Here is a 47,927-nt window from a genome sequence, read left to right on the forward strand (position 1 = left end):
TCAACGGCTCGGTGCACCGGAGCAACACGGTGTCCAACATGGCCTTCAGCCCGGCCCTTGACACACACCACCACGACTAGCACCATCAAGCAGCCCGGAGCCGCGCCCCCACGCCGCCAGTCCGCCAACCGCCCCAAACCGCTCACCGATCCACGCCGCGCCGAAGGCGCCAACAAACAGCCGCCGCCGAAGGCGGTGACCTTTGCACGTCCCCTCCGCCGAGTACCTTCAGACGTTCAGCGGTTTGCGGCGCGCCGAAGGCGCCAGAAGAACAGCCGCCGCAGGCGGTGTCCTCTGGGCGGGGCTGTCCGCCGAATACCTTCACGCGTCCCGCGCTGTGCGGCGCGCCGCAGGCGCCAGAAGAACAGCCGCCGCCGCAGGCGGTGTCCTTACGTCCGGCGGTGGGCGGTTATGGCTCGGTGGGCTTCGTTCCACCAGAGGAGGAGGGTGCAGAAGGAGGCTGAGGCGAGGCCCCAGGCGGCGCCGCGGGCGCCCCAGAGGTAGGCGCCGCCTACTCCGCACAGGATGAGGATGACGGAGGAGATCAGGCGGACTCGGAGGCCGCGGGTGGCGGCGGTGAGGGCTCGCATGATGGCGAAGGCGCCGGCGTTCGAGGCGCCAAAGGCCTGCAGGAGGATGACGGGGATGAGGACGCTGTGGGCTTGTTCCCAGACGCCGGGGCCCAGCAGTTCCCGGCCGACGACCGGTGGGAGCAGGAGGAAGATGGCGCCCCAGGCCAGCGCGCCGGCGCCGACGCCGAGTGAGATTGCGAGGCCGACGAGCCAGAGGCGGCGGTAGGAGTGCCGGAGTGCGCGGGCGGCTTCGGGGACGGAGATCATCCGGATGCCTTGGTTGAGCACGTTCACCGGGCCGAGCAGGACCTGCGCACCGCGGATGCCGGCGGTCGCGGCCAGGCCGGCGGCGGCGGTGATGCCGAGCATGTAGACCTGGATGGTGCCGGACACCGCGAGCATCTCCCCCATGTACTTCGGGGTGAGGTCCCAGTGCGCCTTCACCCACTCGCGGATCAACTGCCGGCGAGGTGACACACCCGCCTGGAACCGCCCGGCGATGGCTGCGATCACTGCGCCAAGCCCCCACCCAAGCGTCAGCGAGAACGCAGTCGCCGTACCGGTCAAGTAGAGCCCGCCGAAGATCGCGAGCATGGCGAGCAACCAGATGAGGTCGTTCACGAAGGCCCGTCGGCCCTCGCCGACGACGAAGAACGCCCACCGCCACGCGTCCTGCAGCAGCAACCCCGGCATCGTCACCGCGAATGCGATCAGCACACCCCTCGACGGCACCCCCGGGAAGGCCGCGATCGCGAGACCGACGAGCAGCCCGGCGAATCCCATCAGCAACGCGGTCGCCGTACTGGCCCGAACCGCCCGCTCCCAGGCCGGGTTGCGTTCACCGGAGTAGCGGACCGCCAACGGCTCGGTGGCGATCGCCCGGGAGACGTTCAGGGCGATCGTGTATCCGCCGAAGGCGAGTGCGTAGACACCGAAGTCGGCGACCGTGCTGGACCGCGCGACCACCACGCCGACGGCAAGGTTGCTCAGGCTGGACAGCGCCTGGTCGGCCAATCCCCAACTCGCCCGGCCGGCCGGTCCGGCCAGTCGCCGGAGCTTCGGCCGCCGGGGGAACTTCACGACAGCACTCTATGAGACAGGTGCCGGGGGTTTGCGCAGGACGCCGTACAGGAAGCGTGGGATGCCCAGGACGTAGCGTTTCCACAGGCGGCGGGGCTCCTTGTAGAGCCGGTAGCTCCACTCGAGGCCGGCGCGCTGCATCCACTGCGGCGCGCGGTCGAGCCGGCCGGTGTGGAAGTCGAACGCGGCGCCGACTCCGATCAGGATCGCGGCGTTCAGCCGGTCCCGGTGCTCGGCCATCCAGCGCTCCTGCTTCGGCGCGCCGAGCCCGACCCAGATGATGTCCGGTCGGGCCTCGTTCAGCCGCGCGACCATCTCGGCGTCCTCGGCCTCGGTCAACGGCCGGTACGGCGGGCACTCGACGCCGACCACCTTCAACGCCGGGTGCCGCTCCTGGAACCTGTACCGCAGGTCCTCGGCAACTCCCTCGGCGCCACCGTAGAAGTACTGCGTCCAGCCACGCTCGGCCGCCTCGGCCATCACCCGCTCGAGCAGGTCCGGCCCGGCCACCCGCGCCATCTGCTCGAACCCGGCTCGCTTGCCCGCCCACACCAGCGGCATCCCGTCCGGCACGGTCAGCCCTGACGTGTTGAACACCTCGGTGAGCTGTTCGTCGGCGCGCGCGTGCAGCAGCGAGTTCATGTCGGTCACGCAGACCAGGTGCCGCTCGTCGCGGTCGATCCAGCGGCCGAACGTCTCGACGGTGTCGTCGAGGTTCGTGACGCTGACGTGGATGCCGAGTACGTCGACGCGGGCTGCGGTGTCGATGGCCGTCTGCATGTCAGTCCTCTTCGGTCAGTGCGGCCAGGTCCGCGTCGACCATGATCCGGACCAGCTCGGGGACGTGCACCTGGGCTTTCCACCCGAGCTCGGTGTTGGCTTTGGACGCGTCGCCGATCAGCGAGTCCACCTCGGTCGGGCGCTCGTACCGCGCGTCGTGGTCGACGAAGTCCTCCCAGTCCATCCCGGTGTGCTCGAAGGCCAGGCTGACGAAATCGCGCACCGAGTACGACGTCCCGGTCGCGATCACGTAGTCCGCCGGGGTGTCGTGCTGCAGCATCCGCCACATCGCCTCGACGTACTCCGGCGCGTACCCCCAGTCCCGGCAGGCGTCCAGGTTGCCCAGGTACAGCCGCTTGTCCAGGCCGAGCTTGATCCGGGCCACCGCGCGGGTGATCTTCCGGGTCACGAAGGTCTCGCCGCGGCGCGGGCTCTCGTGGTTGAACAGGATGCCGTTGACCGCGAACATGTCGTACGCCTCGCGGTAGTTCCGGGTCATCCAGTAGCCGTAGAGCTTAGCCGCGCCGTACGGCGACCGCGGGTAGAACGGGGTGTCCTCGTTCTGCGGCGGTGGCGTCGCGCCGAACATCTCCGACGACGACGCCTGGTAGAACCGGCAGTCCAGCCCGATCATCCGGATCGCCTCGAGCAACCGCGTCGTACCCATCCCGGTGGTATCACCGGTGTACTCCGGCTCGTCGAAGGACACCCGGACATGCGATTGCGCGGCCAGGTGGTACACCTCGGCCGGCTGGATCGACGCCAGCAGTGTCACCAGCCGGGACCCGTCGGTCAGATCGCCGTAGTGCAGGAACAGCCGCTTGTCCTCAGCCTGCGGACCCTCGTACAGATGGTCGATCCGGCGGGTGTTGAACGTCGACGCACGCCGGATCAGGCCGTGCACCTCGTACCCCTTGGCGAGCAGCAACTCGGCCAGGTACGACCCGTCCTGACCGGTGATCCCGGTGACGAACGCCTTCTTCACACGGCCTCCTGCAGGTACCAGGCGTACGTGGCGGCGACACCGTCTTCGAGTGAGATGGACGGCTTCCAGCCCAAGGCGTTCAGCCGGCTTACGTCGAGCAGCTTGCGCGGTGTCCCGTCCGGCTTGGACAGATCGTTGCTGATCGCACCTTCGTAACCGACCACGCGGGCCACCAGCTCAGCCAGCTCGCGGATGGTCACGTCCGCGCCGACGCCGACGTTGATCGGCTCCGGCTCGTCGTAGTGCTCCAGCAGGTGCATGCACGCGTCGGCCAGATCGTCCACATGCAGGAACTCGCGCCGCGGCGTACCGCTCCCCCACAGCACGACCTCGGGCGCATCAGCCTGCCGCGCCTCATGGAACCGCCGGATCAGCGCCGGCAGCACGTGCGAGCTCAACGGATCGAAGTTGTCGTGCGGTCCGTAGAGATTCGTCGGCATCGCCGAGATCCACCGCAGCCCGTACTGCCGCCGGACCGCCTGGACCTGCATGATCCCGGCGATCTTCGCGATCGCGTACGCGTCGTTCGTCGGCTCCAACGAGCCGGTCAGCAGGCTCGACTCGCGGATCGGCTGCTCGGCGAACTTCGGGTAGATGCACGACGACCCGAGGAACAGCAGCCGCGGCGTCCGCACCTCGAGCGCGGCGTCCATCAGGTTGACCTGGATGCGCAGGTTGTCGCTGAGGAACTCGGTCGGGTGGTCCCGGTTGGCCAGGATGCCGCCGACCCGGGCCGCCGCGTCGATCACCACGGCCGGCCGGTGCTCGCGCAGGAACGCGAACGTCGCCGCCCGGTCCCGCAGGTCCAGGTCGGACGACGAGGCGCCGATCAGGTGCTGGTAACCGGCTCCTTCGAGCCGGCGCCAGATCGCCGAACCGACCAGGCCACGGTGGCCGGCCACATAGACGGGTGCATGAAGGTCCATCAGTACGCTCCTGCGCCGTAGATCACCGCGCGCACGGTCTTCCAGAGAATCAGCAGGTCGAGGGTCATCGACCAGTTGTCGACGTACCGCAGGTCGAGCCGGACCGACTCGTCCCAGGACAGGTCGCTGCGGCCGCTGACCTGCCACAGGCCGGTGATGCCGGGCTTGACCAGCATCCGGCGGGAGTCGTCGGCGGCGTACAGGGCGACCTCCTCCGACAGCGGCGGCCGCGGGCCGACCAGGGACATGTCGCCCCGCAGCACGTTGAACAGCTGCGGCACCTCGTCGAGCGAGAAGCGGCGGATCCACCGGCCGAGCGGGGTCATCCGCGGGTCGTCGCGCATCTTGAAGTGCACGCCGTTGCCGTCGCTGAGCGCGTAGAGGTCACCGAGCCGCTGCTCGGCGTCGGAGTACATACTCCGGAACTTCAGCATCGTGAACTCGACACCAGCGCGACCGACCCGCTGCTGCCGGAACAGCACCGGCCCCGGGCTGGACAGCCGTACGGCGATCGCCAGGCCGAGGAGCACCGGCGACAGCAAGGTGATGAGACCGAGCGCGAACACCCGGTCGAAGACGGCCTTCATCAGGTGCGGTCCGCCACTCACCGACGGGCGCTCCAGGTGCAGCAGGGACAGGCCGGCGACCGGGCGGACGGAGATCCGCGGCCCGGCGACCTCGATGATGCCCGGTGACACGATCAGCTCGATGCCGCGCTGCTCGAGCGCCCAGGACAGCCGGCGCAGCGACTGCCCGGCCAGCTCGGGGTCGGTCGCGATCGCGACCACCTCGACCGCGTGCCGGTCGGCCGCGGCCAGGATGTCGGGTTCGTCCAGTTCCTCCGGCTGCATCGGCCCGGTCGAGTGCCCGTCGCCGCGCGGCCGGCAGGTGGCGACCACCCGGAACCCGTCGGTCGGCCGGCTCTCGAGGTGCTCACACAAGGTCGCGGCCGGACCGCTGCGCCCGACCACGAGAACCCGATGCATGCAGCGACCTCGGACCCGGTGCCGGTGCAGGTCCTTCCGCAGCGCATAACGCAGTACCAGCGCCGTCCCCACCATCACCGGAATCGCCAGTACGACGAAGCCGCGGGCGATCTCGGTCTTGGTCACGTACGACGCCATCGCGACCGCAGCCGTGAGCCCTACACCGGAACGCAACAGCGACCGGAACTCGTCCGGCCCGGCTCCGAAGTAGCGGGGGTCGTAACCCTTCGACAGGGCGACCGCACCCACCCAGGCCAGCGGGAGCACGCTGCTCACGATCAGGTAGCCGCTGCCGACGTGGTACCCGAACCGGGTCAGCAGGGCGACCGAGACACCGACCATCGCGGCCAGCAGGTCGCCACCGACCGCGGCCCAGCGGTAGACGCCGACCCAGCGGGGTTCGGTCGAGCGGGACGGCAGCGGAACGATCGCGGGGACCTCGTGCGGCACCACCCAGAGCGGACGGCGGCCATCGACCGCATCCGGCGCCTCTGCTCCGCTCACTCCGGCCTCTCGTCTCACGCTGCGACTGTTGGGTCACGGTATGTGCCCGCCGCAGTCTGCAGTCTGCCCTACCCACTGTCAAACGGAGATCGCCACCGAAGGTGACGGAACAACTGCGTTGCCTGAATCCCCAGAAATTCACCCGCCGGTCGGCGGCGCGACATCGCAGAGTACTACGCGCGAGGGCCGCCAGGGACGGAGACGCGGGGATGCTTGGCTAGAATTTGCGTGGGAGTGGAGTGGGGGAAATGACACAGGACGACATCGGGCGGTCGCGTCTGCCCGCACGCCCGGCGCTCGCGCCGGCGGTGCGCCGGCCGGTCGTGGCGTTGGCGCTGCTCGGGCTGGTGGCGCTGGTGGTGCCCGCGCTGATCTTCGCCGGTGACACCGGTCCCAGCCGCTTGGACCTCCGCGTGGAGAAGGCGGTCGTCGAGAGCGCACCGGGCGGCACGTACGACCTGATCCGCGGCATCGACTGGCTCGGCGAACCGGTCGGCCGGGCCCTGCTGCTGGTAGTCGTCACACTGGCCTGCCTGGCCGCAGGTCGCCGTGCGCTGGCGCTCACCAGCGTCGTCGGCATAGTCACCGTCACCTTGCTCGCCACTGCGCTGAAACCGTTGGTGGGCAGGCGCATCCACGCCGGCTTCCTCTGCTACCCCAGCGGCCACACCGCAGCCCTCACCGCGGCCGCACTGATCGTGGGACTACTCCTGGCCGATGTCCTGAACCTCGGCCCGATCGCGGGTACGGCGGTCATCCTCGGAGTCACTGTGGCCGGAGCCGCCGTGACCTCGTGGGCGCAGATCGTCCTCGACGCCCACTACCCCACCGACACGGTCGGCGGTTTCGGCCTGGCCCTGGCCGTGGTCCCGGCGACCGCGCTGCTGACGGACGCAGCGCTCAGGCGAACCGGCGGAAGACGGGCTTGACCGAACGTCCGCCCATCCACGGTGTCGGATCGTCGCCGTCCAGTGCCTTGCGGTACACGACGCAGGCCTGGCCGACCACGTCGACCGTGTGCGCGATGTCCGCGTCGGTGAGCGCCGCGCTGACTACGAACGACGGCCCGATCACCCCGCCGAGGATCAACTCGCGCAGGAACAGCGTGCGGAACTCCTGCGACGGCTGGCCTTCCTGGTCAAGAGTCGCGAAGACCATGTTGCTGGGCCGGCCCCGGACGACGACGTGGTCCTCGACCCCGGCTGCCGCCGCGACCTCCCGGACCCCGGCCGCCAGTTGGTCGCCGAGCTCGTGCAACCGGGCAGCGATGCCTTCCTCTTTGTAGACGTCCATCACCGCGATGGCAGCCGCGAGCGCATGCGTCTCGGCGCCGTGTGTGGTGGACAGCAGGAACACTCGCTCGTGGTCGTCGCGCAGACCGCCGCGCTCCATGAACTCCCGCTTGCCGGCCAGCGCCGACACGGCGAACCCGTTGCCGAGGGCCTTGCCGAAGGTGGAGAGGTCGGGCGTCACGCCGTACACGCCCTGGGCGCCGGCTTCGGAGAAGCGGAAGCCGGTGATCATCTCGTCGAAGATCAGCAGTGCGCCGTAGTGGTGGGCGAGGTCGCGGAGTGCCTCGAGGTAGCCCTCCGGCGGGTCGTGCTGGGTGGCCGCCTCCAGGATCAGGCAGGCGATCTGGCCCTCGTGCCGGGTCAGCAGCTCCTCGGTCGCGGCCAGGTCGCCGTACGGGAACGCCACCGTCAGCTCGCCGATCTCGTCCGGGATGCCGGCCGCCATCGGGGTCCGGGTGATGAACCAGTCGTCGATCGAGAAGAACGCGTGGTCGGAGCAGATCGCGACCAGCGGCTTCCCGGTGACCGCGCGGGCCAGCTTCACCGCGGCGGTGGTGGCGTCGGAGCCGTTCTTGGCGAACTTCACCATGTCCGCGGTCGGCACCGAGGCCAGGAACCGTTCGGCTGCCTCGAGCTCGACGATGCTCGGCCGGACGAAATTGCTGCCGCGGCCGAGCTCGCGCCGGACGGCCTCCAGCACCTTCGGGTGGGCGTGGCCCAGGCTGACCGCGCGCAGGCCGGAGCCGTACTCGACGTACTCGTTGCCGTCGATGTCCCAGACGTGCGCGCCGAGGCCGTGCGAGATCACCGGCGCCATGTCCTGCGGGTACTGGTCGTCGCCCTTGGCGTAGGTGTGCGCGCCACCCGGGACGAGCTCGTGCAACCGGGCGTTGGCCCGGTACGACTTGCCGAACGACTTGGTCATGACAGTCTCCTGGTGGCTTCGGCGAGCGAAGGCGCGGCCTTGTCCCGCTCGGACATCAACGTGACCGGCAGCGGCCACTCGATCGCCAGGCCGGGATCGTCGAAGGCGATCGACACGTCCTCGCTCGGGTCGTGGGCGCGGTCGATCCGGTACGAGACGTCGGCCGGGTCGGTGAGCGCCTGGAAGCCGTGCGCGCACCCGGCCGGGACGTAGACGGTGACCTGGTTGTCGCCGGTCAGCTCGAAGTACTCGACGTTGCGGTAGGTCGGCGAGTCCGGTCGCAGGTCGACGACGACGTCGAGGACCGCGCCGTACGAGCAGCGGACCAGCTTCGCCTCACCGGCGCCCGCGCGCACGTGCATGCCGCGGACGACACCCTTCACCGACCGGGAGATGCTGTCCTGCACGAACGCGTCCGGGTCGAGGCCGGCCGCCGCGACCACGTCGCGGTCGTACGTCCGCGAGAAGAAGCCGCGCTCGTCGCGGTGCGGGGTCGGCAGGAACATCAGCCCGCCGGCGATCCTCGGTACCTGGATGACGTCCATCGATCCTCCTAGTGCCTGCTCACCCGCACCGACGAGCCGGCGTCGAACACGGTCTTGGACAGCACCGCGAACTGCTGCTCGAGCAGGACGGCGTACTCGGTGTTCTTCTCGCGCATGGCGGGCTCGAGCCGGTTCGCCCGCGCCTCGAGCGCGCGGAACTGCTCGATCAGCCGCGGCACGCTGAGGGTGCGGATGGACTGGCGGAACTCCGCCAGCCGCATGTCCTCCATCAGGATGTCGTTCTTGCTGGCATAGCTGATCGAGATGGTCGGCTTCGACAACCGCAACGCGGACTGCACGTTGTGGTAGCGCGAGGCAACGACCAGGTCGGTCCCGGCCAGCCGGCCCATCAGCTCGCCGAGCGAGTCCGCCGGTTCCCGGACCAGCCGGGACTCCACCAGCTCGGGCCGGTTCTTCCGTAGGTCGTCGTACACGGCGGTCACCACGACCTCGTCGGCCGGGTCGCCGGTGACGAGCCGGATCCGGTAGCCGTCGTCGACCAGCCAGCGGGCGAACTCGACGATCTTGGCCTCGTACTCGGCGTAGATCTCGTCCGCCCGGCCCCGGTCGGCGCTGGTGCCGTGGTACTCCATCAGCCCGAGCCCGACGGTCTTGCGCGGCCGCAGCGACGGCTCGGGCGGGATCGGCTCGGGCAGCGCGAAGGCGAGGTCCGGGTAGACCTCGTCCTGGCTGACGTCGACGCCCATCGCCCGCATCGAGTCGCGCGACAGGTTGTCCCGGTACGAGCGGTACGTCGCCAGTCGTGCCGCGCCGGTGTAGAGCCACCGGATCGACCGCTCCCGGGCCACGTTCGCGCCGACGCTGACGAGGGCGACCTTGGCACCGCCCATCCGGGCAGAGACGCACATCAGGAACAGTGCGTACGGCCAGCCCCAGGGGTTCAGCTCCAGGGTCGTCTCCAGCACGCCCATGCCGGGCACCACCACGACGTCGTACCGGCGGAACAGCCGCGGCATCCGGACCAGGTCAGCGACCTTGCCGAACAGCTTGCGGAAGACCGTGGTGATCCGCGTCCGGCCCGGACCGTGGGCGCCGTACCAGGTCATCGCCGTCGACGGGATGCCGTACTGCCGCTCGAGCTCCTCAGGGCCGGAGCACACACAGCTGATCTCGGCATCCGGGTGGCTGGCCCGGAGGAACCGCAGCATCGCGTCGAGCGACCCGTGGTTGCCCAGGTTGCCCGATCCCAGCAGGCCGAAGATCGCGATCCGTAGCGGCCTGCGAGTCTCCGCGGTAGTCATTCCTAGGAAGCCCTCCGCTGACCGGCGACCGCGGAACTCTCCGGGATCGCGGTCGGGGCGCTGGGCGATGCGCTGTCCTCGATCCGGCGCGACGACGAGCCGGGCATCGCCCGGTCCCGCAGCCAGTGCGCCAGGTGGCCGTAGCACTTGCGCCGGTCCGACGACGACAGCGGCGCGCGGCGGATGCCGCCGACGAAGCCGCCGACGTACTCGGCCAGCAGCCGGGCGGTCGGGTGCTTGAGCCGGCTGGCGCGGCGGGGCTCCATGTTCGCCGACCGGGACCGGATGGTCGGCTTGGCCCGCTCGGCCCGGTCCGGGTGGTCCCGGCGGAAGAACAGCAGCTCGGGCACCTGGTGGAACCGGCCGTACAGGCACAGCTCGGCCATGATCGTCCGGTCGGAGTGGTGATAGCTGCCGTTCAGCGGCGTCCGGCGGAGGATGTCCGAGCGCATCACGCCGTAGAAGTCGTCGCCGCCGACCCCGAACAGCAGGCTCTTGAACCGCTCCGGCGCCCGCGGGTCGTCGGTGGCCAGCGGGTAGTCGACCTTCAGCACGATGTCGCCGTTGCCGTCGATGATCGCCTGGTGCGCGTGCGCCAGCACCAGCGCCGGGTCGGCGTCGAGCGCCTCGATGCAGCGCAGCAGCAGGTCGCGGCCGTACAGGTCGTCGTACGACGCCCACTTGAACAGCTCGCCGCCGCTGTGCTCGAAGGTCCAGTTGTGGTTCGGTGTCGCGCCGATGTTCACCGGCTGCCGGTAGTAGCTGATCCGCGAGTCCTTGGCCAGGTACTCGCGGCAGATCTCCTCCGTGCTGTCGGTCGAGGCGTTGTCCGAGATGACCAGCTCGAAATCGCCGTAGCTCTGTCCCAGCAGGGCGTCCAGGGACTCGGCCAGATACTTCTCCCCGTTGTAGACCGGTAGACCGACACTCAGCCTTGGTACCGCGTTCATGTGCTCCTCATTTCTGGCATCTGTACCCGGTCCGCCGCCCCAGCCGGTTCCGGTTCTGTCTCATGCCGCCGTTCGCGGATGCCCACCCCGAGACTCCACCACCAGACGATCGCCCCGACGAACGTCGCGCCCGCCGTCCCCCAGGCCGACCCGAGGGCGCCCCCCAGCGCCCCGCCGCCGACCCCGCCCACCAGGTACGCCGCCGAGGCGTACAGCTGGGCCCGCAGACTCCGCCGAGCCACCCCGAGTGCGCGCAGGCCTGCCGACGCACCCGTGTAGAAGCTGGCGAACATCACCGACAAAGTTGCCGGCACCAACAATGGCTCGGTCGCGTCCCAGACCTCGCCGAGCACCACGTGCCCCCACGCGTGCGGGAGGAACAGCACGAGGGCCAGGCCCCAGGTCAGCGCCGCCAGTGCCTGGGCGGTGCCGAGCAGCAGGCAGAACTTCCCCAGCGCTCGCAGTGAGCGGCGCAGCATCCGCGCCGCCTCCGGAACCGCCACCAGACCGATCCCGGAGAGCACGATGAAGAACGGCCCGAGCATCATCTCGGCGCCGCGGACGGTGCCGACCGCGGCCACGCCGGCGAACGCGCCGAGGCCGTACATCTTCAGCTGGTACGCGCCGCTGATCGTGGTGTTCTCGGCCAGGTACCGCAGCCCGAGGTCCTTGTGCTCCCGCAGCCAGTGCAGAGCCTGGAACAACCTCGGTACGACGCCCGCCTGCAGACCACTCACCAGCGCAGCGAAGATCCCGGCCGCACCCCAGGCCAGGACGAACTTGGTCACGCTCGGACCGTCGTGCTTGGCCACGTAGAGCAGCGGCACCAGCGCGAACGCCCAGGTGATGTCGCTGAGGAACGCCTTGCCGCCCTGGCCGGAGGAGAAGAACGCGAACCGCCAGCTGTCCTGCAGCATCAGTCCGGGCAGCACGCAGCCCAGCGCGATGAAGGCGGCGCCCGGCCGGCCGCCTATCACCAAGCCAACCGCGGCACAGATCGCGCCGGTCGTCAGACCGACCGCGATCGCCATCCCGGACGAGCGCGCGACGGCCTTCTTCCAGACCTCGTGCGGCACGCCGCTGAACCGCACCGCCAGCGGATCGGTCGCGAGTCCACGGGAGATGTTGACCACCAGGCCATACGTCACCCAGGCCAGGCTGAAGGCGCCGAACTCTGCAGCGCCCAGCGAGCGGGCGACGACGATGCCGACCACGAAGCTGACCAGGCTGGTGACAGCCTGGTCAGCAAGTCCCCAGGTAACGCGGCGCAGCACCCCTCGCATGGGTCAGCCCACGACTTCGTGCGGTTCGGGCAGCGGGACAAGGTACGTGGCGCCCCAGCCGCCGGCGGACTCGAGCTGAGTGATCACTTCGTCGGCGATGTCCCAGGTGAGCACCAGGACGACGTCCGGCTTCGCGGCCCGCAGTTCCTCGATCGGCCGGATCGGGACGCCGCAGCCGCCGGGGATCCGGCGACCGTGCTTGCCGGGGGCCAGGTCGACCGTGAACGGCAGCAGGTCGGTGGTGACCTTGCTGAGGTCCAGGAGCACCGGCGCCTTCGAGGGGGCGCCGTACCCGAGGACCGTCCGGCCGGCGGCCTGGTGGCGGGCGAGCTCCTCGTGCAGCACTCCGGCCGCGTGCCACGCGGCCTCCTGGAAGCTGCCGAGCTGAACCTCGTCGGCGATGCCGGCCGCTTCCTCGTCCTCGAGCACCACGTCGACCGACGGGTCCGGCTTCGCGTCCGCGGTGTGCCGCAGCATCACCATCAGGCTGCCGCCGAACATCTCGACCTGCTTGACCGACTCGACGGTCAGGCCGTGCAGTGCGGCGACGCGCTGCAGCGCCCGCAGCGAGATGTACGACCAGTGGCCGTGCCGGATGGTGTCGAACTGGTTGCCGATGAACAACGGCAGCAGGTGGTGGAACTCCATGACCAGCAGACCGCCCGGGGCGAGCCGGTCCGCCCGCAGCTTCAGCAGGTCACCGAACGCGGGCTCGTGCACGATCCCGTGGACGTCGACCACCAGGTTGGCCCGCTTGCCGTCACCGGCCAGTCGGCACCCGGCGGCGTACAAGTGCTGCAGCCAGGAACCGCCGTGGTGGCTGGCGAACTCGAACACGACGCCGCCGATCAGCTCCGGGTAGTCGGCCAGGATCTCCTTCACCGACTTCTCCGCGTGCGCGATGCTGGTCGCGGACTCGACCGCCAGCGGCTCCTCCGGCAGCTGCGGCTCGACCGGGCCGAGCTGGACCAGGGTGCAGTCCCGGCACAGCCACAGCTCGAGCGGCCAGCGCGGATCCGGACCGGGCGTCTCCGCCGGCGGGAAGTAGTCGGCACACGGCTGCGCACCCAGGTCCACCACGGGTACGACGTCCTCGCCCGCGCAGCCACGACACTTGAAGCTCACTCGCCCATCCCCCTCGATCACCATGTCAATGTCGCCTTGGCCGTGGTGAACGCCTCCGCGTACGGCGCCCGGCACTCCATGCCGCGCAGCCTCGCCAGCCCGGCGAAGACCTCTTCGTCGAACCAGTCGTGCGGGACCTGGGACGGGTAGGCCTTGTGCAGCCGGGTGATCTTCTCCCGCAGCTGCTCCTCGGTCAGGTCGACGTACAGCCACGGCCGGCCGATGTCGCCGTCCCACTTGGGGATCTCGTAGTGCAGCACCAGGTGGCTGCGCCACACCGTCGGCGCGAGCTCCGCGATCAGGCGGTGGTCCTGGTGCGCGTCGGTGCGGCTCGGCGCCAGCACCAGGTCGGGGCTCCTGCTCCCCCGGGCCGTTGCCTCGAGCAACTCCTTGGTCTCGTTCCAGAACGCCGGCAGCCGGCCGTCCGGCAGCTCGGCCGAGGTGACGGTCACCTCGCACTCGGGCAGGAACAACTCCGCGGCCCGCCGGGCCTCGTCGAGCCGGAGCGGGCTGCCGGTCGCGATCACGAACTCGGCGGTCAGCTCCGGCACCGACTCGGCCAGCTTGAGCAGCGTGCCGCCGCAGCCGATCTCGATGTCGTCCGGATGCGCGCCCAGGGCCACCAGGTGGACCGGGCGCTCGATCAGGCCGAGCTGGAACGGCAGCATCAGATCGCCACCACCATGGGCGAGTCGTCGGACAGGAACTCCGGCTTCTGCAGCACCTGGGCCCGCTGCTCGCGGGTCTCGTGGCTCCACAACGCCCACGGCTTCTTGCCGGTGCGGTACAGCTCCTCGAGCTGGCTGCGCTCCTTGAGCGTGTCCATCGGCGCCCAGAACCCGTGGTGCGGGATCGCCTCCAGCTTGCTCATCGCGGCCAGCCGCGGGAACGCGTCCCCGACCAGGTCCTCGTCCTCGTGCAGGACGTCGAAGATCTCCTTCTTGATCACGAAGTAGCCGCCGTTGATCCACATGTTCAGGTCGGCGGCCGAGCGCAGCCCGGTGATCCGGGCGTCGGTGCCGAACTCGACCACGTGGAAGGAGGCCTGCGGCGGGACCGCGAGCAGGCTGGCGGTGATGTCGCTGGTCATCACGTGGTCGACGATCTTGTCCATCGGCGCGTCGGTCAGCACGTCGCCGTAGTTGGCCAGGAACGCGTCGTCGTCCTCCAGGTACGGGCGGACCCGGCGCAGCCGCTCCCCGATCGAGGTGTCGATCCCGGTGTCGACGAAGGTGATCTTCCACTCGCTGATGTCGGAGTCGAGCAGCTCGATGCGCTGCCCGCCCTTGGTCATCACGAAGTCGTTCGACACGGTCTCGTCGTACCGCAGGAAGTACTCCTTGACCGCCGAGCCGCCGAAGCCCAGGCAGAGGATGAACTCGGTGTGCCCGAAGTGCGCGTAGTAGCGCATCACGTGCCACAGGACCGGCCGGTCGCCGATCGTCATCATCGGTTTCGGTGCGGAGTCCACCCCGCTGCGCATCCGCAGCCCGAACCCCCCACAGAAGATCACGACCTTCATTGCTGTTTCCCTCCCCGGGGTCGTGTTCAGATCACTTCGAGGCGCGGGATCGGTACGACGAACTTCGCGCCCCACTCCCGTGCGTAGGCCAACTGGTGGACGATCTCCTCGCGCAGGTTCCACGGCAGGATCACGATGTAGTCCGGGCGCGCCTCGGCCAGCCGCTCCGGCGCGTGGATCGGGATGTGCGTGCCGGGCAGGAACATGCCGTGCTTGTGCGGGCTGCGGTCGACCGTGAACGGCAGCAGGTCCTCGCGGATGCCGCAGTGGTTCAGCAGCGTGTTGCCCTTGCCTGGAGCGCCGTACCCGGCGACCGACTTGCCGGCCCGGGCCGCGCTGACCAGGAAGCTGACCAGGTCGGCCTTGATCGCGAAGACGTCCTTGGCGAACCCGGCGTGGCCCTCGACCGTGTGCAGCCCGGCGTCCTCCTCGTCCTTCAGGACCTTCAGCACCAGCTCCGACGGCTCCCCCGCCGTCTCCACCGGCTGGGACATCAGCCGCAGCGAACCGCCGTGGCTGACGAGCTCCTGGACGTCGGCCACCTTCAGCCCCGCCTTCTCCAGCGCGGCCGCGGCGGTCTTCAGGGTCAGGTACTGGTAGTGCTCGTGGTAGATCGTGTCGTACTGGCGGCCTTCGATCAGCCGGAGCAGGTGCGGGAACTCCAGCGACACCAGGCCGTCGTCCTTGACCAGCGCCCGCAGGCCCTTGGCGAAGTCGACGATGTCCGGCACGTGCGCGAACACGTTGTTGCCGACGACGAGGTCCGCCTGGCCGTGCCGGGCGGCCGCGTCCCGGCCGGTCTCCTCGCCGAGGAAGTAGCTCTCGGTCCGGATGCCCTTCTCGTTGGCGATCTCGGCGATGTTCGCGGCCGGCTCGATGCCGAGCACCGGGATGCCGAGCGCCACCGCGTGCTGCAGCAGGTAGCCGTCGTTGCTGGCCGCCTCCACGATCAGGCTCTCGGCGCCGAGGTCGAGCCGCTCCTGCATGTCCACGACGAACCGGCGGGCGTGCTCGACCCAGCTGGTCGAGTACGACGAGAAGTACAGGTAGTCGCTGAACACGTCGTCGGCCGCGACGTACGCCGGCAGCTGGACGAGCAGGCAGTTGTCACAGATCCGGACGTGCAGCGGGTAGAAGGTCTCACCGCTGTCGAGCTGGTCGGCCCGCAGGTAGCTCTCGCACGGCGGTGACATCCCCAGGTCGACAAAAGTACGGGTCAAGGGCTCGCCGCACAGGCGGCAGGCGACTGGTTCCCCCATCAGTGCTTCTCCTCGGCTGCGTCATTCTTGGTGAACACTGGTGCCCCCGGTCCCGGGAACTGGTCATCGGTCTGCCGGCGCAGCTGGTCGTCGACCAGCCCCGCGGACAGCAGCTGCTGGATCCGGCGCAGCCGGACGAACTGGGCGGAGTCGAAGTCCGCCTGGGTCAGGCCGTGCCGCTGGTACGCGGCGGCGAGCTCGTCGACGCCCTTGCGCACCGTCCACTGCAGCTGCAGGTCCGGGAAGGTGTCGTTGAGCTTGGCGAAGTCGACCTTGTAGTTGCGCAGGTCCGGACCCGCCCCCTCGGCGATCGACAGCGTCGAGCCCGGTACGGCGTCGCGGACCATCTCGGCGATGTCGCGGACCTGGACCACGTCCTCGGACCGGCCGACGTTGAACGCCTGGTCGTGGATCACCTCGCGTGGCGACTCGAGCACCTTCAGGAACGCCCGGCTGATGTCCTCGATGTGCACCAGCGGCCGCCACGGCGTGCCGTCGCTCTCCAGCCGGACCTGGCCACTCGTCATCGCGATCGCGGTCAGGTTGTTCACCACGATGTCCAGCCGCAGCCGGGTGGAGGCGCCGTACGCGGTCGCGTTGCGCAGGTACGTCGGGCTGAAGTGGTCGTCGGCGAGCTTGGACAGCTCCGCCTCGGCCAGCGCCTTGGTCTCGCCGTACGGCGTCACCGGGAACATCTCGGCGTCCTCGGCGACCGCCTCGGAGCCGGCCGCGCCGTACAGGCTGCAGGAGGAGGCGAACAGGAACCGCTCGATGCCGGCTTCCTTGGCCGCGCGGGCGACGTTCAGGGTGCCGTCCAGGTTGACCGAGTAGGTCGCGTCCCGGTTCAGGTGGCCGAGCGGGTCGTTGGACAACGCGGCCAGGCAGACGACGGCGTCGTACCCCTGGAGCTCGGCGGAGGTGACGTCCCGCATGTCGCGCGGCTTCCGGGAGCCGATCGGGTCCGGCCCGCCGAGCAGGTCGCAGCCCTCGTACAGCCCGGTGTCCAGCCCGTCGACCTGGTGCCCGGCGTCCCGCAGGAACGGCACCATCACCGCACCGATGTACCCGCGATCCCCGGTGACCAGAACTCTCATCCGCCCGCTCCTCCGCTCGGCTCTGTCGTCGCTGTAACAGATCACCGAGCGGGCGCGGTGATACACCGCCCGCGGATTCGATTCCGGCAAGTCCGGTGTATCAGCGCCGGAGGGTGACTGCTCCATAGAGGGCTGAGACCAGCAAGGGGCCAAGTTCAATCGCAGGGACACGCTCAATTGGGGGGCGTTATGAAGGTTGCCGTATTCGGCTTGGGCTACGTGGGGTCGGTGACGGCGGCCTGCCTGGCTGCTGCCGGCCACGACGTCTGGGGGGTCGACGTCGACACTGCCAAGGTCGGACCGATCACCGAGGGACACAGCCCGGTGGTCGAACCCGGCCTGGACGAGCTCGTCGCGGCGGGCGTCACCGCGGGCAGACTGCACGCGACCACCGACCCGCGACTGGCGCTGGACGGAGCGGACGTCTCCCTGATCTGCGTGGGGACGCCGTCGACACCGGCCGGCAGCACCGACCTCACCTACATCCGGCGCGCGGTCCGCGACATCGCGGAGGCGGCCGGCGTGGTCGCGCCGCCGGCGTCGGGCTTCCACAGCATCGTTGTCCGCAGCACCGTTCCGCCGGGCACCGTCGACGAGGTCGTCGAGCAGGTGCTGGCCGAGGTGCCCGGCTCCGACGACTTCACCTTCGGTACGGCGATGTGCCCGGAGTTCCTGCGGGAGGGGTCCGGGCTGGCGGACTTCTACGACCCGCCGTTCGTCGTGGTCGGCACCCGGAACCCTCGGGTCGGTACCGCTCTGACCGACCTCTTCGGCTTCCTCCCCGCCGAGGTGCAGGTGGTCGACGTCCGGACCGCCGAGGCGCTCAAGTACGCCTGCAACGCGTTCCACGCCACCAAGGTCTCGTTCGCGAACGAGATGGGCCGGATCTTTCGGTACTACGGCGTGGACTCGCGGGAGGTCATGCGGCTCTTCGTGCAGGACACCAGCCTCAACATCTCGCCGTACTACCTGCGCCCCGGGTTCGCGTTCGGCGGCTCGTGCCTGCCGAAGGACCTGCGCTCGGTGCTGCACCTGGCCCGGGTCAACGACACCGACCTGCCGCTGCTGGCCGGCACGCTCGCGACCAACGAGCTGACCGTCCGCGACGTCGTGGACCGGGTGGTGGCCGGACCGGGCCGGGAGGTCGCGCTGCTCGGCCTGAGCTTCAAGACCGCGACCGACGACCTGCGCGAGAGCCCGAGCGTCGAGCTGGCCGAACGGCTGATCGGCAAGGGCTACAACCTGCGGATCTACGACGCGATCGTGAACCCGAGCCGGCTGGTCGGCGCCAACCTGCGGCACGTGAGGTCGAAGCTGCCGCACCTGCAGCGGGTGCTCACCGCCGACCCAGTCGAGGCGCTGCGCGACGCCGACGTGGCGCTGGTCTCGGCCACCGACCACGCGGCGATCAGCGCGCTGCTGACCACGCCCCCGGCCCGGACCATCGACCTGAGCGGCCGGCTGGGCGCCGAGGTCGAGGCGCTGTCCGGATACGAAGGAGTGGGCTGGTGAGCGGTCCGCGCGTCCTGATCATCATCCAGAACCTGTGGGTGCCGTTCGACCGCCGGGTCTGGCTGGAGTGCAAGGCCCTGACGGCGTCCGGGTACGACGTGACCGTGGTCTGCCCCAAGGGCCCGGGTGACCCGTCGTACCAGGTCCTCGAGGGCGTCACCGTGCACAAGTACAAGGCGTACGCGCCCGGTGGCAGCAAGCTCAGCTTCGTGGCGGAGTACGCCTACTCGTTCCTGATGACGCTGCTGCTGGTGCTGCGGGCCCGCAAGGCCGGCAAGTTCCAGGTGCTGCAGGCGTGCAACCCGCCGGACATCTTCTGGCCGATCGCGATCCTGCTGCGCCGCCTGGACCGGACCAAGTTCGTCTTCGACCACCACGACCTGTGCCCGGAGCTGTTCCAGTCCCGGTTCGGCGGTACGACGAGCCCGGCGTACAAGGGACTGCGCTGGCTGGAGCGGCGCACGCACCGGACGGCGGACCACGTCACGTCGACCAACGACTCCTACCGGCACATCGCGATCACCCGGAGCGGCAAGGCCAACCACGACGTGACCGTCGTGCGGACCGGCCCCGATCCGGAGCGGTTGCGCCGCGGCGCACCGGACGAGTCGGTGCGCCGCGGGCACCGGTACCTGGTCACCTACATCGGCGTGATGGGCCCGCAGGACGGCGTCGACATCGTCGTCCAGGCCGCCGACGTGGTGGTCAACAAGCTCGGCCGCACCGACATCGCGTTCACGCTGATGGGCGGCGGCGACGCGTTCGACGACGTGGTCGCGCTGCGCGACCAGCTGGGCCTGCAGGACCACGTCGAGTTCACCGGCCGGGTGCCGGACGAGACGGTCCGCACGGTGATGTCGACCGCCGACCTCGGCCTGTCGCCGGACCCGAAGAACCCGCTCAACGACGTCTCCACGATGAACAAGACGATGGAGTACATGGCGTTCGAGCTGCCGGTCGTCGCCTTCGACCTGATCGAGACCAAGGTCTCGGCCGCCGACGCCGCGGTGTACGTCGAGCCGAACGACGTGACGAAGTACGGCCAGGCGATCGTCGACCTGCTCGACGACGAGGTACGGCGCCGCCGGATGGCCCGGTTCGGTCGCGAGCGGGTCGAGCAAGTGCTCGCCTGGAAGCACCAGCAGAAGGCCTACCTCGAGGTGTACGACCGGCTCACCGGCCACCCGAGTGCCGTCGGCGAGTTCCCGAAGGCTGCGGGGTCCTGATGTGCGGCATCGCCGGCTGCTACCAGCAGCACGACGGTCTCGCCCTCGCGCAGACCATGAACGACCGGATCGCGCACCGCGGTCCGGACGCCGACGGCGTGTACCGGTTCGAGGACGGTGACATCCGGGCGTACCTCGCGCACCGCCGGCTGTCGATCATCGACCTGTCCTCGGGGGCCGACCAGCCGTTCACCAAGCGCGGCCTGACGATCAGCTACAACGGCGAGCTCTACAACTACAAGGAGCTGCGCGCCGAGCTGGTCCGGGCCGGGGTGACATTCCGGACGCACTCCGACACCGAGGTGGTGCTGGAGGCCTGGCGCCGCTGGGGTCCGGCGGCGCTGTCGCGGTTTCGCGGCATGTTCGCGTTCGCGATGCTCGACGAGGACAGCGGCAGCCTGTTCCTGGCCCGCGACCCGCTCGGCATCAAGCCGCTGTACTTCCTGCGCCGGCACGGCGGCGTCATCTTCGCGTCCGAGCTGAAGGCCCTGGTCGCCGCGATCGGGCCGGAGCTGCGCACCGATCCCGGCGCGCTGATCTCCTCGATGCTGTACTACTGGCTGCCCGAGCAGCGCTGCGCGATCGACGGCGTGGAGAAGCTGCCGCCGGGTTCGTGGTCGGAGTTCCGGCCGGACGGGAGCAGCCGGCACGAGACGTACTGGCGGGTGACCGACGTCGCCACCGAGGCGGCCGCCGGTCCGCGCGCCGACCTGCGCACGGTCATCGAGGAATCGGTCGCCGCGCACCTGGTCGCCGACGTCGGGGTGTCGACGTTCCTCAGCGGCGGGCTCGACTCCAGCCTGGTCACGGTGCTGGCCAAGCGGCTCGACCCCGGCATCGACTCGTACACGATCACCTTCCGGGCTCAGGACCAGCGGCTCGAGGCGATGCCCGACGACGCGATCTACGCCCGCAAGGTGGCCCAGCAGTTCGGCATCGACCTGCACGAGATCGAGATCGCGCCCGACGTGGTGAACCTGCTCCCCCGGATCGTCGACGTGCTCGACGAGCCGATCGGCGACCCGGCCGCGATCAACACGCTGTTGATGTGCGACGCCGCCCGCGACGCCGGGGTCAAGGTGCTGCTGTCCGGCATGGGCGCCGACGAGCTGTTCGGCGGCTACCGCAAACACCTCGCCTGCGTGATGGGAGCGCAGTACCAGCGACTCCCGGGCGTGCTGCGCAACGGTCTCGTCGGTCCCGCCGTCCGGCGGCTGCCGGTCACCGCGAACGGGCGCGGCCTGCGGTACGCGCGGTGGGCGAAGCGGTTCCTGACCTTCGCCGACCTGCCCGAGGAGGCCGCGTTCCGGCGCAGCTACACGATGTACGACGCCGACGAGCTGGCCTGCCTGCTCAGCCCGGACCTGGAGCCGTACGTCGGGAAGCTGATCTCCGAGCACAGCGACATCTACCACGACACCACGCTCGACGACCACGTCAACCGGATGTGCCTGGCCGACGCGCGGATGTTCCTGCCCGGCCTGAACCTGGCCTACACCGACCGGTCCAGCATGGCCGCGTCGACCGAGGTCCGGACGCCGTTCGTGGACCCGATCGTCGCGCGGGCCGCGTTCTCCATCCCGGGCCGCGAGAAGATCCACCGGCGCCAGGGCAAGCTCGCGCTGAAGAAGGCCGCCGAGGCCTGGCTGCCGAAGGAGATCATCTACCGGCCGAAGGCGTCGTTCAGCGCGCCGCTGCGGGCCTGGGTCCGCAACGACCTGCGCGAACTGGTGGACGACGTGCTGCTGCGCGGTGAGCTGGTCGGCAGCGGTTTCCTGCAGCAGGCCGCCGTACAGCGCCTGGTCGACGACGAGCGGGCCGGGCGGCAGGACTACTCCAAGCAGATCTGGCAGCTGCTGACGCTCGAGACCTGGATGCGAAACATGCGCTCCCTGGGCTTGACGTCCTCCCCATCCTGAAGGTCGGGGATTTCACAAACTACGCGGAGGTAGCGTGTTGAGGTTCACGCTTCGGCGAGACCCGTACGGGCGTCTCTCGGCGTGCGCTGACGGCCCGTCCGGCCGCGATGTTGACAGCGGCGTTCACGTCGGCATTCGCCCGATGTCCGCAGGCCGTGCATCGGAAGACCGCTTTGTTCTCGCGGTTCTCCGACGCACGGTGCCCGCAGACGCTGCAGGTCTGCGACGTGTACGCAGGGTCTACTTTCTCGACCCGGCCCGGCGCCTTGTCCTCCAGCCGGGCCACCAGGCTGCCCCAGCCGTTGGCCAGGACGCCCCGATTGAGCCCGGCCTTGGCCCGGCGACGATTCGGCAGGTACCCACCTCGTCGGTCGGGGTCGGGCTTGGGCTTGGGCCGCCTGGTCAGCTGAGCGATGCGCAAGTCCTCCACCCGGATGACATCGAACCTCGTCGCGAGGTCGGTGCTGGTCTTCTCCACCCAGTCCTTCCGCCGGTCGCCGGCACGGGCGTACAGCTTGGCGATCGCAGCCTTCACTCGGTGACGCCGGTTGGAGCCGCGACAGCACCGCGACAGCCGACGTTGCAGACGCTTCAGCCGTTCGGCTTCACGTTTCGACAGGCCAGGGCAGGTCAGGCGTTCGCCGGTGGAGAGGGCGGCCGAGACTGTGATGCCGCGGTCGACGCCGACCTCTTCGCCCGTGCCCGGTGCGGGGATCGGCGGTGGGATCGCGGCGAAGGCGAGATGCCAGCGTCCCGCCGGGTCGCGGGTGACGCGGTAGGACTTGGCGGCGGGAACGGCGCGCGAGAGCCGGAACCGTACCCAGCCGACCTTGGGCACCAACACCCGTGCCCACTTGCGGTTCAGCTTGACGACCCGGGAAGCCCTGGGGCCGACGATGCGGAACCCTTCGTGCCGCCCGGCTTTGCGCCAGGTCGGTCTTCGGTGCGTTCCGGCGTAGAAGCTCTTGGCGGCCTGGTCGAAGTCCCGCAGCGCCTGCTGTTGCACGATCTGCGACCCGGCGCGCAGCCACGCGAATTCAGCTCGCCCTTCGGTCAGCTGCCGACACTGCTCGGCAAAACCCGGCACCGGGCCTTTGTCGCGAGTCCACATCGACCATTGCTCGAGCGCCAGGTTCCACATGTACCGGGCATGCCGGCACTGCTCCAGCAATGCAGCCTGCTGCGCGGGCGTCGGGTACATCCGGAACCGAGACATGCCAACCACCCAATCAGCAGGGACCGACAGTCCCCGATCTTCGAGGGGAGGGCGTCGCGGTTCCTCCCGTCTTGAGTGACGGGAGCCCCCGCGACCCATCCGATGAAACAGGTTGCACAGAACTACAAGTCCGGCGAGCTGGCGGTGCTCGACGTGCCGCCGCCCACCTGTGCGCCCGGCGGCGTGCTGGTCCGCTCGCTGTACTCGCTGATCTCTACCGGCACCGAGCTGATGAAGGTCGGCGAGGCCAAGCTGTCGATGCTCGGCAAGGCGCGGGCCCGGCCGGACCAGGTGAAGAAGGTGCTGGACTCCGTCGCTCAGCAGGGTGCGCTCAACACCTACAAGAAGGTGATGAACAAGCTCGACTCCTACACGCCGCTGGGCTACTCACTGTGCGGTGTCGTGGTCGAGGTGGGCGCCGGGGCCGAGGAATTCAGCGTCGGCCAGCTGGTCGCTGCCGCGGGCAACGAGTTCGCGCTGCACGCCGAGTACAACTGGGTACCGGTCAACCTGTGCGTTCCGGTGCCGGACGGGGTGCCGCCGGAGCAGGCCGCGTTCTCGACCGTCGGCGCGATCGCGATGCACGGCGTCCGGCAGTCTGAGGTGCAGCTCGGCGACACCGCGGTCGTGATCGGGCTCGGCCTGGTCGGACAGCTCGTGGTGCGGCTGCTGGTCGCGGCAGGCGTCCGCGTGTTCGGCATCGACACCGTCGAGGACCGGTGCCGGATGGCGGAGAAGGCCGGCGCGCTGCACTGCTCGTCGGCGGACGAGGCGGGGATCGCCGTACTCGAGCGGTCGTTGCTGGAGGCGTCGAACGGGCTCGGGGCGGACCACATCCTGCTCGCCGCCGGCGGTCACACCAACGGCCCGGTCGAGACTGCGGCCCGGCTGGCCCGCGACCGCGCCCGGGTGGTCGACATCGGCAAGACCAAGCTCGACCTGCCGTGGAACGCCTACTACGACAAAGAGCTCGACGTCCGCTTCTCCCGCTCCTACGGCCCCGGCCGGTACGACGACCGCTACGAGCTCGAAGGCATCGACTACCCCGCCGGCTACGTCCGGTGGACCGAACGCCGCAACCTCGAGTGCTTCATCGACCTGATCGCCCGCGAACAGATCGACGTAGGCTCCCTGGTAGCCAGGGTCTTCCCCATCGCCGACGCCACCGAGGTCTACCAACAGCTCTCCTCCGGCGCCTTCCAGGGCGTCGGCTTCTTGTTCGAATACCCGAAGCCCGAGCCGCAAGGCGAGGGCGAGCCCGCCGCCACCCGCGGCCCCGGCGCCTCGACCACCGGCCAGGGTGTCGCCGCCTCGACCACAACGCGCCGGCGGGAGCCGGCCGGCAAGCCGGCTCACGCCGGCGCAGCCCGGTTGGGGTTTGTGGGTGCCGGCAATTACGCGTCTTCCATGCTTCTTCCGCACCTGCACAAGAACGAGGATGTTGCGCTCGCGCACGTCGCGACCAACAAGTCGTTGTCGGCCGCGAACGCCCAGCGCCGGTTCGGGTTCGAGCAGATCTCGACGGATGCCCAAGCAGTGCTGGACGACGAGTCGCTGGACGCGATCTTCGTGGTGACCCGGCACAGCACGCACACGGACCTCGCGTGCAAGGCACTCGAGACCGGCAAGGCCGTGTTCGTCGAGAAGCCGCTCGCGTTGAACGACGAGGACCTGGACCGGATCGTCGCGACCGTCGAGCAGACCGGCAACGACCGCCTGATGGTCGGGTTCAACCGCCGGTTCGCGCCGCTGCTGACCGACCTGCGGGAGCGCTTCGGCACCCCCGGCGGCGGCTCCTCCCTGCGCTACCTGGTGAACGCCGGCCGGCTGGACCCGTCCAGCTGGTACCTGGACCAGGACAAGGAAGGCAGCCGGTTCGGCGGCGAGGGCGGCCACTTCATCGACACGGTGAGCTGGTGGCTCGACAGCCCGCCCACCGAGGTGTACGCCGTACCCGGACCGGACGCCGGCGACGTCATCGTCAGCCTGCGGTTCGCGAACGGGTCGGCCGCCACGATCAGCTATGTCGGCGGCGGCAACTCGCGGTTCCCGAAGGAGACGCTGGACATCACCGGTGGCGGCCGCAACGGCCGACTGGACAACTTCCAGAGCGCGTCGGTGTGGGCGGGCCGGAAGCCGTCGACCCGCAAGGCTCGCGGCACCGACAAGGGCCAGCGAGTCGAGCTGGAACGCTTCGTCCAGGCGGTGAAGTCCGGTGGACCGATGCCGATCCCGTTCGACTCGCTGGTCGCCACCACCCGCGCGACCATCGCCGTCGACCGCAGCCTCGCCAGCGGCAAAGCTGAGCAAATTCTGCCCCCATCCCACCGCCCCGGTCAGGGAACCATATGAGCCGCCAGCCCTTGGGTTGGTACGTCCGCCGCCTGCGCCGGATGTCCCCCACCGAGCTGGCCTGGCGAACGCGTGACCACGTACGGCGTACTGCCTGGGCTTACCAGCAGGTCCGGCCCGGGCAGGACGCCGACATCCAACTGCCACTGTGCCGGGAGCTGACGTTCCCGGCGGTGCTGCCGCCACACGCCGCCGACGGCGTACCCGACGAGGCGCGTACGGCGATCATCGAGACCGCCGACGCGATCCTGGCCGGCAAGCTCGAGGTGCTCGGCGTCGACCGGACCGACCTGAAGGCGCCGGACTGGTTCCGCGACCCGACCACCGGCCGCCGGTCGGACCCGGCGGAGTACACGTTCAAGCTCAACCACCGCAACGAGGACCTGGTCGGGAACATCAAGCAGGTCTGGGAGTTGTCCCGGCACCACCACCTGACCCAGCTCGCCGCGGCCTGGTACCTGACCCACGACGACACGTACGCCGACCGCGTCGCCGACCACCTGAACGACTGGTGGCGGTCGAACCCGTTCCTGTCCGGGGTGCACTGGGCCAGCGGGATCGAGATCGGGATCCGGCTGATCAGCTGGGCCTGGATCCGGCGGCTGCTCGACGACTGGCCCGACGTCACCGACCTGTTCGAGCACAACGAGCTGGCGTTGCGGCAGCTGTACTGGCACCAGCGCTACCTCGCCGCCTTCGAGAGCCGCGGCTCGTCGGCGAACAACCACGTGATCGCCGAGGCCGCCGGCCAGCTGGTCGGCGCCTGTGCCTTCCCCTGGTTCACCCCCAGCGACAAGTGGCGCACGAACGCGGCCGAACTGCTGGAGCGCGAGCTGGACGCCAACACGTTCCCGTCCGGCGTCAACCGCGAGCTCGCGACCGACTACCACCGCTTCGTCTCCGAGCTCGGCCTGTACGCCGCTGTGGAGGCGGACAAGGCCGGTCATCCGCTGAGCGGGCAGACCTGGGCGCTGCTGACCCGGACCGTCGACGTGGCCGCGGCGATCGTCGACAACACGCTGCGCCCGCCGCGTCAGGGCGACGACGACGAGGGCATGGTGCTCGTCCTCGATCCGCCCAACGTCCACAGCTGGTCGGCGTTCCTCTCTCTCGGTGCCGCGGTCGTCGGGCGCGCCGAGTGGTGGCCGGACAGTCCGCAGACGGCGGCCGCCGTACTGGCTGGGAGTCTGGTCAACGGCGCGCAGCCGCATCGGCCGGCTCAGCGCCCGGACCACTTCGCCGACGCCGGGATCACGATCCTGCGCAGTCGAGACGAGGGTCCCGAGATCTGGTGCCGCGGTGACGCGGGGCCGCACGGATTCCTGTCCATCGCCGCGCACGCGCACTGCGACGCGCTCTCGCTCGAGGTCCGGGTGGGCGGCGTCGACATCCTGGCCGACCCGGGGACCTACTGCTACCACGGCGAGGAGGAGTGGCGGAACTACTTCCGCTCCACGATCGCCCACAACACCGTCGAGGTCGCCGGCGCCGAGCAGTCCGTCTGGGGCGGCCCGTTCCTCTGGCTGCGCGGCGCAACAGGCCGGGTACGGCGGTACGCCGCCGACGGCGACGTGGTGACCTGGGATGCCGAGCACGACGGCTACCGGTCCGGCGACACCCCGATCACGCATCGGCGGACCGCCGTACTGGATGCGGGCGTGCTGCGGGTCGAGGATCAGCTGGACGGCTCGGCCGACGTACGGATCGCCTGGCATCTCGGGCCGGAGGTGACGGTCGACCTCGACGGCGCGACCGGGCGGCTGAAGTGGCCGAACGGATCCGCGGTCGCCGAGTTGCCGGCCGGGTTGAGCTGGACCGCCCACTGCGGTGGCGACGATCCGTTGCTCGGCTGGTACTCACCGCGCTTCGGCCGCAAGGTGCCGATCACCACCCTGGTCGGCTCCGGCGTACTCGGACCGGACTCCCCCGCGGTCAGCAGCTTCCAGTTCCGGTCCTGACCGGAGTCTTGCTGTATCACCCCCGGTTTCGGTCCCTCTATTACTCGAACCGTTCGTGACGTTCGACTGGAGGGGCGGGGCCTGTGAGTTCACAGCAGCTCGACGTCAAGAAGTCCTGGCGTGCCATCCGGCGGCACCGACTCATCGTCGCCGCCGTGGCAGCGGTCGGCCTGCTCGGCGGGCTGGGCTACGGCCTGCTGGTGCCGCCGTTGCACACGGCCACCTCGCTCGTCGTGCTGCCGCCACCGCCCGCTGCGGACCCGCAGAAGGCCGAGGGCACGCAGAGCATCGAGACCCAGGTGTTCATCGCCGGGAGCGAGCCGGTGCTGAAGAGCGCCGGCCAGAACCTGAGCCCGGCGCTGTCCACCAAGGTGGTGCGGGAACGGGTGAAGGTGACGGCGTTGACCGACGACGTCATCAAGATCGACGCCAAGGGCGAGACGGCCGCGCAGTCGATGCGGCTGGCGAACGCGGTCTCCGAGGTCTACCTGGTCTTCATCACCACCGACCAGGTGCTGCCCGGCGACCTGGGAAAGAAAACGGGGGCTCGGGTGCTGGAGCAGGCGACAACCGCGAGAGGTGGCAACCTCGCGGTCCATCTGGGGATCTGGGGACTGCTCGGCGCGCTGATCGGCGCCGTCGCAGGCTCGATCGGAGTACTGGCCAAGGTGCGCGGTGACCGCCGGCTGCGGTTGCGCGACGAGATCGCCGACGCGGTCGGACTGCCGGTGCTGGCGTCCGTCTCGTCGTACCGGGCGACTGACGTGTCCGACTGGACCTATCTGCTGGAGCACTACTCGCCGACCTCGGTCGAGGCGTGGAGCCTGCGCAAGACGCTGCACCACCTGAACCTGGATCTGAAGGGCGGCACCCAGCAGTCGCTGACGGTCATCTCGTTCGCCGGCGACGACAAGGCGCTCCCGCTCGGCCCGCAACTGGCCGCGCTGGCGACCTCGATCGGCATCACCACTTCGATCGTGGTCGACACGCACCAGGAGCCGGCCGGGGAGGTTGCCCTGGACATCCACCTGGTTGTGGTCGACAAGGACGCCCCGCACCTGGCCGGCACCACCCGGACGACGCGCACGATCGTCGCGCTGTCGGCGGGCACGGTCACGGCCGAGGAGCTCGCCCGACTGGCGGTCGCGGCCGCGGCCGACGACCGCATCATCGACGGCCTGGTCGTCACCGATCCCGACCCGTCCGACCGCACCATCGGCCGCGTCTCGCAGTCCGTCCGCCGCTCCGGCTCGCGACTGCCCACTCTCCTCACCGGCACCACCGCGAGGAGGACCAAGTGAGCAACCAGCCCTACAACCAGCCCGTCGCCACCGATCCCGGCTGGACCGACGACGACGGCCTGTTCGCGACCGAGCCGACCAACGCCTACCCGCCGGACAGCCTGGTCACCTTCCGCTTCCTGCGCGACGCCCTGCGCCGGCACCTGCGGATCTGGCTGATCCTGGCCGCCGTCGGCCTGCTGGGCGGCCTGGCGTCGACGTTCGTCCTGCCGCAGCCGCACGTGTCCTCGACCCGCCTGGTGCTGACGCACAAGGACGGCGAGGACCCGGCCAAGGCGATGGCGACGGACGTCAGCCTGGCGACCACGCACACAGTCGCGCAGCGGGTGATCGACCTGCTCAAGCTGCCGGAGACGCCGGACGACCTGCTGAAGCGGTACACCGCGACCCCGAAGACCGACCGGGTGCTCGAGGTCGCCGTCCAGGCCAAGACGACCGACGAGGCCACCAGGCAGGCGACCGTCATCGCCCAGGTGTTCCTGATCTTCCGCAAGGAGCAGATCGCGCTGCAGGACGTGCCATTGGGCCGCGACCTGACCGCTGCGACCTCGGCGGTCTCGGTGGCCGAGGCGGCCGTCCGGGCGGCCGGCGACAACCCGGACGAACCGGACCGACCGAACAGCACGCAGATGATCCGGCTCGGGGTTGCCCGGGACCGGCTGCAGTACGTCCGCCAGCAGATGCTGGACCAGGAGGTCCAGGCCTCCCGGATGAACAGCAGCCGGATCCTCGACGTGGCCGCGCCGGTGCCCGTGTCGGCCAAGCGGACGCTGGCGATCAACGCCGGCACCGGCCTGCTCGCCGGCCTGTTCATCGGCATCGCCTTCGTGATCGTCCGGGCGCTGATCTCCGATCGGCTGTGGAAGCGGCAGGACATCGCCGGCGCCCTCGGCGCGCGGGTCCGGCTGAGCAGTCCCCGGCCGTCCCGCCTGCAGTTGCTGCCGTTCCCGCGCTACCTGCGTTCGTCCCAGCGGCGGAACCCGGAAGTCCGGCTGATGGTTCAGCACTTCGGCCAGCGCATCTTCTGGGGTGAACGGCCCACGCCGGCCACCGTCGTGGTGAGCGTCGACGACGTCCGCACTTCCGCGCTGGTCGTGGCCGCGCTGGCGGTCTCGCTGGCCGAGGAAGGCAAGCACGTCCTGGTGGCCGACCTCAGCGAGACTCGGCTGCTGGCGATGATGCTCGGCGTCAAGGCGCCGGGTACGCGCGAGTCGCGGTTCAGCGAGCCGCAGCGGCGGATCGACGTCTACCTGCCCGATCCGGACGGCGGTCCGGCGCAGGGTTGCTACCTGCGGCTGAGCGAGACCAGCCGGCCGGAGAGCAGCGGTGACATCGCGCTCGACGCGGCCTGGGAGGTCGCCGACGTGGTGCTGACGCTGGCCACGCTGACGCCGGAGCTGGGCGCGGACCACCTGGGCACGTGGGCCTCGCACGCTGCGGTCGTGGTGACCGCGGGCCGGTCGACCACCGCCAAGATCCAGGCCACCGGCGAGATGCTGCGGCTGGCCGGGCTCGAGATCGACACCGCCGTCGTACTGCGGCCGGACCGCACCGACGAGACCGTCGGCGTCGCCGAGGCCGAGGCGGCCCCCGCCCGGACCGTGGATGTGGAGATGTTCGGCCGATGACGACCGGACTCAGCGAACGACTGGCGACCCGGATCGGCCGCCGGCCGACCCGGCGGGTGCGCGCGCCCGAAGTTCGCCGGCGTCGCCGCGTCCAGCTGGTCTGGGCGCTGCTGGTGCTGAACGTGATGACGTTCTTCGCCGGCGCGCCGTACCTGCTCCCGATCCCGGGCATGATCGGCAAGCTCATCGCGCAGGGTGCGCTGGTGGGCGCCTTGGTGGTCGTCCTGATGGTCAACCGGCCGGTCCGGGTCCGGCCCAGCGTCTTCATCTTCCTGCTGCTTCTGCTGGCGTCCGTGGCGTTGCTGTCCAGCATCCGGGCCGAGTTCCTGTTCGGCGCGCTGTTCCGGGCCGGCCGGCTGCTGACGTTCGCGATGGTGCTGTGGCTGCTGACGCCGTGGTGGACCCGGCGCGACCTGCTGCTGGTCCGGACCCACTTGATGGCGTTGTGGGGCATCCTCGGCACGGTCGTGCTCGGACTGCTGGTATCGCCGGGCACCGCGATGTTCGAGGAGCGGCTGCACGGAGTCATCTGGCCGATCCCGCCGACCCAGGTCGGGCACTACGCCGCGGTGGCGACGGGTCTGACGGTCGTGCTGTGGTTCTCCGGACTGCTGAGACGCAGTGTCGCCTTGGCCAGCGTGCTGGTGGCCGTCCCGGTGCTGCTGCTGACCCACACCAGGACCGCGTTGGTCGCGCTGCTGGCCGGCGTACTGATCGCTGGGTTGAGCCTGTTCACCGCGCGCACCCGGGCCCGGCGGTTCCTCGCGGTCGGTGTCATCGTCTTCACCGTCGGGGCGCTGACGCTCGGCTCGGTGGTGACCACCTGGCTGGCGCGTGGGCAGGACTCCGAAGAGGTGACCGCGCTGACCGGGCGGCGGGCGGTCTGGGAGTCGATCCTGGCCGCGCCACGGTCGACGTTCGAGACGTTCTTCGGGTTCGGCCTGTCCAACAAGTCGTTCAACGGGCTCCCGATCGACAGCAACTGGCTCGGCACGTACTACGACGTGGGCCTGGTCGGGGTGGCGATCACGATCATGCTCGTGCTGTTCGTGCTGACCGCCGCGTGGTTCCGGCCGCAGGGACCGCAGCGCGCGCTGGCGCTGTTCCTGGTCGCCTACTGCGTGGTCGCGTCCTTCACCGAGAGCGGTCTCAGCGAGGCCTCGCCGTACCTGCTCGAACTGACGCTGGCGGCGTCGCTCGTGTACAACGTGAACACCCGTGAGGGAGCGCGATGAAGATCCTGCTGGTGCACAACAGGTACCGGTCGACCGCTCCGAGCGGGGAGAACCGCGTGGTCGACCAGGAGAGCGCGGCGCTGGCCGAGCACGGCCACGATGTCCGGCACTTCGAGCGGTTCAGCGACGAGATCGAGGACTGGCCGGCCTGGCAGAAGGCCACGCTGCCGGCCCGGGTGGTGTGGAACCCGGCCAGCAAGCGCGACCTCGCCGCGGAGCTCGAGCGCTTCCGGCCGGACGTCGTCCACGTGCACAACACGTTCCCGCTGCTCAGCCCGTCGGTGCTGTACGCCTGCCGCGACGCGGGCGTGCCGGTCGTGATCACGCTGCACAACTACAAGCTGCTCTGCGCCAGCGGCGACTTCTTCCGCGACGGCGCGGTCTGCCACGACTGCGCCGGCGGCAACCCGCTCCCCGGGGTGAAGCACGGTTGCTACCGCGGCTCCAAGCTCGCGACCGCGACCACCGTGCTCAACACCCGCGGCCATCGACGGACGTGGCGCAATCTGGTCTCGGCGTACGTCTTCATCTCCGAGTCGCAGCGGCTACTCATGAACGGGATGGACTTCGACCCGCACCGCTCGTTCGTCAAGCACAACATGGTCCCGTACGACGGACCACTCGGCGGCGCCCGGGATCGGCAGGTCAGCTACGTCGGCCGCCTGGACGCGGCCAAGGGTGCTCCGCTGCTGATGAAGGGCTGGGACGCGTACCGGGCGATCGCCGGGGACGACGCCCTCCAACTCGTCGTCGCGGGCGGTGGGCCGCTGCAGGACGAGGTGACCGCCTGGGCCGCCGAGCGGCCGTCGGTCCAGCTGGGCGGCCTGATGAGCAAGCAGGAGGTCTTCGAGCTGATCAGCCGGTCCCGGGCCGTCGTCCTGCCGTCGGAGTGGGAGGAGACGTTCGGGCTCGTGGTGGTCGAGGCGATGGCGGTCGGGGTACCGGTGCTGGCGTCCGGTCACGGATCGTTCCCGGACCTGGTCGAGCACGAGGTCGACGGCATGCTGTTCGAGCCCGGCCGGCCGGACGCGCTGGCCAAGCTGCTGCTCGACGTCGACACCACGCCGGACCGGTACGAGGAGCTTGGCCGCCGCGCCCGCAAGACCTACGAGGAGAAGCACCAGCCAGAGCACAGCCTCGAGCAACTGCTCGAGATCTACCGGTTCGCCGTCCGCAACCCGGCCTCGGCGCACCGCTGAGTCCCCGGAACAACTGCCCCTGAAGGATGTGTCATGGAGCATCGCGACCCGCCCCCTCCGGCCCCTGGGCGGAGCACCGCGTGGTACCGCGACCGTCGGATCCTCGGCGCCGCGGCGCTGATCGTCGTCGCCGCACTGGTGGCGATCGGCCTCGCCGTCACCGGCGGTGATCCGGCACAGGAAGAGGCACAGGCCAGTCCGGCGACGACGCCGACCGCGCCGCACAACCAGCCGGCGCCGCCCGCTCCGGCCACGCCGCCGGCGAAGATCTGCGGCAACACCACCGCCCTGGCGGGACCGGCCCAGGCGCCGGCCGGCGCAGTCGTGGTCAGCACGACCCAGAACCTCAACCAGCTCACCGAGGCGAGCCCGGCCGGCACGACGTTCTACCTCACCGCCGGCACGCACATCCTCGGCAACGGCCCGTACGCCCAGGTGATCCCGAAGGAGGGCAACACCTACGTCGGCGCACCCGGCGCGGTCCTGGACGGCCGCAAGCGCAACCGGTACGCGTTCACCGGGTACGCCAACGGCGTCACGGTGAAGAACCTGACCATCCAGAACTTCGGGGCGCCGCGGAGCAACAACGACGAGGGCGTGGTCAACCACAACGCGTCCGGCCGCTGGACGATCCAGGCCAACACGATCCGGCTGAACGCCGGCGCCGGGGTGATGGTCGGCGACCACAACGTTGTCAAGGGCAACTGCCTGCAGCAGAACGGCCAGTACGGGTTCAACGCCTACCACCCGGAGAAGGTCAACGGCATCACCATCGAGGGCAACGAGATCGCCGGCAACAACACCGACGACTGGGAGAAGCTGAAGGTCGGCTGCGGCTGCACCGGCGGCGGCAAGTTCTGGGAGGTCACCGGCGCGATCATCCGGAACAACTGGGTGCACGACAACCTCAGCGCCGGGCTGTGGGCGGACACCAACAACTCCGGCTTCGTGATCGAGGGCAACTACATCTCGAACAACCTGGCCGAGGGCATCGTCTACGAGACCAGCTACAACGCCGGTATCCGGGGCAACTCGTTCGTCCGCAACGGCCTCGGCAAGGGCCCGCTGAACCAGGGCTTCCCGACCCCCGCGGTGTACATCTCCGAGTCCGGCAGCGACAACCGGGTGCAGAGCGTGTTCAACCAGACCTTCGAGATCGCCGGGAACGTGTTCACCGACAACTGGTCCGGCGTGATCCTGTGGGAGAACTCCGACCGGTTCTCCGGCTCGGCGGCCAACACCAGCACCGGCGCCGGCACCCTGGTCAACCCGGCCGTCGTCACCGCCAAGACCTGCAACGCGGACAACATCCGGAACGAGCCGTACCTGAGCGACTGCCGGTGGAAGACGCAGAACGTGCGAGTGCACGACAACGTGTTCTCCCTCGACCCGGACAAGATCGGCAAGACCTGCGCGTCCCGGGCCGGCTGCGGCTACAACGGCCTGTTCTCCAACTGGGGCACGTTCCCGACCTGGTCGCCGTACCACAAGGCCACCGTGCAGGATGCCATCACCTACAAGCAGGGCAACAAGTTCTACGAGAACACCTACGCGGGCCCGTGGAACTTCATCGTGCACGAGCAGGGCAACCGGGTGAACTGGGCGGCCTGGCAGGGCGCGCCGTACGGGCAGGACCCGGACAGCGTGATCAAGGTGCAAGGGGAGCGCTGAGGGCGATGATCGGGCCTCCTGAGCGTGCCGCCGGCGAGCAGATCGCACTGCTCCGCTCGGTCGGCTACGCCGCGTTCGGGCGGCACGAGCGGAACCTCGACGTCCTCGACCTGGTCTTCGACAGCCTGGTGGACGCCCCGGAGAGCTGCCGCGACGAGGTACGGGCGCTGCGCTTCGCAGGCCACGGCATCACCCTGGACGTCGACGTCCGGGGCCGCGGCGACCTGACCGTCGAACTGCGCGTCTCCCCCGCCGGACCGGTGGTGGTCGAGTCCCGAGGTTCGGAGGACGGCCCGACGAACGCCCGGCTGGTGAGCTTCCTGCTGCGCTGGCCGGGCACGGCACAGCGGCCGGTCCGAACCGCGTGGGTCATGCTCTGACTCGCGCGGCCCGAAACCGGCCGCCGGCTAAGCCGGGCCCGGCAATCCGCAGGGAGTTGCCGGGCCGGGCCCGTCTGCTGCTTCAGGAGGCAAGCAGCATCCGGAGCTTCTCCAGGCACCGGCCGCGGATCGGGCCGATGCTGCCGATCGGGATCCCGATCGTCGCGGAGATCTCGGCGTACGGCGCCGGCGGGTCGGCCATCAGCATGCCCATCAGCTGCTGCCACCGATCCGGGAGGCTCTGCAAAGCCCGCCGTACGTCATCGGCCCGCTCGTCGGCGAGCAGGTCGGCGTCCAGCTCCGGCTGGTCACCGGCCACGCCCTCGAACGCGGCGGACTCGTAGGTCAGCAGCACCCGCTTGCGGAACGCCAGCACCCGCAGGCACTCCCGGCGGGTGGTGACGACCAGCCAGGCGCCGACCCGCTCGGGGTCGACCCGGTGGATGTGCTCGAGCAACCGCAACCAGACCATCTGGGAGACGTCGGCGGCATCGCTGTCGCTGAGCCGGAAGCTGCGGGTGACCGCCCAGACCAGCCGGGCGTAGTGGTCGACCAACCGGCTCCACGCGCCCTGGTCGCCGGACGCGGCCTGGATCACCAGGTTCGCGGCCTCGGACCGGCCGGACTGGTCGCCGGGCATAGGTTCGTCAGTGCCTGATGGGGCACTGAGTTGCTGCAACATTGGATTCCCCCCTCGGGAATGCACCGCTGTCGTCCTCAGATGTGTGGTGCTTGTGATGCCGCCCGGCCGGCAGATGGCCGGGGGCGGATTCAGTAGGCGCCGTCGCGTCCGAGGACAGCGCGGGCGGTCTTCCACAAGATGAGCAGGTCCAGCGCGATCGACCAGTTGTCGGCGTACCGCAGGTCGAGCCGCATGGACTCCTCCCACGTCAGGTCGCTGCGCCCGCTGACCTGCCACAGGCCGGTCAGTCCGGGCTTCACGAGCATCCGCCGCTCGTCCTCGATCGCGTAGCGCGCCACCTCGGCCGGTAGCGGCGGCCGGGGCCCGACCAGTGACATGTCCCCCCGGAGCACGTTCACCAGTTGCGGCAGCTCGTCGATCGAGAACCGGCGCAGGTACTTGCCGACCCTCGTCACGCGCGGATCGTCACGGAGCTTGAACAGCACCCCGTTGCCCTCGTTCAGCTTCTGCAGCTCCGACTTGCGTTCCTCGGCGTCGACCACCATGGTGCGGAACTTCAGCATCTGGAACCGCTCGCCGGCGTGGCCGACCCGGGTCTGCTTGAACAGCACCGGTCCGCGGCTGGTGATCTTCACCAGGAACGCGGTGACCAGCAGGACCGGCAGCACGCCGACCAGGATCAGGCCGCCGACGATCCGGTCGAAGATGCTCTTCAGCAGGTGCGGCCCGCCGCTCACCGACGGCCGCTCCAGGTGCAGCAGCGACAGGCCGGCGACCGGGCGGATCGAGATCCGCGGGCCGGCGACCTCGACGATGCCGGGCGAGACGATCAGCTCGACCCCGCGCTGCTCGAGCGCCCAGGACAGCTTGCGCAGCGAGTGCCCGGCCAGCTCCGGGTCGGCGGCCACCGCGACCACGTCGACCTCGAACTGGTCGACCGCGGCCAGGATGTCCATCTCGGTCCGGCCCAGCTGCTCGGGCTCGGCCTCGTCGAACGCGTCCCCGCGCGGCAGGCAGCTGGCCACCACGACGTACCCGTCGGCCGGCCGCTCCTCCAGGTGCCGCCGCAGCGTGGTCACCTGGTCGTTGCGTCCGACAACGAGCACGTGGCGCATGCACCGGCCGTCGAACCGCCGCCGGGAGATGGCGCGGTGCAGCAGCCAGCGCAGGAACATCGCCGCCAGGCAGGTCATCGGGACCGCCAGCACGACGAAACCACGGGCGACCTCGAGCTTGATGGCGTACGACGTGATCGCCACCAGCGCGGTCAGTGCCACCGCGGCCCGGATGATCGAGCGGAACTCCTCCGGACCGGTGCCGAAGTACCGGCTCTCGTAGCCGCGTTCGAGCGCCACGCACGCCAGCCAGGCGATCGGCAGGACGGCGCCGAGTATGAAGTAGCCGAGGTTGATCTGGCCGCCGAACCGGGCGGCGAGGGCCAGCGACCCACCGACCAGCGCGGCGGCGACGTCACCGGCGAGCGCGGCCCACCGGTACTTCGACACCCAGCGCGCCTCGGTGAGCCGGGCAGCCCGCGGCACGATTGCCGGGACCTCGTCCGGTACGACCCAGACCGGCCGGCGTCGTTCCCCCGACGGCGCCGGCCGAAGGGCAGCCGAATCGGCCAACCCTTCCTCGGACATGACAAATTCAGTCACGCACAGTCACCCCCCACAGGTGAATCCGAAGCACGTGACCAACCCACACCCCGTCACGAACTTCGATGAAACGCCGCCCCCACAACGGCGTGATCCAGAGAGTACTACGTCACAGCGGCTGCGCACAGTAGCAATCGCGAGTGTTTACCCGTGCGCAATCACCAAGCAAGAGAAAGACCCCCGGGGCCCAGATACGGGTCCCAGGGGTCTCGTTTCGACTACTTCGGGTGACCGGCCGCCGGGTCGGGGCGCCGATCGGGGTGGCTGTCAGCCGGCGATCAGGCCGTCGCCGCTGATCAGCTCGCGCATCTCGGCCAGCGAGCTGTCGCTCGGCGGCAGGATCGCGTCGGAGTCGTGCAGTTCGTCGTCGGGCAGCCGGTCGCCGGCCCGGACGAACTCGAGCAGGGCGGCGAAGGCGGCCTTGAAGGCCTCCTCGTCGCCGGCTGAGACAGCCTTCTCGAGCTCGCCGTCCACCTTGTTGAGCTCGTCCAGCTTCTCGTCGGCCAGTCGCCACTGGCCCTCACTCATGATCCGAACGATCATCGGGCGTCTCCGTCCTGAGGTCGCACCGGCTCGGCGGCCGGCTGCTGCGTGGGCTGTGCCTGGGCGGATCCCGGTGTGGCGTCACCGGACAGTTCCTTGGGGGCGCTGCCGCCGGAGATCTGGGCCTTCATCGCGGCCAGTTCGTCCTCGACGTCAGAGTTGGACGACATCCGCTCCAGCTCCAGGGTGATGCTGTCCTTGCTGGTGCCGGTGGCGTCGTCGAGCGCGCCGGAGGCGAGCAGCTCGTCGATCGCGCCGGCCCGAGCCTGCATCTGCTGGGTCTTGTCCTCGGCCCGCTGGACCGCGAGGCCGACGTCGCTCATCTCCTCGGAGATGCCGGAGAACGCCTCGTTGATCCGGGTCTGCGCCTCGGCCGCGGTGTAGGTGGCCTTGATGGTCTCCTTGCGGGTCCGGAACGACTCGACCTTGGCCTGCAGCCGCTGGGAGGCGAGCGTCAGCTTCTCCTCCTCGCCCTGCAGCTGGGCGTGCTGGGTCTGCAGGTCGTCGATCTGGCCCTGCAGCCCGGACTTGCGGGTCAGAGCCTCCCGGGCCAGGTCCTCACGGCCCATCGAGAGCGCCTTCTGGGCCTGCTCCTGCAGCTTGGCCGACTGGGACTGCAGCTGAGACGCCTGCAGCTCCACCCGCTTCCGGCTGGTGGCCACGTCGGCCACACCCCGCCGCACCTTCTGCAACAGCTCCAGCTGCTTCTGATACGAGTAGTCAAGGGTTTCGCGAGGATCCTCGGCCTTGTCCAGGGCGGAGTTCGCCTTGGCCTTGAAGATCGTCGACATCCTCTTGAAGATGCTCATCGATATCCGTACCCCTTCTGTGCCGGCGACAGTCGACCCGGCGTGCGTGTCAACCACCCTATGTCTCCACGGGTCACCACACCATCAGGACCGGCCCGGATAAAGTGGTGGTCAGCTCCGGGGACTCCCCCGAGTCGCGACCTGCCCTGCCGAATGAGGTTCAGACCCCGTGTTCCGTCGTACCAAGTCTGAGACAGATACCACCGTACCCGCCGAGCCCCAGGCCAAGCCGGGCGGTAAGGGACGCCCCACCCCGAGCCGCCGGGAAGCCGAGGCGGCTCGGAAGGCGTCGTTCAAGAAGCCGCGCAACCGCAAGGAAGCGTCGGCGCTCCGGCGGGAGAAGATGCGCACCGAGCGCGCCAAGATGCAGTCGGCGATGCAGACCGGTGACGACCGGTACCTGCCGGCCGCCGACAAGGGTCCGGTCCGGCGGTTCGCCCGGGACTACGTCGACGCCCGCTACTCGGTGATGGAGTTCGCGCTGCCGATCCTGCTGGTGGTGTCGCTGCTCGGCGTGGTCTTCTCACCGGCCTTCCCCTGGCTGGCCGGGACGGTCAACCTGCTGTTCCTGGCGATGATCCTGCTGATCGCGGCAGACTGGTTCCTGCTCACCGCGGGCCTGAAGAAGGCGGTCTCGGTGAAGTTCCCGAACGAGTCGGCCAAGGGCGTCGGCTTCTACGCGGTCCGCCGGACCATGCAGATGCGCCGCTGGCGGCTGCCCAAGCCGATGGTCAAGCGCGGCGAGAAGCCCAGCTGAGACTCGACGGGTACGACGCGGGCACGGGCAGTAGGGTCGGGGTATGGACTTCCGCTATCTCGGCAACAGTGGTTTGAAGGTCAGCGAGATCTCGTACGGGAACTGGCTGACGCACGGTTCCCAGGTGGAGAACGATCAGGCCAAGGCGTGTGTGCGGGCGGCGCTGGAGGCCGGCATCACCACGTTCGACACGGCCGACGTCTACGCCAACACCAAGGCCGAGTCGGTGCTCGGCGAGGCGCTGGAAGGCGAGCGGCGCGAGTCGCTGGAGATCTTCACCAAGGTCTACTGGCCGACCGGCCCGGGCGGACCGAACGACGTCGGCCTGTCCCGCAAGCACATCCACGAGTCGATCAACGCGTCGCTGAAGCGGCTCAAGACCGACTACGTCGACCTCTACCAGGCGCACCGGTACGACTCCGAGACGCCGCTGGAGGAGACGATGGAGGCCTTCGCCGACGTCGTCCGGTCCGGCAAGGCGCTCTACATCGGGGTGTCGGAGTGGACCGCGGAGCAGCTGCAGGAGGGCCACCGGCTGGCCCGTGAGCTGCGCATCCCGTTCGTCTCGAACCAGCCGCAGTACAGCATGCTCTGGCGGGTGATCGAGGCCGAGGTGGTGCCGGCGTCGGAGGAGCTCGGCATCGGCCAGGTGGTGTTCTCGCCGATCGCGCAGGGGGTGCTGACCGGCAAGTACCTGCCCGGCCAGCAGCCGCCGGAGGGCTCCCGGGCCACTGACTCCAACGGCGCGAACATGATCAAGCGGTTCCTCAACGACGACGTGCTCAGCCGCGTGCAGGAGCTCAAGCCGGTGGCGGAGTCGGCCGGGCTGTCGCTGTCCCAGCTGGCCATCGCCTGGGTGCTGCAGAACCCGAACGTCTCCTCGGCGATCATCGGCGCGTCCCGGCCCGAGCAGGTCGTCGAGAACGTGAAGGCCTCCGGCGTCCGGCTCGAGGAGGGCCTCCTGAAGCAGATCGACGAGGTGCTCGGCAGCATCATCGAGCGCGACCCGGCCAAGACCGAGCAGAACGCTCCGCAGACCCGGCCGGGCTCATGAGCTGGAGCTGGCGGTTCGAGACCGCTTCCGGCGCCGTCGTCGACCCGGGTGAGGTCGGCGGGGCCGAGTTCTCCGCCCAGGGCGACGCGGAGAGCTGGCTCGGCGAGAGCTGGCGCGATCTGGCCGAGCACGGCATCGGCCAGGTCTTCCTGCTCGAGGACGGCCGCGAGGTCTACGGCCCGATGAGCCTCGCCGCCCCGGAGTAAGCAGCTGTTGGAACCCGTACGACGTCCTGGGCGGCGTCGTACGGGTTCCTGCTTGTTAAGCTGCGGCTGAACCACTCCTGTGTTCGCAGGGAAGCCGGTCGAAGTCCGGCGCTGACCCGCAACCGTAGGCCACCTCCCCGGTGGCGAGCCGGAACACTGTGACGCAGGCAGACAGGCTCAACTACCCGCCGTGGTCCGCGGGTGGAGCCCCACCCTGCCGACGCAGGCGGGACTTCCTCCACCGGGCACGGCCCGATCGAGGACATGACATGACTGCATATCGCCGGACCGTACGACTGGTCCTCAGCCTGCTGGCGGGTCTCCTGCTGGCGGGGACAGTCGCCACCACCGCGCAGGCCGAGGACGGCTACCGGTTCTGGGGCTACTACCAGTGGAGCGGCGGCCAGTGGGCCTTCGCGCAGAAGGGCGCCGACGGCGTCGTACCGGCCGATGGAGCCGTGGAGGGCTGGCGGTACGCCCTGGGCGGCGCCAAGCCGCGGGTGCCGCGCGCAGCCGGTGACTTCCAGGCGATCTGCGGCAGCACCCCGGCGGAGTCCGGCAAGAAGCGGGTGGCTCTGGTGGTCGACCCGGGTACGCCGGCCGACGCGCTGAATGGTCAGACTCCGGGGCCGGCCACCGGCACCTGCGTGGTCACGGACGTGCAGGCGACCGGCGCGAAGATCCTGGCGGCCGTTGCCCCGGTGCGCATCGAGAAGGGTCTGACCTGCGGGATCGCGGGCTACCCGTCCGCGGGCTGTGGTGACCAGGTGAAGAACATCCAGGTCCCGGCCACGGACGACCCGGTCACGCTGCAGATCGGCGCCGCGGTCGGGTCCAGCGCCGCGCCCTCGCCGACCACGTCGCCGGCTGCCAGCTCCTCCGACTCCGGTGGCGCGCCGTGGACCGGCATCATCATCGCCGCGGTGGTGGTCGTCGTACTGGCTGGTGGCGGTCTGGCGCTCAACCGTCGGCGTGCGAGTCAGCAGAGCTAGGTGCGTACTGTCCATCACCTGACGCTCCCCCGGGCTCTGCACCCGGGGGCCTGGTGGTTGTGGGCGCTGGGCATGGCAGTGGCCGCCAGCAGGACGCGCAACCCGGTACTGCTGGTGCTGATCCTCGTGGTGACCGGCTTCGTGGTGTCGGCCCGGCGGAGCGACGCTCCCTGGGCCCACAGCTACGCCGCGTTCCTCAAGCTCGGCCTGGCGGTGATCGCCGTCCGCGTGGTGCTGCAGGCGTTGCTGTCGACACGCTCACAGGGCAACACAGTCCTGTTCGTCCTCCCCCACGTCCCGTTGCCTGCCTGGGCCAACGGCGTGAAGCTCGGCGGCGAGGTCACGCTCGAGGCGTTGCTGACCGCGCTGTACGACGGCCTTCAGTTGGCCGTGATGCTCTGCTGCATCGGCGCGGCCAACGCACTCGCCAGTCCACGGCGGCTGCTCAAGTCGTTGCCTGGAGCCCTTTACGAGATGGGCGTGGCCTGTGTGGTCGCGCTGACCTTCGCACCGCAACTGGTCACCGACGCCCGTCGGATCCGCGCCGCCCGCCGGCTCCGCGGCCGCACCCGCGGCTCCTTCCGTACGACAGCCATGCCCGTGCTGGAAGGCGCGTTGGACCGCTCCGTGGAGCTCGCCGCCGCGATGGACTCCCGCGGCTACGGCCGTACGGCGCATGTCCCACGACTTCAGCGCCGGATCACCGGGCTGTGCGTGCTGCTGGGGTTGCTGGGCATCCTGCTCGGTGTCTATGCGTTGCTGACCGACTCCATGGCGTTTCCGTTCGCCGCTAGCGTGTTGCTGGTCGGACTGCTGCTGGCGGTGGGTGCCATGGCGGTCGGGCGGCAGCGAGTGACACGCACGCGCTATCGACCGGACCCGTGGGCCTTGCCGGAGTGGCTGGTGACCTTGTCCGGTGCCCTGGCTGCTGGGTCGATGATCGCCGCCGCGACTCGGGGCGTCGAAGGGCTGGTGCTGGCCGGTCCGCTGGTCGTGCCACCGGTCCCGGCGCTGCCAGTGATCGGCATCCTGCTCGGATTGGCTCCCGCGGTGGTCGCGCCGCCCTTGCCCTCTCGACGTGAGCTGGTGACCGCATGATCGAGTTCGACCGGGTCACGATGACCTACGACGGCGCCGAGGCGCCTGCGCTGCAGGACGTCAGCTTCATGGTGCCTGAGGGTGAGCTGGCCCTGGTGATCGGGCGGACCGGCTCCGGCAAGTCCACGTTGCTGCGGGCAATCAACGGCCTGGTGCCGCACTTCACCGGCGGCACGCTGTCCGGCCGGGTCGTCGTCAACGGCCGGAACACCAGCGAGTACCGCCCGCGTGACCTGGCCGATGTGGTCGGCATGGTCGGTCAGGACCCGATGGCCGGGTTCGTCACCGACACGGTCGAGGACGAGCTCGCCTACAGCATGGAGTCGCTCGGGGTGGCTCCGGACGTGATGCGACGCCGAGTCGAGGAGACGCTGGATCTGCTGGGGCTGGCCGACGTACGGGATCGTGCGTTGACCTCTCTGTCCGGCGGACAGCGGCAGCGGACCGCTATCGGCGCTGCCCTCACCTCTCACCCCGCGGTCTTGGTGCTGGACGAGCCGACGTCGGCTCTGGACCCGCAGGCGGCTGAGGAAGTGCTCGCCGCGTTGCAGCGGCTGGTGCACGACCTGGGCGTCACTGTGGTGATGGCTGAGCACCGGCTCGAGCGAGTCATCCAGTACGCCGACCGGGTGATCGAGGTCCCAGGCGGCTCGGCTGCTGTCGCTACTGGGCTTCCAGCCGAGCGGATGGTCACTGCGCCGGTCGCACCGCCCGTGGTGGAGTTGGGACGGCTTGCCGGCTGGTCCCCGCTGCCGCTGTCGGTGCGGGATGCGCGGCGGGCTGCGGTCTCGCTGCGCACCCGGTTGGACTCGGCTGTGCCGCAGCGGTCATCGGCAGACCCTGGCGTCGAGCTGGCGCGTTGCAAGGACCTAGTGGCCGGGTACGGCGGGGTCACTGCGTTGCGTGGGGTGTCGCTGAGCATTCAGGCCGGTGAGGTCGTTGCGCTGATGGGTCGCAACGGCGCCGGCAAGTCGACGCTGCTGAATGCGTTGGTCGGGATCGTGCCGCCGCGGTCGGGGACGGCAGCTGCGGCTGGGGCGGACCCGCGCCGTACGCCGCCTTCCAAGCTGGTGAAGGCGGTTGGGCTGGTCCCCCAGGAGCCGGCTGACCTGTTGTATGCGGCGACGGTGGCTAACGAGTGCGCCGGGGCCGACGAGGACTTCGGGGTCCCGGCGGGTAGCTGCCGGGCGCTGCTGAAGCGGCTGGCTCCGGACATCGACGTGGCGATGCATCCGCGGGACCTGTCCGAGGGACAACGGCTGTGTCTTGCGCTGGCCGTCGTACTGTGTGGTGCTCCTCCGCTGTTGCTGTTGGACGAGCCGACGCGAGGGCTGGACTACGGGGCCAAGCGGCGGCTGGTGGCGATCCTGCGGGAGCTGGCTGCCGCGGGTCATGCCGTCGTGCTGTCTACGCATGACGTGGAGATGGTGGCTGAGGTGGCCACCCGGGTGCTGGTGCTGGCTGAGGGTGAGCTGGTGAGTGACGGGGAGACTGCGACCGTGATCGCGGGGTCGCCGGCGTTTGCGCCGCAGGTGGCGAAGATCCTTGCGCCGTTGCCGTTCCTGACCGTCGGTGAGGTCGCCACAGCTCTGGAACGCGCGTCGTGAAGCTTGTCCGGCTCAAGCCACGCAGTACTGCGGCCCTGCTGATCGCCTCCCTGGTCGGGTTGCTGGCTTTCGGGTGGCCGCTGCTGTACATCACCGACCAGGCGGGTGAGTCGGCGATCGGGCACACCACTGATGCGCCGTGGCTGTTCGTGTTGCTGCTGCCGTTGCTGGTGGCCGTCGTACTGGCTGAGCTGTCCGAGTCGGGGATCGACGCCAAGGTGATTTCGCTGCTCGGCATGCTGGCGGCGGTGGGCGCTGCGCTGCGGGCGCTCGGTCCTGGCACGGCTGGGCTGGAGCCTGGGTTCTTCCTGCTGGTGCTGGCGGGCCGGGCGTTCGGGGCCGGGTTCGGATTCGTACTGGGCGCTGTGTCGTTGCTGGGTGGGGCGCTGATCAGTGGTGGGGTCGGGCCATGGATGCCGTTCCAGATGTTCGCCTGCGCGTGGGTGGGGTGCCTGGCCGGGCTGCTGCCGCGGGCGGCTGGGCGGCTCGAGTTGCTGGTGCTGGGGGCGTACGCGCTCGTGTCGGGGGTGCTGTACGGCGTGCTGATGAACCTGTGGTTCTGGCCCTACGCGACGTTCGGCAGCGACTTCTCGTTCATCCCGGGCGACGCGCTGACGGAGAACCTGCACCGGTACCTGCTGTTTGTGGTGGCGACGTCGCTCGGGTGGGACATCCCGCGTGGGGTGCTGTCCGCGGTGATGGTTCTGCTGCTGGGGCGGCCGGTGCTGGCGGCTTTCCGTCGTACGGCGCGGAAGGCGGCCTTCGACGTACCAGTGGTGTTCGAGTCGAGGAGGTCTGATGGCTGAGCAGCGCACGTTGATCCTGGGCGGCGCCCGGTCCGGCAAGTCGATCGCCGCCGAGCGGCTGCTGAGCGACGAGCCCGAGGTCCTGTACGTCGCCACCGGCGGAGACGGCTCGTCGGACCCGGAGTGGGCCGAGCGGATCGCCAAGCACCGCGCCCGCCGGTCGGCGTCCTGGGGCCTGGCCGAGACGATCGATCTGGTCCCGCTGCTCGCCTCCCCCGGTCCGCCGCTGCTGATCGACTGCCTGACCCTGTGGCTGTCGCGGACGATGGACGCCCTGGACATCTGGTCCGACCTCGGCCGCGCCGGCCTGGTCGACCAGGCCATCGAATCCCTCGCCGAAGCCTGGTCGGGCACCCCGCGCCTGGTGGTTGCCGTCAGCAACGACGTCGGCTCCGGCGTGGTCCCCGCCGACCCCGGCACCCGCCTCTTCCGCGACCTCATGGGCCGCCTCAACACCACCATCTCCCTCAACTCCACCACTGTCCTTTGGACCGTGGCCGGCCGAACCATCCCGCTCACGTGAGCTCCGGCGGCAGCGGGCGGGGTGGATGGGTGGACGGCACCTGGTTGGCACTTGGGACGCTCACCGTGTTGCCGGCTCGGATGCCGTCGCGGGTGGATCGGGTGGTGGGCGGACGGGCGATGATCCTGGCACCCGCGGTCGGGGCGCTGATCGGCGCGATCTCAGCGGGTGTCGTAGCGCTGGCTCAACTCTTGCGGCCGGATGCGGAGTACCTGGCCGGCGTGCTGGGGGTGCTGGTGGTTGTGGTGGTGTCCGGCGGGTTGCACCTGGATGGGCTGGCCGATTTCTCGGATGCGCTAGGGAGCCGGCGGGACCGCGAGACGATGCTTCGGATCATGAAGCAGAGCGACATCGGCCCGTTCGGAGTGGTCGCGATCGTCGCGGTGCTGCTGCTCGATGTCGCCGCGCTCACGGCGTGCATCCAGGCCGGCTTCGGCTGGCAGGCCGCGCTCATCGCCGTCACCGCGAGCCGCCTGACGCTCCCCTGGACCTGCCGTACGACGGTCCCGTCCGCACGTCCCGGTGGTCTCGGCGCAACCGTCGCCGCGACCGTCCGACCGATCGCAGCAGTCCTCACAACCATCGTCGTACTGGCCGGGGCGCTCGCCCTCGCTTGGTTTGACAGCGCGCGACTGGTCGGCAGCGCGAGCGCCGTACTGCTGGCTGTCGTAGTCAGCCTGCTCGTCACCCGGCGGGCTCGATCGGCGCTCGGTGGTGTCACCGGCGACGTACTCGGCGCTGCCATCGAGCTGGCTCTACCAGTCACTCTTCTCACCCTGGCGCTCACCGTCTGATGCGGCGCGAGCCCGCCTGGCGTGCCCGCACCCCCGCGCGGCCTCCGTGCATTACTGTCACCGGGGACGCAGCTGTGGGGCAGTGATTGGCGAGGTCGGATGGCGATGTTGAGGGTTGTTCAGCGGCAGTTGGCAACGAAGGCCTCGCGATCCGTTATGTTTATGTAATGAACGCAACCCGCCCGGCGCCTGGGTCGCAGGCTTCGCTGCGCGAAGCCAACCGCGAGCGCGTTCTGGGAGTCGTCCGGCAGCACGGCCCCCTGACCCAGGTCGAGATCGCCGCCGCCTCCGGCCTGTCCGCCGCGACCGTGTCGAACATGGTCCGCGAGCTCGACCAGGCCGGAATGGTCGGCCTGTCCCGGAGCATCCGCAACGGCCGCCGCGCCGTACTGGTGTCGCTCGCGTCCGGCGGCGGGCTGCTCGCCGGAGTCGCGTTCGGCGAGCGGGACGTCCGGGTCGCGATCGCCAACGAGTCCCGCGAGATCCTCGCCCAGCAACTGATGCCGCTGCAGGCCGACCACGTCGCCGACGACGGGATGGAACGCGCCGCCCGGCTGCTCGCCGACCTGGCCGAGACGGTCAGCTCGGGCGTCGAGGACATCGCCGCGATCGGGTTCGGCCTACCCGCGCCGGTCGACTCGGTCAGCGGTGAGGCCGGGTCGGACGCCGTACTGCCGGGCTGGCGGGGCGTCAACGTCGCCGAGGCGATGGCCGGGCATCTGCGCGCGCCGGTCGCGCTCGACAACACCGCCAACCTGGCCGCGCTCGGCGAGCTCCGCAACGGCGCGCTGCGCGGCGTGCGGCACGGCTGCTACCTGAAGTTCTCGTACGGCGTCGGCGCCGGGATCGTCCTGGACGGCGAGGTGTTCCGCGGGTCTGCCGGTACGGCGGGTGAGATCGGGCACGTCACCATCGACGAGAACGGGCCGATCTGCCGGTGCGGGAACCGCGGGTGCCTGGACACGTTCGTCGGGTCGCGGGCGCTGATCAACAGCCTGGCCGCGTCGCACGGTCCGCTGCGGTTGAAGGACATCGTCTCCCGGGCGTTGCATGGCGACCTCGGCTGCCGCCGGGTGATCGAGGACGCGGGCAGGCGGGTCGGGGTCGCGGTGGCCGGGCTGGTGAACCTGCTGAACCCCGAGGTGATCGTCGTCGGCGGCCTGATGGCCGAAGCCGACGACCTGATCCTCGCCCCGCTCCGCGAGGCCCTGGACCGCTGCGCCATCCCCAGCGCCGCCGCCACCGTCGAGCTCCGCCCCGCCGAACTCGGCGACGAAGCCGACATCCAAGGCGCCATCCACCTAGCCTCAGTCCTCAGCCACACCACAGCCACCAAGTCCTTCGCCTAACCCCACGTCGGGGGCAACCCCTCACCCGGGGGGTTGACCGGCTCATGTGACTGACGTGTGGGTGGGTTGGTTTGGCGGGCGAGCGGTGCGCTGATCTGGCCGGGCCGTGGGTGAGTCTGCGGTGGCGGCGAGACGTGCATTTCATCAGGTAGTGCCCAGCCGCCGGTAGTGCGGTTGAGCGCGGTCGGCTCGGTGTGTACGGCGTCTCGCCGCTGCACTACCTGTCCATCTGTCCCCGGCCGCCCACGCAACGTCGCCCGCCGCCGGACGCCACCACACCTGCCAGCCTGCGGGCCGCGGCCGGCGGGGCTCCTGTGGCGGGGATATCCGGTGCTGTTGTGGGGGGGGGGGGCCGGTCGGAGCTATTGGAGGTGAAATAGATAGAAAAATATACGAAGATC

42 protein-coding genes and 1 riboswitch are annotated in these 47,927 nt (G+C 69.8%); of the genes, 22 read left to right on the forward strand and 20 right to left on the reverse strand.

Annotated elements, in window-relative coordinates:
- Positions 1 to 389: 389 nt before the first annotated feature.
- From AB0H36_RS38265 to AB0H36_RS38285, 5 genes are read right to left on the reverse strand one after another with little or no spacing between them, the layout of a single operon-like run.
- Positions 390 to 1,652, reverse strand: a complete 1,263-nt coding sequence (locus AB0H36_RS38265) for a hypothetical protein (RefSeq protein WP_360535169.1) — start codon at positions 1,650 to 1,652, stop codon at positions 390 to 392.
- A gap of 9 nt (positions 1,653 to 1,661) precedes the next feature.
- Complete coding sequence (locus AB0H36_RS38270) at positions 1,662 to 2,432, reverse strand: WecB/TagA/CpsF family glycosyltransferase (protein ID WP_360535171.1); 771 nt, start codon at positions 2,430 to 2,432, stop codon at positions 1,662 to 1,664.
- A 1-nt stretch (position 2,433) separates the two neighbouring features.
- Positions 2,434 to 3,417: a GDP-mannose 4,6-dehydratase gene (gene gmd, locus AB0H36_RS38275; protein WP_360535173.1), complete on the reverse strand. Its 984-nt coding sequence runs from the start codon at positions 3,415 to 3,417 to the stop codon at positions 2,434 to 2,436.
- Positions 3,414 to 4,343 carry a GDP-L-fucose synthase gene (locus AB0H36_RS38280; RefSeq protein ID WP_360535175.1) on the reverse strand — a complete coding sequence of 310 codons (930 nt, stop codon included), beginning with the start codon at positions 4,341 to 4,343 and terminating at the stop codon, positions 3,414 to 3,416. The genes gmd and AB0H36_RS38280 overlap by 4 nt, the downstream gene beginning before the upstream one ends.
- A complete protein-coding gene (locus AB0H36_RS38285) occupies positions 4,343 to 5,851 on the reverse strand; it encodes a sugar transferase (RefSeq protein WP_360535177.1) in 1,509 nt (502 codons plus the stop codon). The genes AB0H36_RS38280 and AB0H36_RS38285 overlap by 1 nt, the downstream gene beginning before the upstream one ends.
- Positions 5,852 to 6,081: 230 nt before the next feature.
- On the opposite strand from AB0H36_RS38285, the gene AB0H36_RS38290 reads away from it, so the two are divergent.
- Positions 6,082 to 6,762 carry a phosphatase PAP2 family protein gene (locus AB0H36_RS38290; RefSeq protein ID WP_360535181.1) on the forward strand — a complete coding sequence of 227 codons (681 nt, stop codon included), beginning with the start codon at positions 6,082 to 6,084 and terminating at the stop codon, positions 6,760 to 6,762.
- Here AB0H36_RS38290 and AB0H36_RS38295 read toward each other — a convergent pair.
- From AB0H36_RS38295 to AB0H36_RS38340, 10 genes are read right to left on the reverse strand one after another with little or no spacing between them, the layout of a single operon-like run.
- On the reverse strand, positions 6,734 to 8,050 hold the full coding sequence (locus AB0H36_RS38295) for a glutamate-1-semialdehyde 2,1-aminomutase (RefSeq protein WP_360535183.1): 1,317 nt from the start codon (positions 8,048 to 8,050) through the stop codon (positions 6,734 to 6,736). The two genes, AB0H36_RS38290 and AB0H36_RS38295, sit on opposite strands and share 29 nt — an antisense overlap.
- A complete protein-coding gene (locus AB0H36_RS38300; protein WP_360535185.1) occupies positions 8,047 to 8,595 on the reverse strand; it encodes a dTDP-4-dehydrorhamnose 3,5-epimerase family protein in 549 nt (182 codons plus the stop codon). The genes AB0H36_RS38295 and AB0H36_RS38300 overlap by 4 nt, the downstream gene beginning before the upstream one ends.
- A gap of 8 nt (positions 8,596 to 8,603) precedes the next feature.
- Positions 8,604 to 9,857, reverse strand: coding sequence for a polysaccharide pyruvyl transferase family protein (locus AB0H36_RS38305; protein ID WP_360535187.1), 1,254 nt, complete (start codon positions 9,855 to 9,857; stop codon positions 8,604 to 8,606).
- Between the two features lie 2 nt (positions 9,858 to 9,859).
- The gene (locus AB0H36_RS38310; RefSeq protein WP_360535189.1) at positions 9,860 to 10,807 is read right to left on the reverse strand and encodes a glycosyltransferase family 2 protein; all 948 of its coding nucleotides are present in this window, start codon (positions 10,805 to 10,807) and stop codon (positions 9,860 to 9,862) included.
- A complete protein-coding gene (locus AB0H36_RS38315; protein WP_360535191.1) occupies positions 10,804 to 12,081 on the reverse strand; it encodes a hypothetical protein in 1,278 nt (425 codons plus the stop codon). Before AB0H36_RS38315 ends, AB0H36_RS38310 begins: the two co-directional genes overlap by 4 nt.
- A gap of 12 nt (positions 12,082 to 12,093) precedes the next feature.
- Complete coding sequence (locus tag AB0H36_RS38320; RefSeq protein ID WP_360535193.1) at positions 12,094 to 13,215, reverse strand: class I SAM-dependent methyltransferase; 1,122 nt, start codon at positions 13,213 to 13,215, stop codon at positions 12,094 to 12,096.
- Positions 13,216 to 13,232: 17 nt separating this feature from the next.
- Positions 13,233 to 13,883, reverse strand: coding sequence for a PIG-L family deacetylase (locus tag AB0H36_RS38325; protein ID WP_360535195.1), 651 nt, complete (start codon positions 13,881 to 13,883; stop codon positions 13,233 to 13,235).
- The gene (locus AB0H36_RS38330) at positions 13,883 to 14,737 is read right to left on the reverse strand and encodes a glucose-1-phosphate cytidylyltransferase (protein ID WP_360535197.1); all 855 of its coding nucleotides are present in this window, start codon (positions 14,735 to 14,737) and stop codon (positions 13,883 to 13,885) included. The genes AB0H36_RS38325 and AB0H36_RS38330 overlap by 1 nt, the downstream gene beginning before the upstream one ends.
- A 26-nt stretch (positions 14,738 to 14,763) precedes the next feature.
- Positions 14,764 to 15,996: a class I SAM-dependent methyltransferase gene (locus AB0H36_RS38335; RefSeq protein ID WP_360535199.1), complete on the reverse strand. Its 1,233-nt coding sequence runs from the start codon at positions 15,994 to 15,996 to the stop codon at positions 14,764 to 14,766.
- Positions 15,996 to 17,090, reverse strand: coding sequence for an SDR family oxidoreductase (locus AB0H36_RS38340; RefSeq protein ID WP_360535201.1), 1,095 nt, complete (start codon positions 17,088 to 17,090; stop codon positions 15,996 to 15,998). The genes AB0H36_RS38335 and AB0H36_RS38340 overlap by 1 nt, the downstream gene beginning before the upstream one ends.
- A gap of 189 nt (positions 17,091 to 17,279) precedes the next feature.
- Here AB0H36_RS38340 and AB0H36_RS38345 point away from each other — a divergent pair, with 189 nt between their 5' ends.
- From AB0H36_RS38345 to asnB, 3 genes are read left to right on the forward strand one after another with little or no spacing between them, the layout of a single operon-like run.
- On the forward strand, positions 17,280 to 18,602 hold the full coding sequence (locus tag AB0H36_RS38345; RefSeq protein WP_360535203.1) for a nucleotide sugar dehydrogenase: 1,323 nt from the start codon (positions 17,280 to 17,282) through the stop codon (positions 18,600 to 18,602).
- Entirely contained in the window at positions 18,599 to 19,828 is a 1,230-nt protein-coding gene (locus tag AB0H36_RS38350) for a glycosyltransferase family 4 protein (protein ID WP_360535205.1), read from the forward strand. The genes AB0H36_RS38345 and AB0H36_RS38350 overlap by 4 nt, the downstream gene beginning before the upstream one ends.
- Positions 19,828 to 21,747, forward strand: coding sequence for an asparagine synthase (glutamine-hydrolyzing) (gene asnB / locus AB0H36_RS38355; protein WP_360535207.1), 1,920 nt, complete (start codon positions 19,828 to 19,830; stop codon positions 21,745 to 21,747). The genes AB0H36_RS38350 and asnB overlap by 1 nt, the downstream gene beginning before the upstream one ends.
- A 19-nt stretch (positions 21,748 to 21,766) precedes the next feature.
- On the opposite strand, the gene AB0H36_RS38360 is transcribed toward asnB, so the two are convergent.
- Positions 21,767 to 22,963, reverse strand: coding sequence for a transposase (locus tag AB0H36_RS38360; RefSeq protein WP_360535209.1), 1,197 nt, complete (start codon positions 22,961 to 22,963; stop codon positions 21,767 to 21,769).
- 102 nt (positions 22,964 to 23,065) lie between these two features.
- Here AB0H36_RS38360 and AB0H36_RS38365 point away from each other — a divergent pair, with 102 nt between their 5' ends.
- The 8 genes from AB0H36_RS38365 to AB0H36_RS38400 all read left to right on the forward strand — a co-directional run bounded on the left by AB0H36_RS38365 (position 23,066) and on the right by AB0H36_RS38400 (position 34,687).
- On the forward strand, positions 23,066 to 25,315 hold the full coding sequence (locus AB0H36_RS38365; RefSeq protein WP_360535211.1) for a bi-domain-containing oxidoreductase: 2,250 nt from the start codon (positions 23,066 to 23,068) through the stop codon (positions 25,313 to 25,315).
- Positions 25,312 to 27,273, forward strand: a complete 1,962-nt coding sequence (locus tag AB0H36_RS38370; protein WP_360535214.1) for an alginate lyase family protein — start codon at positions 25,312 to 25,314, stop codon at positions 27,271 to 27,273. Before AB0H36_RS38365 ends, AB0H36_RS38370 begins: the two co-directional genes overlap by 4 nt.
- Positions 27,274 to 27,356: 83 nt before the next feature.
- Positions 27,357 to 28,574, forward strand: a complete 1,218-nt coding sequence (locus tag AB0H36_RS38375) for a Wzz/FepE/Etk N-terminal domain-containing protein (protein ID WP_360535216.1) — start codon at positions 27,357 to 27,359, stop codon at positions 28,572 to 28,574.
- Positions 28,571 to 30,202, forward strand: a complete 1,632-nt coding sequence (locus AB0H36_RS38380; protein ID WP_360535218.1) for a hypothetical protein — start codon at positions 28,571 to 28,573, stop codon at positions 30,200 to 30,202. Before AB0H36_RS38375 ends, AB0H36_RS38380 begins: the two co-directional genes overlap by 4 nt.
- Complete coding sequence (locus AB0H36_RS38385) at positions 30,199 to 31,437, forward strand: hypothetical protein (protein ID WP_360535220.1); 1,239 nt, start codon at positions 30,199 to 30,201, stop codon at positions 31,435 to 31,437. Before AB0H36_RS38380 ends, AB0H36_RS38385 begins: the two co-directional genes overlap by 4 nt.
- The gene (locus AB0H36_RS38390) at positions 31,434 to 32,636 is read left to right on the forward strand and encodes a glycosyltransferase (RefSeq protein ID WP_360535222.1); all 1,203 of its coding nucleotides are present in this window, start codon (positions 31,434 to 31,436) and stop codon (positions 32,634 to 32,636) included. Before AB0H36_RS38385 ends, AB0H36_RS38390 begins: the two co-directional genes overlap by 4 nt.
- A 33-nt stretch (positions 32,637 to 32,669) precedes the next feature.
- The gene (locus AB0H36_RS38395) at positions 32,670 to 34,307 is read left to right on the forward strand and encodes a right-handed parallel beta-helix repeat-containing protein (RefSeq protein WP_360535224.1); all 1,638 of its coding nucleotides are present in this window, start codon (positions 32,670 to 32,672) and stop codon (positions 34,305 to 34,307) included.
- A gap of 5 nt (positions 34,308 to 34,312) precedes the next feature.
- A complete protein-coding gene (locus AB0H36_RS38400) occupies positions 34,313 to 34,687 on the forward strand; it encodes a hypothetical protein (protein WP_360535226.1) in 375 nt (124 codons plus the stop codon).
- A gap of 82 nt (positions 34,688 to 34,769) precedes the next feature.
- Here the strand turns inward: AB0H36_RS38400 and AB0H36_RS38405 are convergent, their stop codons facing one another.
- The 4 genes from AB0H36_RS38405 to AB0H36_RS38420 all read right to left on the reverse strand — a co-directional run bounded on the left by AB0H36_RS38405 (position 34,770) and on the right by AB0H36_RS38420 (position 38,340).
- Complete coding sequence (locus AB0H36_RS38405) at positions 34,770 to 35,327, reverse strand: sigma-70 family RNA polymerase sigma factor (RefSeq protein WP_360535228.1); 558 nt, start codon at positions 35,325 to 35,327, stop codon at positions 34,770 to 34,772.
- A 131-nt stretch (positions 35,328 to 35,458) separates the two neighbouring features.
- Positions 35,459 to 36,988: a sugar transferase gene (locus AB0H36_RS38410; protein ID WP_360535230.1), complete on the reverse strand. Its 1,530-nt coding sequence runs from the start codon at positions 36,986 to 36,988 to the stop codon at positions 35,459 to 35,461.
- 267 nt (positions 36,989 to 37,255) lie between these two features.
- Positions 37,256 to 37,531, reverse strand: a complete 276-nt coding sequence (locus tag AB0H36_RS38415; protein ID WP_360535232.1) for a hypothetical protein — start codon at positions 37,529 to 37,531, stop codon at positions 37,256 to 37,258.
- Positions 37,528 to 38,340 carry a PspA/IM30 family protein gene (locus AB0H36_RS38420; protein WP_360535234.1) on the reverse strand — a complete coding sequence of 271 codons (813 nt, stop codon included), beginning with the start codon at positions 38,338 to 38,340 and terminating at the stop codon, positions 37,528 to 37,530. The genes AB0H36_RS38415 and AB0H36_RS38420 overlap by 4 nt, the downstream gene beginning before the upstream one ends.
- A gap of 169 nt (positions 38,341 to 38,509) precedes the next feature.
- Here AB0H36_RS38420 and AB0H36_RS38425 point away from each other — a divergent pair, with 169 nt between their 5' ends.
- The 10 genes from AB0H36_RS38425 (at position 38,510) to AB0H36_RS38470 (ending at position 47,526) form a co-directional block, all read left to right on the forward strand.
- On the forward strand, positions 38,510 to 39,097 hold the full coding sequence (locus AB0H36_RS38425; protein ID WP_360535236.1) for a DUF3043 domain-containing protein: 588 nt from the start codon (positions 38,510 to 38,512) through the stop codon (positions 39,095 to 39,097).
- Between the two features lie 43 nt (positions 39,098 to 39,140).
- Positions 39,141 to 40,151, forward strand: coding sequence for an aldo/keto reductase family protein (locus AB0H36_RS38430; RefSeq protein ID WP_360535238.1), 1,011 nt, complete (start codon positions 39,141 to 39,143; stop codon positions 40,149 to 40,151).
- Complete coding sequence (locus tag AB0H36_RS38435) at positions 40,148 to 40,357, forward strand: hypothetical protein (RefSeq protein ID WP_360535240.1); 210 nt, start codon at positions 40,148 to 40,150, stop codon at positions 40,355 to 40,357. Before AB0H36_RS38430 ends, AB0H36_RS38435 begins: the two co-directional genes overlap by 4 nt.
- Before the next feature lie 89 nt (positions 40,358 to 40,446).
- Positions 40,447 to 40,514: riboswitch (cobalamin riboswitch) on the forward strand.
- A 112-nt stretch (positions 40,515 to 40,626) separates the two neighbouring features.
- Positions 40,627 to 41,349, forward strand: a complete 723-nt coding sequence (locus tag AB0H36_RS38440) for an SCO2322 family protein (RefSeq protein ID WP_360535242.1) — start codon at positions 40,627 to 40,629, stop codon at positions 41,347 to 41,349.
- Positions 41,350 to 42,447 carry a CbiQ family ECF transporter T component gene (locus tag AB0H36_RS38445; RefSeq protein ID WP_360535244.1) on the forward strand — a complete coding sequence of 366 codons (1,098 nt, stop codon included), beginning with the start codon at positions 41,350 to 41,352 and terminating at the stop codon, positions 42,445 to 42,447.
- Complete coding sequence (locus tag AB0H36_RS38450) at positions 42,444 to 44,054, forward strand: ATP-binding cassette domain-containing protein (RefSeq protein WP_360535246.1); 1,611 nt, start codon at positions 42,444 to 42,446, stop codon at positions 44,052 to 44,054. The genes AB0H36_RS38445 and AB0H36_RS38450 overlap by 4 nt, the downstream gene beginning before the upstream one ends.
- Positions 44,051 to 44,860 (forward strand): ECF transporter S component, encoded by an 810-nt coding sequence (locus AB0H36_RS38455; protein WP_360535248.1) that lies wholly within the window; start codon positions 44,051 to 44,053, stop codon positions 44,858 to 44,860. Before AB0H36_RS38450 ends, AB0H36_RS38455 begins: the two co-directional genes overlap by 4 nt.
- Positions 44,853 to 45,383 carry a bifunctional adenosylcobinamide kinase/adenosylcobinamide-phosphate guanylyltransferase gene (locus AB0H36_RS38460; RefSeq protein WP_360535250.1) on the forward strand — a complete coding sequence of 177 codons (531 nt, stop codon included), beginning with the start codon at positions 44,853 to 44,855 and terminating at the stop codon, positions 45,381 to 45,383. Before AB0H36_RS38455 ends, AB0H36_RS38460 begins: the two co-directional genes overlap by 8 nt.
- Before the next feature lie 29 nt (positions 45,384 to 45,412).
- On the forward strand, positions 45,413 to 46,177 hold the full coding sequence (cobS, locus tag AB0H36_RS38465; RefSeq protein WP_360535252.1) for an adenosylcobinamide-GDP ribazoletransferase: 765 nt from the start codon (positions 45,413 to 45,415) through the stop codon (positions 46,175 to 46,177).
- A 167-nt stretch (positions 46,178 to 46,344) separates the two neighbouring features.
- The gene (locus AB0H36_RS38470) at positions 46,345 to 47,526 is read left to right on the forward strand and encodes an ROK family transcriptional regulator (protein WP_360535254.1); all 1,182 of its coding nucleotides are present in this window, start codon (positions 46,345 to 46,347) and stop codon (positions 47,524 to 47,526) included.
- Positions 47,527 to 47,927: the final 401 nt, after the last annotated feature.

Source organism: Kribbella sp. NPDC050820, assembly GCF_040653975.1.
In the GTDB taxonomy this organism is placed as follows: Bacteria; Actinomycetota; Actinomycetes; order Propionibacteriales; family Kribbellaceae; genus Kribbella.

What these genes read in the sequence shown, in the direction of transcription:
- AB0H36_RS38395 (WP_360535224.1), top strand. Translation starts at nt 32,670, where the DNA reads ATGGAGCATCGCGACCCGCCCCCTCCGGCCCCTGGGCGGAGCACCGCG.
- AB0H36_RS38435 (WP_360535240.1), top strand. Translation starts at nt 40,148, where the DNA reads ATGAGCTGGAGCTGGCGGTTCGAGACCGCTTCCGGCGCCGTCGTCGAC.
- AB0H36_RS38360 (WP_360535209.1), bottom strand. Translation starts at nt 22,963, where the DNA reads ATGTCTCGGTTCCGGATGTACCCGACGCCCGCGCAGCAGGCTGCATTG.
- AB0H36_RS38365 (WP_360535211.1), top strand. Translation starts at nt 23,066, where the DNA reads ATGAAACAGGTTGCACAGAACTACAAGTCCGGCGAGCTGGCGGTGCTC.
- AB0H36_RS38330 (WP_360535197.1), bottom strand. Translation starts at nt 14,737, where the DNA reads ATGAAGGTCGTGATCTTCTGTGGGGGGTTCGGGCTGCGGATGCGCAGC.
- AB0H36_RS38415 (WP_360535232.1), bottom strand. Translation starts at nt 37,531, where the DNA reads ATGATCGTTCGGATCATGAGTGAGGGCCAGTGGCGACTGGCCGACGAG.
- AB0H36_RS38300 (WP_360535185.1), bottom strand. Translation starts at nt 8,595, where the DNA reads ATGGACGTCATCCAGGTACCGAGGATCGCCGGCGGGCTGATGTTCCTG.
- AB0H36_RS38325 (WP_360535195.1), bottom strand. Translation starts at nt 13,883, where the DNA reads ATGCTGCCGTTCCAGCTCGGCCTGATCGAGCGCCCGGTCCACCTGGTG.
- AB0H36_RS38405 (WP_360535228.1), bottom strand. Translation starts at nt 35,327, where the DNA reads ATGCCCGGCGACCAGTCCGGCCGGTCCGAGGCCGCGAACCTGGTGATC.
- AB0H36_RS38460 (WP_360535250.1), top strand. Translation starts at nt 44,853, where the DNA reads ATGGCTGAGCAGCGCACGTTGATCCTGGGCGGCGCCCGGTCCGGCAAG.
- AB0H36_RS38310 (WP_360535189.1), bottom strand. Translation starts at nt 10,807, where the DNA reads ATGAACGCGGTACCAAGGCTGAGTGTCGGTCTACCGGTCTACAACGGG.
- AB0H36_RS38385 (WP_360535220.1), top strand. Translation starts at nt 30,199, where the DNA reads ATGACGACCGGACTCAGCGAACGACTGGCGACCCGGATCGGCCGCCGG.
- AB0H36_RS38295 (WP_360535183.1), bottom strand. Translation starts at nt 8,050, where the DNA reads ATGACCAAGTCGTTCGGCAAGTCGTACCGGGCCAACGCCCGGTTGCAC.
- AB0H36_RS38470 (WP_360535254.1), top strand. Translation starts at nt 46,345, where the DNA reads ATGAACGCAACCCGCCCGGCGCCTGGGTCGCAGGCTTCGCTGCGCGAA.
- AB0H36_RS38335 (WP_360535199.1), bottom strand. Translation starts at nt 15,996, where the DNA reads ATGGGGGAACCAGTCGCCTGCCGCCTGTGCGGCGAGCCCTTGACCCGT.
- AB0H36_RS38400 (WP_360535226.1), top strand. Translation starts at nt 34,313, where the DNA reads ATGATCGGGCCTCCTGAGCGTGCCGCCGGCGAGCAGATCGCACTGCTC.
- AB0H36_RS38370 (WP_360535214.1), top strand. Translation starts at nt 25,312, where the DNA reads ATGAGCCGCCAGCCCTTGGGTTGGTACGTCCGCCGCCTGCGCCGGATG.
- AB0H36_RS38305 (WP_360535187.1), bottom strand. Translation starts at nt 9,857, where the DNA reads ATGACTACCGCGGAGACTCGCAGGCCGCTACGGATCGCGATCTTCGGC.
- AB0H36_RS38280 (WP_360535175.1), bottom strand. Translation starts at nt 4,343, where the DNA reads ATGGACCTTCATGCACCCGTCTATGTGGCCGGCCACCGTGGCCTGGTC.
- AB0H36_RS38270 (WP_360535171.1), bottom strand. Translation starts at nt 2,432, where the DNA reads ATGCAGACGGCCATCGACACCGCAGCCCGCGTCGACGTACTCGGCATC.
- asnB (WP_360535207.1), top strand. Translation starts at nt 19,828, where the DNA reads ATGTGCGGCATCGCCGGCTGCTACCAGCAGCACGACGGTCTCGCCCTC.
- AB0H36_RS38450 (WP_360535246.1), top strand. Translation starts at nt 42,444, where the DNA reads ATGATCGAGTTCGACCGGGTCACGATGACCTACGACGGCGCCGAGGCG.
- AB0H36_RS38430 (WP_360535238.1), top strand. Translation starts at nt 39,141, where the DNA reads ATGGACTTCCGCTATCTCGGCAACAGTGGTTTGAAGGTCAGCGAGATC.
- AB0H36_RS38345 (WP_360535203.1), top strand. Translation starts at nt 17,280, where the DNA reads ATGAAGGTTGCCGTATTCGGCTTGGGCTACGTGGGGTCGGTGACGGCG.
- AB0H36_RS38440 (WP_360535242.1), top strand. Translation starts at nt 40,627, where the DNA reads ATGACTGCATATCGCCGGACCGTACGACTGGTCCTCAGCCTGCTGGCG.
- AB0H36_RS38390 (WP_360535222.1), top strand. Translation starts at nt 31,434, where the DNA reads ATGAAGATCCTGCTGGTGCACAACAGGTACCGGTCGACCGCTCCGAGC.
- AB0H36_RS38340 (WP_360535201.1), bottom strand. Translation starts at nt 17,090, where the DNA reads ATGAGAGTTCTGGTCACCGGGGATCGCGGGTACATCGGTGCGGTGATG.
- AB0H36_RS38420 (WP_360535234.1), bottom strand. Translation starts at nt 38,340, where the DNA reads ATGAGCATCTTCAAGAGGATGTCGACGATCTTCAAGGCCAAGGCGAAC.
- AB0H36_RS38290 (WP_360535181.1), top strand. Translation starts at nt 6,082, where the DNA reads ATGACACAGGACGACATCGGGCGGTCGCGTCTGCCCGCACGCCCGGCG.